The sequence below is a fragment of the Gordonia sp. B8661-1 genome (assembly GCF_059427765.1).
In genome coordinates this window covers 679,370-737,040 of the sequence record NZ_JCAHRL010000002.1, presented here as the reverse complement: position 1 = coordinate 737,040, position 57,671 = coordinate 679,370, and the positions used below count along the sequence as shown (strand labels likewise).

The window sequence follows — 57,671 nt, the reverse complement described above, 5'->3', positions numbered from 1 at the left end:
CCTGATGCGTTCACGCGCGTGCGGATTCGGCGCGAACCGATCGGTGTCCACACCGGGCGGCAGGTATTCGAGGGCGGCCCGCGGACCGAAGGCCGCCGCGAATCGTCCACGGGTATACCGGCTCACGAAGGTCACGACGTCCGTATGGCGGCCGATATGGGTGAGCACCTGCCGTGCCACCGGGAGCATGGACCAGCCGACCTCGTGCCCATGGGTGCTCGCGAGTACGCGCGTCGCTCCCGCTCGCCGGACCGCGGGTGCCAGGACGGCCAGCGGGGCCGCCGCACCGAACCACACCGTCGAAATCCCCTCGGCACGTACGATCTTCGCGACCCGGCGCGCCACCAGCGGTGTGGGCAGCATCAGCGACGTCCGGTGCCGGATCACGGTATAGGGCGCCGCCGCGTCGAATTCCTCATGGCCGCGCCAGCGCGGCGCGTACACCACGACCTCCTCCGGCGGCAGACGGTCGACCAGATTCTCCAGATAGGACTGGATGCCACCCGGACGCGGCGGAAAGTCGTTGGTGATCAACAGGGTTCGGGACATCAGCGCACCTGTTCGGTCAGCCAGCCCCGCCATGCCGCGACAAGCTGGGGTCGAGTCTTCCCGAGTGCCGCGGTGATCGCCGCGTCCTGCCGGGACCGGTCGTCGGTGCCCGCGACACCGAGGTAGAGCTTCTTCAGCGCGGGTACGCCGAATCTGGTGGCCACGAACGCGGCAACTGACCAGGCCGACTGATAGGCGACCTGGGCGCGATCGTCGTCGATCGCGAAGTCGCGGTCGGCGGGCAGGTCCGCCGGAGTCCGCCCGTCGCGGATCGCGGCGGCCAGATTCGGCGCGGCGTCCTCGAACTGCCGATAGGTTCCACGGCGGCCGACATACTCGGGCACTCCCTCGGTGACCCACAGCGGTGCCCCGGGAACCGTGTCCACCCGCGCGGCCACATGGGTCAGCTCATGCCGCAGCACCACGCCGAGCGCCGCAGAGGACAGACTCCGCGCTCCCGGAGTCAGGATCACCCTCTGCCCCAAGGCCGTTCGCGTGCCCTTGTCGATCCGGGCGAACACCGTTGCCGCAGCCGCCGCCGCGACGTCGGTGCCCGCGGTGCGGGTCAGTGCCCGGAAGTCACCCGGTCGCGCCGTGGCCACGACGACGGCCCGGCGGGCCCATCCGGTTCCCCAGAATTCCGTCACCGCCGCTTCGGCGCCCGGGAGAAGCGTACCCACGTTCTCCACGACGGACGCGGTATCCGGGTACGAGGCGATCAGCGATCGGCCGCCCGCGGTCGGCACGTCGACGCCCGCCACGCCGGGGAGGTCCCACAGCGTCGTCGGCGCCGGGGCGGCGTCGAGAGCCGCTCCGTCACCGACGACCTTCCAGTCGTCGCCATATCGCGCCATCACCAGTTCGGTGTCCACCACCACCTCTGGCTCGTCGACGCCGGGCAGGCGCGCACCCCCGAGCGCGTAGTGCAGACCCACCGGCGCCACCCAGGAGTCCGAACTCCCCTGTTCGTCCAGGCGCGCTTGCAGTTCGGCCGGCACCGGGGTCTCCGCCTCGGTCGACGGTGTCACGCGATAGCGCAGTTCCTTGAGCCGTAGCCGGGTCCCCCGGTCGGTCAGCGGGGCCGAGTCGGGGCTCGGCGACGCGTCCGCCGACGTCGAGGCCGTGGGGTCGTCACTCTCCGCGGTTCCGTCCTCGGCCCCGGTCGGTTCGTCCGGCCCCTCGGAGGGAGTCGTGGTGCCGGGCGCTGCGGGAGACTCGTCACGGATGACGCCCCGCCGGCCGAGATTGTCGGCGGCCGTGCGCATCCGATCACGGAACCGGGGTTGCGCCGCATCATCGATCACCCGGTCGACACCGGCGCGGTCTCCGGCGGTCAGTGCTGCGCTCAGGGCATCCAGTGCCGCTTGTACGCCTGCGGCCCGCTGGTTCTCGTAGGCATTGGTCGACGACACCGAAGTACTCGTCGCCGACGGGCGAGCAGGCTCCACCGGGTCACCGGAGCAACCGGCCACGCATCCGGCGATCACCAGTAGGACACCGACGGGCCGCAGCGATGCCCGGGCGAGTGACTCCCTCACGGGCACTCCCTCACGGGCAACGCCCTTGCGGACGAGCACCCAACGATCGGGGGCACTCAGTACCGACGGGCCGAATTGAACGGACCGGCCTCGTCGACGGGGACCACCTTGACCGGCACACCGAAGGTCGAGGCGTGGATGACATAGCCATTGCCCACGTACATGCCGACGTGATGGGCGTCCGGGTAATAGATGATCAGGTCACCGGGCTGCATGTTGTTGCGATCCACCGACTGCCCGGATCCGTTCTGCGCCTCCGACGACCGCGGCAGCGTCTTGCCCGCCTGCTTGTACGCCCAGACCATCAGGCCCGAGCAGTCGAACGAACTCGGCCCGGTCGCACCCCAGACATACGGGTCGCCGATACGCGTCAGTGCAGCCTGCACCGCGACAAGCGCCGCGGACGTGCCCTTCGGCACGAAGCGCGGATCGAAGTCGAACTTCGGACCGCGCAATTCCGCGAGTTGCTTGCCGGTCATCGACTGATAGATGGCGCGGATCTGGATGGCCTGCAGTTGCAGATTCGCCCGCTTCGCCTGGAGTTCACCACGCGTCTTCTCGGCGGCGGCGACGGCGGCAGTGGCCTTCACGGCCGTGGCGTCGGCATCGGCCTTGGCCTTGGTGGTCTTCGCTCGTGTCGCCTTGAGTCCGGCGAGGTCGGTCGCTGCCTGGCGCGAGATCAGTTCCAGCCCGGACATCTGATCGAGGAGGGACTGCGGGGAATCACTCACCAGCACCGCATACAGGCGGTTCACGCGGGCGCCCTTGTAGCTGGCGCGCACCAGGGTGTCGACGCGACTCTGGAATCCGTCGAGCTGCTTCTGCGTCGTCACCAACAGTCTGTCGGCGTCGCCGGACGCCTTGCGCGCCTTGGCGACGATCCCGCGCTGCTTGTCGTATTCGATCTGCGCGTTGTGCATGGCCTCGGCGGACTTCTCCGCGTCCGTGCTCAGCCGTTTGTACTTGGACAGCAACTGGTCGGCCGACTGCGTCGGCTCCGCCTTCGCGGCGCCCGCATCGAGCTGTCCCGCGGATACGACGGTCGTCATCAGAGCGGCCGCAACGACGGCGGGTACCGCCCGCTTCCAGCCTGTGGTGAATCGCGAACCCACTGCTGCCACATCTCCTTCGCGGCCCCTCGGCCGCAGTCCCGACGCCTACGCCACACCGGGCGTCCTCGGGGCGCCGGGGATGACAGTGGGCGGATCACGCCGACCGCGTGATCCGCCCACTCATAAACTCAACAGGTCACGTACATCTCAGTAGCGCCGGACGCCCGTGACCGACCAATCCTTGACGAAGTCCTTCTTCACCGGGGTTCCGTACGTGGAGGCGTGCACGAACTTGCCGTCGCCCACATACATGCCGGCGTGGCCACCGCCGTTGAAGATGATGATGTCGCCGGGCTGCGCCGCGGCGAGGCTGACCGGACGACCGCCGCCGAGCTGACCGTAGCTGTCACGCGGGATGGTCTTGCCGGCCTGCTTGTAGGACCAGTACATGAGACCGGAGCAGTCGAATGCGCTCGGTCCGGCCGAACCGTACGAATACGGTGCGCCGATCCGCGACTCGGCGGCCTTCACGGCCTTCTGCGCGGCGGTCGGCTGCACGCCGAGCACGCCACCACCACCGTTCCCGCGCGGCTTGAACTGCTGCGGGATCTGGTGATCGTTGATTCCGGGGACCTTGAAGGATCCGATGTTCGGGATCTCAACGGTCGCGCCGTCGTTCTTGGCAACCGGCTTGCTCTCCACCGCAGCGGGCGCGGACTTCTTCTCCGGCGCCTGGAACTGCTTCGGGATCTGGTTCTTGTCGACACCCGGAAGCTCGAACGAGCCGAGATTCGGGATGCTGACCGGCGCTGCCAGCGCCGGGCCTGCGACGCCCGCGAGCGAACCGACGGTGATCGATCCGGCGACCACGGCGCGCTTGGCTACCTTGCTGCCTCGGTTGGGCTGTTCCAAACGATGTTTGGCCACGAAGCGAGTTCTCCTTGCTCTCCCTCAGACCGCCTACCGAGTTAGCTGTCGGGTTCGGGCCGGAAGATGGCCCTACGCGCGTCGATTCGGTGTCGTAACCCACCGGCTCGAAGCCGCGATTCACCCCAATTCGGATCACTCCGAAACCGTTGGTTCCCCGGCTCGCCACACTGGGCGATTGAGCAGTGACCGTTGCCAGACCACTTCGGTTGAAGCGGGACGCTCTGGAAGGTCTCGGAAAGGTTACGAAATCAGATGCGGGTCTGTCCACTGCCCGTCCACATGGGCCGAACGGACGAATTCTCAGCCGGCGCGTAACACCCGCAGCCGAGGCTCCGATTCACCCTTCTGAACACTTGTTATTCCGCTTCTTGCCGATACTGCAGACGCGGTGGAGATCAGTGCGGCAGCCGCGAAGACATCGATCGCGGCGTTCAGTTCGGCGTCGCTTTCCTCGATGGATCCCGTAACCATCCCTCCACCTTCGACACCCAGGTTTCCGCTGATAGGGGCCTCGAAGAGGACCTGCATGACGCATCCATCGCAGGCTACGGGGCGACCCGGGCAGCTGTGGCAGTCGACATACATTGTGATCTCCATCTCATTTGACTGTCGTTGGGCATGTTGACGGTCTCGCCGGCGCGTTCTGCGCCGGCCGGTACCGCTCGATCTGGACAGTAGATTCGCCCACCGACAGATCCGGATCGCCACAACAAACCACAGCCGTCCCGCGTGCCCCAGCAGCCACTTGTCGGTCCTTCGAACTAACGTTCGGGCGTGGCACTTTCCGCGCTGACGCTCGCCGACGACTCGCAACTGAGTTTCGCCGACCTCGACGACGATTTCTCCGATCGCGCGCTGTTCGACACCACCCTGGTCGTGGTCGACCTGGAGACCACCGGAGGAAGTGCGGCCGACGATCGCATCACCGAGATCGGCGCGGTCAAGATCCGCGGCGGTGAGGTCATCGGCGAGTTCGCCACCCTGGTCGATCCCGGATGCCGCATCCCGCCCCAGATCGTCACCCTGACCGGCATCACGGAGGCGATGGTCAGCGACGCACCGAGGATCAACGAGGTGCTCCCGTCGTTCATCGAGTTCGCCCGCGGCGCCATCCTGGTGGCCCATAACGCCCGATTCGACTTGGGGTTCCTGCGCCGCAACGCCGCCCGGCTCGACCTGGACTGGCCCTTCTCCACTCATCTGTGCACGGTGACCATGGCGCGCCGCATCCTGACGCGCGACGAGGCCCCCACGGTGCGGCTGGGCGCACTGGCCGAGTTGTTCAATGTCTCCGTCCGCCCCACCCACCGCGCGCTCGACGATGCCCGGGCGACGGTCGAGGTGTTCCATCATCTCCTCGAGCGCGTCGGCAATCAGGGGGTGTCGACGCTCGCCGAACTGACCGCCTACCTCCCCCGCACCAATCCGCGGCTGCGCGCCAAACGCGGCATGGCGCGGCACCTGCCCGCATCGCCGGGCGTCTACCTCTTCCGCGGCCCCTCCGACGAGGTGCTCTACGTCGGCACCGCTGTCGATCTGCGCCGCCGCGTCCTCTCGTATTTCACCGGCTCCGACCCGCGCCGCCGGATGGCCGAGATGGTGAATCTCGCGACCCGGGTGGATCACGTGACGTGTGCCCACGCACTGGAGGCGGGCGTTCGGGAGTTACGCCTCCTCGGCGCGCATGCACCGGCGTACAACCGACGGTCCACGCAGCCGCACCGCGGTTGGTGGGTGACTCTCACCGAAGAACGGTTCCCGCGGCTGAAGGTGTCCCGCACACCGACCGGCGACTCACTGGGGCCCATCCGGAATCGCACCGACGCGGCGACGATCGCCGACCAGATCGCGTCGGCCGCCCGGCTGCGCAGCTGCACGACACGCTCCGGCTCGTCCTCGCACCATTGGTGCCGATCCGAGGCGGCGGGCGGTCCGAGTGTCGGCGGCTGCCATGCCGCGTCCGACCGCCCGTTGACCCTCCCCGACTATCTCCCGCGTGCCGTCGCGGTCCGCGACCTGATGAGCGGCGACTCCGACGACCTGCTGACCGAGCTGGCTGCCCGCCTCGACCGCCTCTCGACGGCGCAGATGTTCGAAAGCGCTGCGCGACAACGTGATCGATTCTCGGCGACCATCGACGCACTGGCACGCTGTCAACGGCTGGGCGCGCTGTGCCGCATTCCCGAGATGGTCGTGGCCCGGCCGGACGGCGCCCGCGGATGGGAACTCGCCGTCATCCGGCACGGCCGGCTGGCGGCCGCCGGGGTGGCCCGGCGCGGGGTGTCGCCGATGCCGATCGTCGACACTCTGATCGCCTCCGCCGAGACCGTGCTGCCCGGCGCCGGTCCGCTGGCCGGGGCACCGGCCGAGGAGGTGGCACTGGTGTACCGGTGGATCACCGAGCCCGACGCTCGGATCGTGGCCGCCGACGAAGCCTTCGGCCTGCCCGCCTTCGGTGCCGAGCGCTGGATGTCGTGGTCGCGCGCGGCACGGGCGGCACGGGAGCCGCGGCGCCGGGCGAGTTGAGCGGCGTCGATCGCACCGGTTCAGGCGTTAGGGTCTAGAACCATGATCACCGCCATCGTCCTGATCCATGCCGATGTCCATCAGATCCCGGAGACCGCGCAGGCGATCGCCGACATCCCCGGCGTGTCCGAGGTGTACTCCTGCGCCGGCGATGTCGATCTGATCGCGAAGATCAAGGTCCGCGATCACGAGGAGATCGCGGACGTGGTGACCGGCCGGATCAACCGCCTCCCCGGGGTCACCCACAGTGCCACCCACATCGCGTTCCGCAGCTACTCGAGCTCCGAGGTCGAGGGCGGATTCTCCATCGGCGAGCAGTAACCCGCGCGTCGGCCGATCAGGAGGCCGCGAGTTCCCCGCTGAGCCGAGCCCAGTCGTCCAGGAGTGCGGTGGCCCGTCCGTCGTCGAGAACGGCGGCGGCCCGGGTCATGGCCGCCCGCAACGCATCCGCGAGTTCCGCATCGGACATGACGGCGGTCTGCTCGAAGGCCACGATCGCACCGGCCGCGTTGAGCAGGACCGCATCGCGGACAGGGCCGGTCGTCCCGGCGAACAGTTCCCGGGCGATGGCCGCGTTGACGGTCGCGTCGCCCCCCTGCAGATCCGAGAGCGGCACACGGTCGATGCCGAGGTCGCCGGGATCCACCGACAACTTAGTCACCGTGCCGTCGACGACCTGCCACACCGTGGACGTCGTCGTGGTGGTGAGTTCGTCGAGTCCGTCATCGCCCCGCACCACCAGTGCCGCCCCACCACGTTCGGCGAAGGCCTGCGCGAGAACCGGCGCGAGATCGTCGAAGGCGCAGCCGATGAGGCCGCGCTGCGGACGGGCCGGATTGGTCAGCGGACCGAGGACATTGAAGACCGTCGGGATGCCGATCTGACTGCGCGGAGGCCCGGTGAACCGGAAGGCCGGGTGAAAGACCGGCGCGAAGCAGAAACCGATGCCGATGTCCCGCACGCAACGCGCCACCCCGTCGGCGTCGAGTGTGATGGTGACGCCGAGCGCCTCCAACACGTCGGCGCCTCCGCTCTTGGAGGAGGCCGCCCGGTTGCCGTGCTTGACCACGGGAACGCCGGCGGCCGCGATGACGATCGACGTCATCGTGGAGATGTTCACGGTGTGGGAGCGGTCGCCGCCGGTGCCGACGACGTCCACCGACGGCCGGTCGACGTCGACGAGCGTCGCGTGTTCGAGCATCGCGGACGCGAGTCCCCGGAGTTCGGCGGGCGCGGCGCCCTTCATCTTGACCCCGACACCGAACGCCGCGATCTGTGCGCCGGTCGCGGCATCGCTCATGATCTCGTTCATCGCCCACGCGGCTTCCTCCGCGGTCAGGTCGATGCGATCGGTCACCTTGCCGAGGACCTCGGGCCACGTGGGGGTCTGCGCGATGCTCACGCGCCATCACATTAGTGGGCCGCGAGACACCGATCCACCGAGCACAGGGCTCAGACGTCCGGACGCTGCCGAACCTGCCAGCCGATCACCGTGCCGCCGTGCCGTGATCCGAGACTCGCCATGCGCGACCGCTCCTGCGACAGGTGGACCGCATCGAGCAGTTGCACACGGGCGAGCATCACGGTTCCCGACTCCTCGCCACCGGCGACCGCGGCGGGCATCGGACGGTATCCGTCGAGGGCAGCGGTGGCCACCGCATCGGCCAGCCGGTCGTCGGGCAGACGGAGCAGATGACAGAGGACGACCTCGCGTTCGGGCACCCAGGCGGACGCGGCCAGCACCGACGAGCTGGCCACCGACTCGTCGGAGGACTCCGGGACCACGACGGCCGCCGCATCCTCGATGTCGAGGGCGGCCACGGGCCCTGCGCCCGACATCCGCCGACGGAGCCTCCGCAACCGACTCTCGACCACCGGACGCCCGTTCAGATCGCGGCGCGCCGCCGACTCATCACTCACCGATCCAGCAAATCATGGACGCCGAGACACGCCGATCCGGGCGCGCACAGGGCTTGCCACCTGCGCGTCGACAAATAGTTCGGGCAATTTGGTGACCCAAGTAGTCAGCGGATACTACGAACCGTCATACTTCATCTGTGACTAGCGCGGTAGGTACCTCAGGAACAGCCATCACCTCGCGCGTGCACTCGCTGAACCGTCCCAACATGGTCAGCGTGGGCACCATCGTGTGGCTGTCCAGTGAGCTGATGTTCTTCGCCGGACTCTTCGCGATGTATTTCGTCGCGCGGGCCAACGCCTCGACAGGGTGGCCCCCGGAGCCCACCGAACTCAATCTCGCCCTGGCGATCCCGGTGACGACGGTTCTGATCCTGTCGTCGGTGACCTGTCAGATGGGTGTGTTCGCGGCCGAGCGCGGCGACGTCTTCGGCCTGCGCCGGTGGTACGTCCTGACGTTCCTGATGGGGTCGTTCTTCGTCGCCGGTCAGGCGTACGAGTACTACCACCTGATCAACCACGGCACGACCCTCGCGTCGAGCGCCTACGGTTCGGTCTTCTACATGGCGACCGGCTTCCACGGCCTGCACGTCATCGGCGGTCTCGTCGCGTTCGTCTTCCTGCTGATCCGCACCAAGCTGTCGAAGTTCACGCCGGCCCAGGCGACCGCGGCCATCGTGGTGTCCTACTACTGGCACTTCGTCGACATCGTCTGGATCGGCCTGTTCGTCACCATCTACTTCATCCGGTAGCGATCCCCCGATCGACCACCGGATAACAGCCCATCATCCGTCCGCTTAGTAGAGAGTCACAGATGAGTTCATCTCCACCGCGACCGTCGGACAGCACCGGCGTGGAGGGCACGGCCACCGAGTCGTCCGCCACCTCGTCATCCGTCACCTCAGCACGCAAGGCCAAGGCCCGGCGCAAGCTCCGTCGCCGTGCCAGCGGCGCACTGCTGCTGCTCGTCGGTCTGCTGACCGCCGGCGTCCTGGCGTCCGTCCTGACGCCCAAGCCCCAGGTTGCGGTCGCCGACGAGTCCAACGCCGCGCTCATCAACGACGGCAAGAAGCTCTACGAGACCTCGTGCATCACCTGTCACGGCGCGAACCTGCAGGGTGAACACGACCGTGGTCCGTCGCTCGTCGGTGTCGGCGACGCCGCCGTCTACTTCCAGGTGTCCACGGGCCGCATGCCCGCGGTCCGCGGCGAGGCACAGGCGCAGCGCAAGCCGACGAAGTTCACCAAGGCACAGATCGACCAGCTCGGTGCGTACATCCAGTCACAGGGTGGCGGACCGCAGGTCATCTACGAGCGCAATCCGGACGGCACCGTCAAGAAGGAAAACGGCCTGCCCGTGGTCGCGCAGGCATCACTGCGCGGCGACAATCTGGGTCGCGGCAGCGAGCTGTTCCGCCTGAACTGCGCGTCCTGCCACAACTTCACCGGCCGTGGCGGCGCGCTGTCCTCCGGTAAGTTCGCGCCCAACCTGGACAACGTCCACGAGCAGGAGATCTACACCGCCATGCTCACCGGGCCGCAGAACATGCCGAAGTTCTCCAATCGTCAGCTGTCGCTCGACGAGAAGAAGGACATCATCGGGTTCATCAAGTACGTCACCGAATCGAAGCCCCAGGGCGGCCTCGGCATCGGCGGGTTCGGTCCCGTCAGCGAGGGCATGGTGATGTGGTTTGTCGGCGTGGTCGCGATCGTCGCCGGCGCAATGTGGATGGGATCACGATCATGAGTGCAACCGGCGGTAACGACGATCCGTCGCGTGACGAGCTCGATCAGATGAGCTCGGACGAACTGCTCCAGATCGGCACCAACCGCGACGGCGTGGAGATCATCCACCGCGCCGACCGCTGGCCGGTGCCGGGGACGCGGGCAGAGAAGCGTGCCGAGCGCCAGGTCGCGGCATGGTTCACCCTTGCCGGTCTGTCGGCGATCGCCTGCTTCGTCATCTTCATCTGGAATCACTGGGAGTTCGCACTTCCCGGCGACGACGACTACTGGCGCTACACGCTGAACACCCCGCTGCTGGGCGTGACCTTCGGTCTGTCGGTGCTGTCCATCGGCATCGGCGTGGTGCTCTTCACCAAGAAGTTCATCCCGGCCGAGATCTCGGTGCAGGACCGGCACGACGGCGGCTCGAGCGAGATCGACAAGAAGACCGTCGCCACGGGCCTGTCGGATGCGATGACCAGCACCACGCTGCCCCGCCGCAAGATGATCATCGGCTCGGCGCTGTTCGGCGTGGGTGCACTGGGCGTCACCGGTCTGGTCGCCGGCCTCGGCGGCTTCGTCAAGAATCCGTGGGCACTGCGCGACAAGTCGCCGCTGTGGCACACCCACTGGTCGCCGATCTACAACGAGGCCGGACAGCCCAACGAAACGGTCTTCCTGCGTCGTGACACCGGCAACCCGTTCCAGGTCGCCCTGGTGCGCCCGGAGGACCTCGACGCCGGTGCCATGGAGACCGTGTTCCCGTGGCGCGTCTCCGACGGCCACGGCGAGACCGAGGAGTCCCGCCACAAGCTCATCGAGGGCCTGCGGTACGTCTCCAACCCGGTCATGCTGATCCGTCTGCGTCCCGAGGATGCGGCCAAGGCGATCAAGCGTAAGGGCCAGGAGAGCTTCAACTACGGCGACTACTTCGCCTACACCAAGGTCTGCAGCCATCTTGGTTGCCCGACCTCGCTGTACGAGCAGCGGACCAACCGCATCCTCTGCCCGTGCCACCAGTCGCAGTTCAACGCCCTGGAGTACGCGAAGCCGATCTTCGGACCGGCCGCACGTGCCCTGGCTCAGCTGCCGCTGACCGTGAACAATCAGGGGTATCTGGTCGCTGCCGGCGACTTCATCGAACCCGTCGGACCGGCATTCTGGGAGCGTCGATCATGAGCATTGCCGAGCGTCTCGCGAAGCAGGGCGAAGAGCTCGACTCGCGGTATCACCTCTCCCCCGGCATTCGCCGGCAGATCAACAAGGTCTTCCCCAGCCACTGGTCGTTCATGCTGGGCGAGGTCGCGCTGTACAGCTTCGTGATCCTGCTGATCTCGGGCGTCTACCTGACCTTCTTCTTCGATCCGTCGATGTCCGAGGTCATCTACGACGGCGCATATCAGCCGCTCAACGGCGTGATGATGACCCGCGCGTACGCGACGACCCTCGACATCTCCTTCGAGGTGCGCGGCGGTCTGTTCGTCCGGCAGATCCACCACTGGGCGGCACTGCTGTTCGCGGCGTCGATCATCATCCACATGGCGCGCATCTTCTTCACCGGTGCGTTCCGTCGTCCGCGTGAGGCCAACTGGGTCATCGGCTGCGTCCTGCTGATCCTGGCCATGTTCGAAGGCTTCTTCGGATACTCGCTCCCCGACGACCTGCTCTCGGGCACCGGCGTCCGCGCCGCGATGTCCGGCATCGTCCTGGGCATCCCGGTGATCGGCACCTGGATTCACTGGGCGTTGTTCGGCGGGCAGTTCCCCGGCGACATCATCATCCCGCGCCTCTACGTGCTGCACATCCTGCTGTTCCCGGGCATCATCCTGGCGCTCATCGGTGCACACCTCGCGCTGGTCTGGTACCAGAAGCACACCCAGTTCCCCGGCCCCGGCCGTACGGAGAACAACGTCGTCGGCGTTCGCATCCTCCCGGTCTTCGCCGCCAAGGGCGGTGCGATGTTCGCCATCGTCACCGGTGTGCTCGCGATCATGGCCGGTATCTTCCAGATCAACCCGGTCTGGAACATCGGCCCGTACAACCCCGCGCACGTCTCGGCCGGTTCTCAGCCGGACATCTACATGCAATGGACCGACGGCCTCGCCCGTCTGATGCCTGCCTGGGAGCTGTACCTGGGTCGCTACACGATCCCGGCGATCTTCTGGGTGGTCGTGGTCATCACGGTGATCTTCGTGCTGATGTTCGCCTACCCGTGGATCGAGAAGCGGCTCACCGGCGACGATGCACACCACAACCTGTTGCAGCGTCCGCGTGACACCCCGGTCCGTACCGGCATCGGTGCGATGGCGTTGTCGTTCTATATCATCATGACCCTGTCGTGTATGAACGACGTGATCGCGCTGAAGTTCCACATCTCGCTCAACGCGACGACCTGGATGGGGCGTATCGGCCTGATCCTGGTGCCGCCGCTGGCGTACTTCATCGCCTATCGCTGGGCACTGGCTCTGCAGCGCAGCGACCGTGCGGTGCTCGCCCACGGCATCGAGACCGGCATCATCAAGCGCCTGCCGCAGGGCGAGTACATCGAACTGCATCAGCCGCTCGGCCCGGTCGACGACCACGGTCACCCGATCCCGCTCCCCTACGAGGGCGCGGCACTCCCGAAGCGGATGAACAAGCTCGGTTCGGCGGGTGCCCCGGGCACCGGCTCGATCCTGCTCGCCGATCCGCCGGAGGAGCAGGCGTCCAACATCGCGGTCGAGCACGAGCTCGAGAAGGACGAGACCGAGGCACTGCGCGCTCTGCAGGCCAGGAACGGCAACCAGCTCGACTAAGGGCCGCACCGCATTTCGTTCGACAGGGGCTGTCGTCGCATCCGCGACGGCAGCCCCTGAACGTTATGCCCCACCCCACTTGTCGCCCACGTAGAATCGCTCAGGATGACCACACGCCGCGCCCGTATCGCATCCGCCCTGCCCGCCGCCTCCTCCCGTGTCCGTTCGGCGTGGCAATCGGCAGGAATTCGGCAGATCACCTACGGGCTGGGCACCCTGGACGGCGAGATCTACGACGCGATCGCCCGCTCCCCCAGTCCCGCCCTCGACGCGACGATGCCCGTACTGTCCCGCGCCGCGGATCGCTCGAAGCTCTGGTTCGCGATCGCCTCGGCCCTGACCGTCAGCGGCAAACCGGAACTGCAGCGTGGCGCGGCCCGCGGTGTCGTCACCCTCGCGGTGACCAGCCTCATCACCAACCAGCTCGCCAAGCGCATCCGGAGTCGGCCTCGCCCTGCGCCGTCGATGGTCCCTCTGCCCCGTCGCGGGCGCAGGCAGCCGACGTCCAACTCGCTCCCGTCGGGACATTCGGCGAGCGCGGCGGCCTTCGCGCTGGGCGTCGGCCTCGAACACGCACCCACCGGGTTGCTGCTGGGCGGCCTGGCAGGTCTGGTCGGCCTGTCCCGCGTTGCGACGGGTGCCCACTATCCGGGAGATGTGGTCGCGGGCTTCGGCATCGGCGCGACCATCGCCGTCATCGGCGCCCGCGTGGTGCCGCGCATCTCGCCGAGCACGGTGACCGTCGCACTGCCGACCGTGGTGGATGTTCCCCCACGTCCCGACGGCGAGGGTGTGGTTCTGGTCGTCAACCCGGCGTCCGGGTCGGACACCGGGACGCGGGTCCTCGACGAGGTCCGGGAGGCACTGCCGAGCATCGAGGTGATCGAGCTCGACAAGGATTCCGACATGGCGGAAGTGCTGGCGGACGCCGCGACTCGCGCTCAGGTGCTTGCCGTCGCGGGCGGCGATGGGACGGTGGCAAGTGCCGCCGCGGTCGCCCTCGAGCATGATCTCCCGCTGGCGGTCTTCCCCGCCGGCACCTTCAACCATTTCGCCCGCGACGTCGGCACCTCGACGGTCGCCGACACGGTGTGCGTTCTTCGTCGCGGTAGCGCGTACAAGATCGACGTCGTGCTTCTCAACGACAGCACCGTCATCGTGAACACCGCGAGCATCGGCGCGTATCCGTACTTCGTCCGCACCCGGGATCGGTTGCAGCACAAGCTGAGCAAGCCGTTCGCCTCCGCCATCGCGGTGTTCGAGACGTACCGTCGCGCACGTCCGGTGCGCATCGAGGTGAACGGCCGGATCTTCGCGACCACCCTGTTCCTCGTCGGCAACTCGATCTATTTGCCGTCGGGCTTCGCCCCCGCCCGGCGTCCGCGTCTCGACGACGGCCTGCTCGATGTCCGGCTGCTGGAGGACGGTCACCGGTTCGCGGGGCTGCGTCTGGCCGGGTCCTTGCTTGCCGGCCGCCTGGAACGCTCCCCGCTGTACCACGAGCTTCAGGTTCCGCAATACCGGTTCCGCGGCGTCGACGGCCCGGTGCGTGTGGCTCACGACGGCGAGGTCGGCGAGTTGTACACCGAGGCGGAGTTCCGGGTCGACTACCGGGCGCTCACGGTCTACGGCCCGATCCCCGGCCCCTGAGCGGCTACCAGAGAGCTCCGCTGCGCCAGTCACAGGTGAGCGGCTCATCGGTGTCCATGGCATCATCGGGCGCCCAGACCAGGACGGATCCCTGATCGCCGGGTGTGGGCACGTATCCGTCCGGTCCGAGCGCGCCGAGCGGCCCACGCCAGGTTGTCCACCCGCGCGACCGGTACATGGCCATGCCCGCCTGCGACGCGCCCAGCGCACCGAGATCGTATGCCGCACCGACGATCCGCTCGATCTCGGCCATCAGCCGGGCGCCGATCCCCTGCCGTCGGTGCGCGGCGTTCACGGCGACGGCTTCGACATAACCGGTGCGGCGGGGTGTTCGCCCGACCAGAAGAGACCGCTGAACGACTGCCGCGTGGCCGGCCAGCTCGTCCCGCCCGTCATCGGTCCCGACGAGCACATGCATGCCGCCGAGAGCGTGATCGAAGTCGGTGTCGGAGAAGTCACCGTCGAACGCGTGGTCGCAGAGCGCCCTGATCTCGGCGCGCTGCCCACTCGTACAGTCGGCGGAATGCAACAGCCGCACCCGATATCCGGGTGCGGCTGTCGACGAACTGTCGGTGACGACGGTCAGTGCTTCTCCGGACCGACGTGGTATTCGAAGACCAGGCCTGCGGCGGTACCGATGATCACCACGGCCGAGAAGATCGCGAACCAGAAGTTGCTGGTGGCGAAGCCGATGGCGAACATCGCCGCACCGGTGGCGATCAGAACGGGCCACCAGGAGTGCGGGCTGAAGAAGCCCAGTTCGCCTGCGCCGTCCTCGATCTCGGCGTCTTCATAGTCTTCAGGGCGGATCTCGACGCGGCGCGACACGAACCGGAAGAACGTGCCGGCGAGCAGCGTGAGGCCACCGCTGAAGAACATCGCCGTGACACCGACCCACTCCACCCCGCGCGAGGCGAAGGCGGTGCAGATCGTGTAGATGATGCCCACGAGGAAGAAGAAGGCGGTCAGTAGCTCGAAGATGCGTGCTTCGATTTTCATCCGTTGGCTCCCATGGTGCAGCCGGCCAGCGAGGTGTTGCTCGCGTCGCCGAGGTCCTTCGGTGTGTCGCCGTTGGTCTTACGACGGGTTTCGAACGGGACGGTCGTGACCGACTCCGGCTGCTCGCAGATCGCCTTGAGCGCTTCGGCGTTCGTGCTCTGCGGACGCGCCTCGCGGTAGCGGATGTAGGCGTCGAACTTCTCCGGGCTCACGGCACGGACCTCGAAGTTCATCATCGAGTGATACGTGCCGCACATCTCCGCGCACCGGCCGACGAATGCGCCCGGACGATCGATGCTGCTGATCTGGAAGACGTTGTCGGTGTGGTTCTGCTTCGGGAACGGCATCACGTCGCGCTTGAACAGGAACTCCGGCACCCAGAAGGAGTGGACGACGTCGGCGGCCGCGATATCGAACTGGATGCGCTTGCCCGTGGGCAGCACCAGGATCGGGATCTCGTTCGACGATCCGACCGTCTCGATCTTGTCGAACTTCAGGTAATTGCGGATGTCGTCATCCCGACCACCGGCCGGGAGCGGCTTCTCCACCTCGTGGCCGCCGTGCTCGGTCATCTCCGGCAACTGGAGCTCGTACGGACTTCCGTTCCGCTCGTAGCCGTTGTACTTGGCGCCGTCGGTGAACTCGACCTGGTTGTAGCCGAACTTCCAGTTCCACTGGAAGGCGGTCACGTCGACGACGACCTTGGGGTCGTCGGTCTTGCGCTCGACGTCGTTCTGCACGATCACGGTGAAGTAGAACAGCACCGCGATGATGACGAAGGGGATGGCGGTGTAGGAGAGCTCGAGGGGCACGTTGTACCCGGTCTGACGCGGGAACTCGTCCTTACCGGCCTTGTGCCGGTGGAAGGTGATGACCCAGAAGATCAGCGCCCACACGATGATGCCCATGAAGAGGGCGATGATGACCGACCAGGTCCACAGGTCGCCCATCTTCTTCGCCTCGGGTGTCACACCTGCAGGCCATCCGAATCGCATGGCTGTGCGGGCATCGCAACCCGTCAGGATGAGTGCACCGATTCCGAGTGCGGCGAGCGCCGCGAACTGTTTGATCGTCCGCGATGCGGAACGGGCTCGTGCCCGTGGCCGTCCACCGTGTGCCAATTTCACGCCTTCCTGCTTGCCCGGACGGCCGGTCATGCCGTCCGAGTCGCAACCTGACCCGCACAGTGCTTCGTGAGTCCTTCGGCCGGGCGGCTCGCGCCCGACGTCAGGACAATTCTTGCACCTAGTACTACGCAGCGTAGACCAACCCGGCGAACCTTTCGTGATTGGGGTTTACCGGGCAGCACCTCCGGAGTGTCGTGCCCGCCCGACAGGTCGTGCCCGACCCGGTCTGAGGCATACTCGACCCGTCGGGATGACGTTTTCGCCGGAGAATCCGAACACGAGATAGGGGCCTGTAAACGGTGTGTGGCTTGCTCGGTCTGTTGACCTCGGACGGCTCGGCGGCGACCGCCGTCGACCTCGTGGCAGATGCATCTCACTGCATGCGGCACCGTGGCCCCGACGAGCCGGGCACCTGGCACGACGCCGACCTCGTCCTCGGCTTCAACCGGCTGTCCATCATCGACATCGAGCATTCCCATCAACCGCTGCGGTGGGGACCACCGGAGGCCGCTGATCGCTATGCGCTGGTCTTCAACGGTGAGATCTACAACTATCTGGAGATCCGCGAGCAACTGAAGCGCGAGTTCGATGCCGTGTTCGCCACCGAAGGCGACAGCGAGGCGATCGTCGCGGCATTCCACTACTGGGGACCGGACGCCGTGAAGCGGTTGCGCGGTATGTTCGCCTTCGCGATCTGGGACACCCAGGAACGCGTGCTGTTCCTGGCGCGTGATCCGTTCGGCATCAAGCCGATGTTCCTGTCGACCGGGCCGGGCGGCACGGCGTTCGGCAGCGAGAAGAAGTCGTTGCTGGAGATCATCGGGCGCATCGGCCTCGACGATTCCCTTGATCCGCGCGCCATCGAGCACTACACCGCATTGCAGTACGTCCCGGAGCCGGAGACCCTGCACACCGCGATCCGCCGCCTCGAGTCCGGCTGCTACGCCACAGTGCGCCCGGGACAGGAACCGGAGATCGAGCGCTACTTCACGCCACGCTTCGCCGTACGGCCGTTCACCGGCGGCGAGGCGGGCAAGCAGGCGCGGTACGACGAGATCGCCGACGTCCTCTCGGATTCGGTCGCCAAGCACATGCGCGCCGACGTCACGGTGGGCTCGTTCCTGTCCGGCGGCATCGACTCGACGGCGATCGCCGCACTCGCGATCCGGCACAATCCGGATCTCATCACCTTCACCACCGGATTCGAGCGGGACGGCTACTCCGAGGTCGACGTGGCCGTGGAGTCCGCCGAGGCCATCGGCGCCCGCCACATCGTCAAGGTCGTCAGCCCGTCGGAGTTCATCAACGCGATCCCCGAGATCGTCTGGTATCTCGATGACCCCGTAGCCGACCCCGCCCTGGTGCCGCTGTACTTCGTGGCCAAGGAGGCCCGTAAGCACGTCAAGGTGGTGCTGTCGGGCGAAGGCGCCGACGAGCTGTTCGGCGGCTACACGATCTACAAGGAGCCGCTGTCGCTCCAGACCTTCGACCGGCTCCCGAACACGTTGCGGCGCTTGGCCGGCCGGATCTCCGACCGCATTCCGGAGGGCACCCGCGGCAAGAGTCTGCTCCACCGCGGATCGCTGACGCTCGAAGAGCGCTACTACGGCAACGCCCGGAGTTTCGACGACGCCCGGCTGCGCGCGGTACTGCGCGACTACCGCCCCGAGTGGACGCACACCGACGTGACCGCTCCGATCTACGACATGTCGAAGGGCCTGGATCCGGTGGCGCGCATGCAGCATCTCGATCTGTTCACCTGGCTGCGCGGCGACATCCTGGTGAAGGCCGACAAGGTCACCATGGCCAATTCACTCGAACTGCGGGTGCCCTTCCTCGACCCGGAGGTGTTCCGGGTCGCCGAGGCGCTCCCCTTCGACGAGAAGATCGCCCACGGCACAACGAAGTACGCGCTCCGCAAGGCTCTGGAACAGATCGTCCCGGCGCATGTCCTGCATCGCAAGAAGCTCGGTTTCCCGGTGCCGATCCGCCACTGGCTCGCGGGCACCGAGATGTTCGACTGGGCGCATCAGATCATCGAGACGTCGCAGACCGATCACATCTTCGACAAGGCCGTCGTGGTGCAGATGCTCAACGAACACCGGGAGGGTGTCGTCGACAACAGTCGACGCCTGTGGACGATCCTGATGTTCATGGTGTGGCACGCGATCTTCGTCGAGAAGACGATCGTCCCGGACATCACCGATCACGATTACCCGGTGCGTCTCTGATCGGACGGCCCCTGATCGAGTAGGCCGACGCCAACCCAACCGCACCACGACCGCCGATCGAGTAGGCCGAGGCGCCAGCCGAGGCCGTATCGAGATCACCCCCCGGCCTCGATACGCGGCGCACTCGCTACGCTCGTGCGTCGCTACTCGACCCGCAAAGGGGAAACCGTTGGGGCCGATATCGTTTCAGGGAGGTTCAGGAGAGAGCCGAGCCGATCTCGCTCGCCGCGTCGTCGCCGTAGGCGCCGCCGATGCGCTTGAGCGCGATGTCCCGATCCCATGACCAGTCCTGGGTCGACACGGTTTCGAGCACCAGCACGGCGACCATCGAACCGACCTGCGCGGACCGCTCGAAACCCAGACCCGCGGCGAGCGCGGTGAGGAACCCCGCCCGGAAGCCGTCGCCGACGCCGGTCGGATCGACCTTCTCGCTCTCCGGGACGACACCGACATGGGTTCGGGTGCCGTCCTTCTCGACGATCTCGACGCCGTCACCGCCCAGTGTGGTGATCCGCACGCCGACCATGTCGCTCACCTGCGCTTCGGTCAGGCCGGTCTTCTGACGGAGCAGACCCCACTCGTATTCGTTGGTGAACAGGTAGGTGGCGCCCTCGATGAGCGCACGGGCCTGCTCCCCGTCGAGTCGCGCGAGCTGCTGCGACGGGTCGGCGGCGAACGGGATGTCGTTGGCCCGGCATTCGTCGGTGTGCCGCCGCATGGCGTCCGGATCGTCGGCGCCGATGAGCACCAGTTCGGCCGGGCCGGTCCGGGCGATGACCTCGGCGACGGAGATCTCGCGGGCCTCGCTCATGGCCCCCGCATAGAAGGTCGCGAGCTGGGCCATCGCCTGATCGGTGGTGCACATGAATCGCGCGGTGTGACGATCCGCGGAGATCCGCACGCCCCGGCAGTCGACGCCGTGGTCGGTGAGCCACTGCCGGTAGTCCTCGAAATCGGCTCCGGCGGCGCCGACCAGAACGGGGCTGCCGCCCAGCTCGCCCATGGCGTAGGCGATGTTGCCGCCGACTCCGCCCCGCCGGACCACCAGATCCTCGACGAGGAAGCTCAGCGAGATGTGTTCGAGTTGATCACCGACGATCTGCTCGGAGAACTTCCCCGGGAAGGTCATCAGATGGTCGGTTGCGATGGAGCCACAGACAACGGTTGCCACAGGGTTCGCCCTTCGGATCTGTCGGGTTCGGACAGCAGACCACGCTACTGCGCCACCGACGACGAACCGACCGCACCCCCGTCCGTACTGCTACGGACATCCCGGGGATACGGCCGGTTCGGTCGTGCTCTGCCGCTGTGCGCGGCGACGAATCAGTTGAACGAGTCGCCGCAGGCGCAGCTGCCGGTCGCGTTCGGATTGTCGATGGTGAAGCCCTGCTTCTCGATCGAGTCGACGAAGTCGATGGTGGCACCCTGGACGTACGGTGCGCTCATCCGGTCGACGGCCAGCTTGACGCCGCCGAAGTCGGCGGTGACGTCACCGTCGAGGCTGCGGTCGTCGAAGAACAGCTGATACCGGAGGCCTGCACAGCCACCGGGCTGAACCGCGATGCGCAGCGCGAGGTCGTCGCGGCCTTCCTGATCCAGCAGCGCCTTCGCCTTGGAGGCGGCGGCGTCGGTCAGAATGACGCCGGTATCGGTGGCGGCTCCGGATTCGTTCTGAACGGTCATGATGCTCCTGTTGGTTCTTGGTTCGTGACCCGCGGGCCGGTTGTCCCGGTGACCACGCGCGCTGAGTTCACACGCTCTGGCTTCAACGGTACCCCCTGGGAAACTATTCCTGCCCCGTCCGGTGGTCGTGACGCGGCATGTCGTGGTCGACGGCGACGAGCCGGACCCGCGCGCGACGAACCGTGACCAGCGCGTCGATCGTGAAGACCAACAGCGCTGTCCAGACCATCACGAATCCGATCCATCGTTCCACCGGCATCGCCTCGTCGAGCACCCACACCCCGATGACGAACTGCATGATCGGAGTGATGAACTGCGCGATTCCCAGGACGGTGAGCGGCACCCGCCGCGCCCCGGCCGCGAATAACAGCAGCGGCGCGGCGGTGACGACACCGGCCAGACAGAGCAGCACGGCGTGGCCGACTCCCGCCGATCCCATCGTGATCCCCGAACCGGCCGCCACGACGACGAGCTGGATCACCGCGATCGGGGTGAGCCACGCCGATTCCAGGGTGAGTCCGCTGATCGCGTCCACCGACCCGCCGATGTGCTTCTTCACCAGCCCGTACAGGCCGAACGACAGCGCCACCCCGAACGCCAGCCAGGGCACCGCGCCGTAACCGACACTGATCACGATGGCCGCGAGTGCGGCGATCCCGACGGCCGTCCACTGGGCGGGCCGCAGGTGTTCACGGAGCACGAGAACGCCGAGGAGCACGGTGACGATCGGGTTGATGAAGTAGCCGAGGCTCATCTGGAGCACGTGCCCGGTCAGGGTGGCGATGAGAAAGACCTGCCAGTTGATGTAGATGAGCGCGCCGGCGACGGCCGTCCAGAACAGGAGCCTGCGATCGGCGACGATCGCCCGCAGCCGCGGCCACCCGCCGATGAACGGGATCAGAACCGCGTAGAACACCAGGGACATGAGCACCCGCCACGCGACGACCTCCCACGGCCCGGTGGGTTCCAGGAGCAGAAAGTACAGCGGGAGGAAGCCCCAGAGAACATAGGCGCCGACGGCGAAGGCCCCACCGGAGAACCGGCCGGGGCCGCGGTCCGGATATGTCACGGCGTCCAACTCTGCGCGACCCGTGCGGACAGCAGGGTCAGTTGGCCGGTGGCGTCGGACATCGCCACCTCGACCGATCCGGCGATGTCGACGATCGAATACGCCGAATGGACCCCACTCTCGCGCACCTGCTCCGGCGACAGGGCCACCTGTCCGGCGAGCACGATCACCGGTACGCCCGCCTCGCTCGCACCGGCCGTCAACGCGGCGATCACCTTGCCACCCAGCGTCTGGGCGTCGAATCGGCCCTCGCCGGTGATGAGCAGGTCGGCGGCGGCCACGTCGTCATCGAGGCCGGTCGCATCGGCGACGACCGCGGCCCCGGACACCCGTCGGCCGCCGAGCGCGAGAAGCGCCGCTCCCAGGCCGCCCGCCGCGCCCGCTCCGGCGTCGGCGGACACGTCGCGACCCGCGATGCCGGTGAGTTCGGAGTTCCAGGCCCCCATGCGGTCGTCGAGGTACGCCACGGTCCCGGCATCCGCACCCTTCTGCGGTCCGAAGATCTCGGCTGCTCCGTTGCGTCCGAGCAGCGGATTGTCCACGTCGGTCGCGGCCACCAGGTCGATGCCCCGGATTCGTTCCGCCGCTCGCCGCGGACCACCCATCGCCTCGATGAGGCCACGGCCGCCGTCGGTGGTCGCGGAACCACCGAGTCCGACGACAATCCGGCGCGCTCCCCCATCGAGTGCGGCGGCGAGCAGTTCACCGACGCCACGGGTGTCCGCGTGCACCGCGGTATGCGGCGTCGGAGCACCCCCGAGCAGGTGAAGACCGCAGGCCTGGGCACATTCGAGGTAGGCGGTGGGCGGGTCCCCGGCCTCGGAGCCGGGCACGTACAGCCAGTCCGCGACGACCGCCGCACCCAGCGGGCCGCTCACCGTGACGCTCCGGCGCTCTCCGGTCCGGGCCGCGAGCACGTCGACGAATCCCGGCCCGCCATCGGATTGAGGCGCGACCCGCACATCGTCGGACGGCCGCACCGACGACCAGCCGGAGGCGATCGCCCCGGCGGCGGCGACCGACGAGAGCGTGTCGCCGAAGGAATCCGGCGCGATCAGGATCCGCGCTTCCGGACGAGAGGTCATGCGCAGCAAGTATATGGAGGTCGGCGAATCCCGGCAGCACGGAATCGCCTACCCTCGAAGGCGTGAAGCTGCCTTGGAAATCGGACAACGACGCGACCGCGACGGACACTCCCGACGAGGTGTCCGCTGCCGCCGACGAGACGGCCGGCGACACCCGCTCCGGCGGTGCGTACACCCCCGGCAAGGGCCGCGCGACGCCGTCCCGCCGGGAGGCCGAGGGCAAGCGCAGGCGCGGACCCGTGGCGCCGCCGCCCCAGACCCGATCCGAGGCACGTGCCCGGAAGAAGGAACTCCGCACCACCATGAGCAAGGAGGACCGTCGGGCGATCGCCAACGAGCGCCGCGACCGTCGCGCCGAGCAGCGTGAGCGCATGATGGCCGGTGACGAGAAGTATCTGATGCCCCGCGACAAGGGACCGGTGCGCAAATATGTGCGCGACCTCGTCGACTCCCGCCGCAATTTCGCGGGACTCTTCATGCCGTTCGCGATCGTGCTGATCGTGGTCATGTTCATGCCCGCGCTCGCCGTCTACGCCAACCTCGTGCTGCTCGTCTTCGTGCTCTTCATGGCGATCGATGCCGTGATCCTCGGCCGGATGGTGAATCGGCGTGTGCGCGAACGGTATCCGGACACCGATCCCTCACAGACCGGATTCCGGCTCGGCTGGTACGCCTTCACCCGCGCCATGCAGTTGCGGATGATGCGCGCCCCCAAGCCGCAGGTGTCGCCGGGCGACGAGGTCTGAGCGCGTGGCGTCTGCAGAACGCCGTCGCACGCTGGTACTGGGCGGAGTCCGATCCGGCAAGTCGGCCTTCGGCGAGTCCCTACTGGCCGGCCGGGACCGCGTCCGGTACATCGCGACCGGTCCGACGACCAGCACCGACACCGAGTGGATGGCGCGCATCGCGGCTCACCGGGAGCGTCGGGATGCGCGGTACAGCACGGTGGAGACCGCGGATGCGGCGGCCGCGCTGCGCGACGATCCGCGATCGCCTGCTCTCGTCGACGATCTGGGCACCTGGCTCACCGGACAGATCGACCGGCGGGGCGGCTGGACCGATCCGGCCGTCGACGTCTCGGACACCATCGACGAATTGTGTTCGGCCATCGCGGATTTCGACGGTGACCTGGTACTGATCAGCCCCGAGGTCGGTTTGGCCCCGGTCCCCCCGACCCCGGCCGGACGACGCTTCCAGGATGACCTCGGGACCCTCAACGCGGCCGTCGCCGCGGTCTGTGACCGGGTGGTCCTGGTCGTCGCGGGACGCGTGCTGGAGCTCTCCGACACGGACGGAGCCGCCCACCCGGAGGTGTCTCCCGTTCCGGTGCCGACGGGCGCCGGTCAGACGACGACTCCGTCGGTCACGCCCACAGCAGCGCCGGTGACATCCCTCGCCCCACCGGTGCCGTCGGGCGACGACGCTTTTCCGGTGGACGGCACCGATGCGGAGATCTTCCCGCCGATCTCACCACCGGATTACGCCACGCGGGAACGCGCCCGCCGGCGGCAGCTCACCCTCACCAAACCGCCGGGGTCACTCGGTCGTCTCGAGGAGGTGGCCGCCTGGGTGGCCGCCTGCCAGAGCACCTGTCCCCCACGCCCCTTCACTCAGCCCACGGTCGCGGTCTTCGCGGGCGATCACGGCGTCGCACAGGGTGGCGTGTCCGCATTCCCGCCGGAGGTCACCGCGCAGATGGTGGCGAACATCGCCACGGGTGGCGCCGCGGTGAACGTGCTGGGCCGCCGCACGGGCGCCGACGTGCGGGTCTACGACCTCGCGGTCGATGCCGACACCGCACCCGAGGTGTCGCGCTACAAGGTGCGCCGAAGCTGCGGGGATCTTCGGGAGACCGACACCCTGACACTCGCCGAGGCGCGGGCCGCACTCGCGGCCGGCCGGGCCATCGCCGACGAACTCGTGGACGGCGGCGCCGACCTGCTCATCGCCGGCGAGATGGGCATCGGGAACACCACCCCGGCAACGGTTCTGATCGGTACCCTCACCCATCGCGAGCCCGTCGAGATCATCGGCCGCGGAACCGGGATCGACGACGCGGGCTGGATTCGTAAGACGGCCGCCATCCGCGACGGCATGCGCCGGGGCCGCCGGTACGTGCACGACCCGCTGTCGTTGCTGGCCGCCGTGGCCGGTGCCGACCTCACCGCGATGGCCGGTTTCCTCGCGCAGGCGGCCGTGCGGGCCACCCCGGTGATTCTGGACGGTGTGGTGGTGACCGCGTCCGCGATGGTCGCCAACGACCTCGCCCCCGGCGCCGTCTCCTGGTGGATCGCCGGACACCGTTCCGCCGAACCCGCGCACACGATCGCCCTCGAACACCTGGATCTCGTTCCGCTGCTGGAACTCTCGATGCGGCTCGGCGAGGGCAGCGGAGCGCTCGCCGCACTCCCACTGGTGTCGTCGGCCGTGGATCTGCTCGCCTCGATGGCCACCTTCGACGAGGCCGGTGTGAGCGACAAGTCCGAGAGCGACACGTCCGGTGCCCCGGCACCGATCGGCTGATCCGACGGGGATCCGGTGCGCTCACCCATCACGGCACTGCACGTCGCCTTCAGTTGGCTGACTGTCCTCCCGGTGCCACAGCCGCGCGTTCCGATGGACCGCACCACCGGCGGAGCCGCGATCAGCGCCGTTCCGGTTGTCGGGATCTTCCTGGGAGCGGTCGCGGCGGGCCTGGCCGCAGCGCTCGCGCAGACGGCACTCCCGGTCCTGATGATCGGATTGCTGGTCGTCGGCGCGATGATTCTGCTGACCCGGGGCATGCATGTGGACGGGTTGTCCGACACCGCCGACGGCCTCGGCTGCTACGGACCTCCCGAGCGCGTCGCCGAGGTGATGCGCGGCGGATCCGCCGGGCCGTTCGGTGTCGCCACCCTCATCATCGTGCTCGGCGTCCAGGCGGTCGGCGTGGCCGGACTGACCGACGAACACCGGTGGTACGACATCGCTTTCGCGATGGCCGTCGGACGGTTCCTGGCGGTGACGGGCGCCCGTCGCGGCATTCCGGCCGCCAATCAGAGCGGGTTCGGCTCGATCGTCGCCGACACGCAGCGTCTGTCGATCGTCGTGTGGTCGGCCGTCGCGCTCATCGCGGCGGCGGCCTCGGGATGGTTCGGATCAGGCTCGGGCCCAACCGATTTCGATGCCGGGTCGGCGGTGCAGGCCATGGTCGTGCTGATCGTCGTCACCGCGGGTGGCTGGTGGTTCATCGCCCACTGCGCCCGCCGGGCCGGCGGCCTGACCGGCGACGCGCTGGGCGCGGTGATCGACATATCGGTGGCGGCGACGGTGGTCGGCCTGCTGATGTGACCGCGCCACCCGTCGCTCGTCCGATCAGGCGGGGTGGAGTTCGGTCATCCAGCCGTGGGTGTCGGCGAAGGTGCCGCGCTGGATGCCGGTGAGCGTGTCCCGCAGCGCCAGCGTGACGGGGCCGGCGGTGCCGTCCCCGATCGTGTAGTCGTCGGTGTCGCCACGCACACGACCGACCGGGGTGATCACCGCGGCGGTACCGCACGCGAAGACCTCGGTGATGTCGCCGGAGGCCACCCCCTTGCGCAGTTCCTCGGTGCTGATCCGTCGTTCCTCGACCGCGAATCCGGCGTCGGTGGCCAACTGCAGCAACGATTCCCGGGTGATGCCGGGGAGCAGCGAACCGGTGAGCTCAGGGGTGACGAGCGTCGCGTCGGCACCGGAACCGAACACGAAGAACAGATTCATCCCGCCCATCTCCTCGATGTAGCGCCGTTCCACCGCGTCGAGCCACACGACCTGATCGCAGCCGTTCTCGGTGGCCTGCGCCTGCGCCAGGAAAGCGGCCGCATAGTTGCCGCCGCATTTGGCGAAGCCGGTTCCCCCCGGTGCGGCACGGACATATTCGGTACTCAGCCACACGCTGACCGGTCGGACACCGCCACTGAAGTAGGCGCCGGCGGGCGACGCGATGACGGAGTAGATGTATTCGCCCGCAGGTGCATTGACACCGAGACCGGCCTGGGAGGCGAACATGAACGGACGCAGGTACAGCGCCTCTTCACCGCCGGCCGCCGGCACCCAGGCGTTGTCCGCGGCGAGCAGCGCACGGAGCGATTCGAGGAAATCGTCGACGGGGAGCGCGGGCATCGCGAGCCGCTCGGCCGACTTCTGCAGGCGCAGGCCGTTCGCTTCGGGACGGAACGCCGCGATGGAACCGTCCGGCTGCCGATACGCCTTCAGCCCCTCGAAGACCTCTTGCCCGTAGTGGAGCACCATGGCCGACGGATCCAGGGCGATCGGACCGTACGGGGTGACCACCGCGTTGTGCCATCCACGGTCCTTGTCGTAGTCCACCATCACCATGTGATCGGTGAAATACTTGCCGAATCCGGGGGCTGCCAGGATCTCCGCCCGCCGGGTTTCCGACACCGGATGGGGATGTTCGGTCCGCGTGAACTCCAAGGTCATTGGACAATCGTACCGCCGCACCGCAAACCGGTTTTCGCCCCTCCGATCGCGTGACACACCCCGGCCGGACGGCCTCAGACGTGCGACGGCACGAACGGCAGCTTGACGATCTCACACGGCAGGTCACGACCGCGGACGTCGACGATCACCTGTGCACCCGGCGCGACCCCGGGATCGGTGTCGATCAGGGCAAGCGCGATGCCCTGCTTGCGTGTCGGCGAGAAGGTGCCCGAGGTACACCGACCGATCACCGTGCCACCGGGCGCATCGAGAACGTCGCATCCGGCGCGCGGCACACCCCGGCCGGTCGCGACCAGTCCGTACAGGCGCCGTGCCGGTCCGTCGGCCTTCTCGGCGATAAGTGCCTCGCGGCCGAAGAACTCGGGCTTGTCCCAGCCGACGGCCCAGCCGGACCGCGCCTGGACGGGCGTGATGTCGCGCGACAGTTCGTGACCGTGCAGGGCGTAGCCCATCTCGGTGCGCAGGGTGTCGCGCGCACCCAGCCCGGCGGGCTGTCCCCCGTGTGCCGTGACCGCGTCGAGCAGCACATCGAAGACCGGGCCGGCATCGTCCCACCGCGGCAGAAGTTCGTAGCCACGTTCTCCGGTGTAGCCGGTGCGGCACACCCGAACCGTCGCCGGTCCATCTGCCGTCTGCAATTCGGCGTCGGCAAAAGCCATGTAGTCCATGTCGGTCGGAAGCCCCAGCGCGGCAAGCACTTCGGGAGCGCGAGGTCCCTGTACCGCGAAGACCGCGTAGTCCCGGTGACGATCAGTGACCGTCACTGCATCGGGTGCGGCTGCCGTCAGCAGTTCCACGACGTCCGCGGTGTTGGCGGCGTTCGGTACGAGGAAGACCTCGTCGTCGGACACCAGATACGTGATCAGATCGTCGACGACACCGCCCGACTCGTCGCAGCACAGCGTGTACTGGGCCTTGCCCGGACCGATCTTCCCGAGATCATTGGTCAGCGTGCGGTTGACCAATTCGGCCGCGCCGGGACCGGTGACCGACGCCTTCCCGAGGTGGCTGACGTCGAAGATCGCCACCGCCTCGCGCACCGCAGTGTGTTCGGCGACGGTGCCCGCATACGACACCGGCATCTCCCAGCCGCCGAACTCCGCGAACGAGGCACCGAGCGCGGTGTGACGGTCGGCGATGGGTCCTGCGAGGAGTTCTGTCATGGACACATACGGTACCGGCCGGACCGGTGACGGTCGGGCGCGGCGGCGACGGCCGGTCTACCGGCCGCGCACGCCGGGGGGCAGACCGTATCCCTGGATGCCGGGTTCGCGGCCGAGCCGGAAGGTCCGCAACGTGATCCCCTGCCGTTCGTTGCCGCCGACCGTCGTGACGACGTCCCCGACGCGCGTCACCACGATGTTGGTGTGCTGCCCCAGTGGACTCGGCCGGTCATAGAGGACGACGTCACCGGGCGTCGGCCGATGATCCGGCAACGCCCACCGACCGCTCTCGCGGTAGTAGTCGGTCAGCGTCGCCACGCCCGGTATGCGCCAGGAACCGGAGGTGGGATTCTCGAAGGGGACGTCGGCCGCACGCATCGTGGCGCTGACGAAATTCGCGCACCACGGCTGTGACTCGCCTTCGGAGAACGTCGCGCCCGGGGCATTCTCGCCGTACTCCGTCCGGGCCACGGTCAGGATGCGCGTGCGCACGGGCCCGAGTCCGGGATCGATGGCCGGAAACGCCGCCCGTTCGGCCGGCCCGGTCCCGGTGATCCGCTCCACGGTCGTCCCACTCCCGCCGCGTGGCACCACCATCAGCACCGCGGCCACCGCGGCCAGGATCAGGAGTGTGACACCGCACGCGATTCGGAGTCCGACGCGCCCACGGGTGCGCGAGGAATCCGCGCCGGGGACCGATGACATGGGCGCAGATTACCGCCGGTGACCACACCCGGGCGCATACGTAGGCCACCCGAACGACATCGTCGCGCCGAACGCCCTGTGGCAGAGTTGCTCAGGTGACGAAAAATGCGAACGTCGACCGCACACGCGGTCCGGAACTGGATCTGGCCACCACCATCGACAAGGCCGACGAGGCACTCGTCGTGGGTCTCATCGCCCCGGAGACCGGCGAGAAGGACTCGTCGAACGCGGCGGAGCCGGTACTCGTCATCGGCGAGGGCATCCTCGACGACGCCCGGGCCGAGGCGATCAGCACCGCCATCACCCAGGTCGGCGGATCGGGTGCGCACGGTTCGATCACCCGCATCCCGGCACCGGCCGGACTCGGCGTCCGCCAGGTCATCGCGGTCGGGCTCGGTTCCGCCGACAATCTCGACGATCCCGAGCAGATCCGCCAGGCCGCCGGCATCGCGGCACGCGAACTCGAGGGCATCGATCGCGCGGCCACCACGCTGTCCGCCGTCAACCTGTCCGCGGCCGCCGAGGGATTCTTCCTGGGCGCCTACCGATTCGACGAGTTCCGGTCCGACAGGTCCCGGCCCAAGAAGTCGCTGCCGACCCGGATCGACCTGCTCGTCGACGACAAGGGCAAGGCGGCCAAGGCCGAATTGGCCCACGCCGTCGCGGTCGCCGATTCCGTCGCCATCGCCCGCGACTTCGTGAACACACCACCGAGCCATCTCTTCCCGGAGGAATTCGCCGAGCGCGCGCGCCATCTCGGCAGCGCCGCGGGACTGAAGGTCGAGGTGCTCGACGACAAGGCACTGGAGAAGGCGGGTTTCGGCGGGATCATCGGCGTCGGCAAGGGATCGTCGCGGCTGCCGCGCCTCGTCCGTCTCACCCACTCGGGCAAGAAGGGCGCCAAGAAGGTCGCACTCGTCGGCAAGGGCATCACCTTCGACACCGGCGGCATCTCCATCAAGCCCGCGGCCGGCATGGAGAACATGACCTCCGACATGGGTGGCGCAGCGGCGGTCATCGCGTCGGTGATCCTGGCCTCCCGCCTCGGACTCGACGTCGAGGTGACCGCGACGGTCCCGATGGCGGAGAACATGCCGTCGAGTACGGCACAACGCCCGGGCGACGTGCTCACCCAATATGGCGGCACCACCGTCGAGGTGATCAACACCGACGCCGAGGGCAGGCTGATCCTGGCCGATGCGATCGTGCGCGCCTGTGAGGACGAGCCCGACTACCTCATCGACACCGCAACACTGACCGGCGCGCAGATGGTCGCGTTGGGCACCCGCACTCCGGGCGTGATGGGCACCGACGAATTCCGTGACCGGGTGGCCGCACTCTCGGCGGAGGTCGGTGAGAACGCCTGGGCCATGCCGCTTCCCGCAGAGCTGCGGGCCGACCTGAAGTCGCGGGTGGCCGATCTGGCGAACGTCACCAATCACCGGTGGGGCGGCATGCTCTCGGCGGGCATCTTCCTCAAGGAGTTCGTCCCCGCCTCGGTGGAGTGGGTCCACATCGACATCGCCGGTCCCGCCTTCAACACGGGCGGCCCGTGGGGATACACGCCGAAGGGCGGCACCGGCGTCCCGGTGCGCACCATCGCACGCGTCCTCGAGGACATTTCCGCCGAGGACTGAACGTCGGCGCGAACCGGCTCCGTGACGCCGCCCGCCGTTCGGACACGGCGTGACGAAGATCGCCGACAGGCCGAGCCGGTGTGACATGAGCCGGGTAGGGTTGACCGAGGATGGACGGCTCACCCCGCCGACCCCATCCGGTGCACCGCGGCGCACACACCGGGGCGCACGAAATCTTCAGACCACAGTCGAGTCAGGAGTCAGAAACGATGGCCTTCTCCGTCCAGATGCCCGCGCTGGGTGAAAGCGTCACCGAAGGAACCGTTACCCGGTGGCTGAAGGCGGAGGGCGACACCGTCGAGGCCGACGAACCCCTGCTCGAGGTGTCGACCGACAAGGTCGACACCGAGATCCCTGCTCCTGCTTCGGGTGTGCTGGTCAAGATCATCGCCCAGGAGGACGACGTCGTCGAGGTCGGTGGCGAGCTCGCGCAGATCGGTGAGGAAGGCGAGTCCGCCGGCTCCGACGATTCGTCTGCCGACGAGGCCCCTGCCGACGACGCCGAGCCGGAGGCAGCAGCCGAACCCGAGCAGTCGTCGCAACCGGCCGCCGAGGAGTCGGCACCCGCCGACGAACCGTCGGTCACCCCCGCCGCCGAGTCCGTGTCCGGTGGCTCGGGCGCCGCGTCGGGCACCGATGTGGTGATGCCGGAGCTCGGCGAATCCGTCACCGAGGGCACGGTGACCAACTGGCTGAAGTCCGTCGGCGACACCGTCGCGGCCGACGAACCGCTCCTCGAGGTGTCGACCGACAAGGTCGACACCGAGATCCCGTCGCCGGTGGCGGGCACCCTGCTCGAGATCGTCGCGCAGGAGGACGACGTGGTCGAGGTCGGCGGCAAGCTCGCCGTGATCGGTGACGGCTCCGCCGCACCGGCCGGGTCCGCGCCCGCCGAATCGGCACCGGCCGAGCCGGAGTCCTCCGAGAAGTCCGCGCCGGCAACGACTTCCGAGCAGTCGGCACCCGCGGCCGACTCCACCCCGGAACCCGAGCCCGAGCCGGAACCCGAGAAGCCCGCGGCGCAAGAACCGAAGAAGGCGGAGCCGGAGAAGGCACAGCCGGCCGCTGCGACACCGTCACCCGAGGTCACCGTCTCCAAGTCGGAGCCGGAGACGATGACGTCGACGCCGTACGTCACTCCGCTCGTGCGGAAGCTGGCGGCGGAGAACAACATCGATCTGAACACGGTCACCGGCACCGGCGTCGGTGGACGCATCCGCAAGCAGGACGTCCTCGCGGCCGCCGATGCCGCGAAGGCACCGGCAGCGGCCGCACCGTCGTCCGGTGCCTCGCCCGCCGCATCGTCCCAGGCTCCTGCGGCCGCGGCGTCCGAGGTTCGTCCCGAGCTCGCCGCGCTGCGCGGGACGACCCAGAAGATCAACCGCATCCGGCAGATCACTGCGCAGAAAACGCGTGAGTCCCTGCAGAATTCGGCGCAGCTGACGCAGGTCTTCGAGGCCGACATGACGAAGGTCGTCAACCTGCGCAAGGCCGCCAAGGAGTCGTTCAAGGCCGCCGAGGGCGTCAACCTCACCTTCCTGCCGTTCATCGCGAAGGCGGTCGTCGAGGCGCTCAAGCTGCATCCGAACGTGAATGCGTCGATCGACGAGGGCAAGAAGGAGATCACCTATCACGACAAGGTGAATCTGGGCATCGCCGTCGACACCGAGCAGGGTCTGCTCTCCCCCGTCATCCACAACGCCGAGGATCTGTCGATCGCCGGCCTCGCCCGGGCGATCGCGGACATCGCGGACCGTGCGCGCAACGGCGGCCTCAAGCCCGACGAGTTGGCCGGTGGCACGTTCACCATCACCAACATCGGTAGTCAGGGCGCGTTGTTCGACACACCGATTCTCGTGCCGCCGCAGGCGGCGATGCTGGGCACCGGCGCGATCGTCAAGCGTCCGGTGGTCATCACCGACGAGAACGGTTCGGACTCCATCGCCGTGCACTCGATGTCCTACCTGCCGCTGACCTACGATCACCGGCTCATCGACGGCGCGGACGCCGGACGATTCCTCACCACCGTGAAGAAGCGGCTGGAGGAGGCCGCCTTCGCGGCCGAGCTCGGTCTGTAGACACCGGATGCGGATCGCCGTCGCCGGATCGACGGGCCTGATCGGTGCGGCCCTGGTCCCCGCTCTGCGTGGGGCCGGGCACACCGTGGTCCGGCTGGTCCGGCGGGAAGCCCGTTCGGATGACGAATTCAGCTGGGACCCGGAGACTTTCGGGGTACCCGACGAAAGTCTCGCCGGGGTGGACGCCGTTATCGCACTGGGCGGGGTGCCGGTGGCGAAGCAACTGTGGACGGGCCGGTTCAAGCAGGAACTGCGTGATTCGCGGATCACGCCTGCCGAGGTGCTCGCCGAAGCGGTGAACCGGGCCGGCGTTCCCACCCTGATCAGTGCGAGCGCCACCGGCTTCTACGGTGACACCGGGTCGCACGCCGCAATCGAGACCGACGCGCGCGGCGACGGCTTCCTGCCCGATCTCGTCAGCGACTGGGAGCAGGCGGCCACCGCTAATGCGGGCGCCGACACACGCGTGGTGCTGCTGCGCACCGCGCCGGTGCTGTCCCGTCGCGGCGGACTGCTCTCGCGTCTACGTCCTCTGTTCTGGGCGGGCCTCGGTGGCCCGATCGGTTCCGGCAAGCAGTACTTCTCGTGGATCACCCTGCCCGACGAGATCCGGGCCATCTCCTTTCTGCTGGAATCCTCGATCTCCGGTCCGGTGAATCTGGCGGCTCCCGGTGCGGTGCCGTTCGGCGACTTCACCGCGGCGCTGGGCCGCGCGATGCACCGGCCGACGGTGTTGTCCGTGCCGTCCTTCGTCGCCCGACGGGCGGGAGGCGAGATGGCGGAGGAAATGTTCTTGGCCAGTCAGCGCGTTGCACCGGAGGTGCTGACGAGTCACGGCTTCACCTTCGACCACCCGACCATCGACGACGCCATGGCGTATCTCCATGCGTGAGGGCAGCATTCGCGCGTCGTCGGCCCCCATCGAGGTCCGGCGACTCGGTACGGTCGACTACCGCGACACCTACGAACTCCAGCACCGACTGGCGGCGGACCGTGCCGACGGCTCCCTCGACCATGACGTGCTGTTGCTCCTGGAGCACCCGTCGACCTACACCGCGGGCAAGCGCACCGAGGACGCCGACCGCCCGACCGACGGGTCGCCGGTCGTCGATGTCGATCGCGGCGGACGTATCACCTGGCACGGTCCCGGGCAGATGGTCGGATACCCGATCGTGAAGCTCGCCGAACCGCTCGACGTCGTCGAATACGTCCGTCGTATCGAGGCCGCACTCATCGACGTCTGCGCCTCCGCCGGCATCGAGACCACGCGGGTGGACGGCCGATCCGGAGTCTGGGTCGTCGACGACACATCCCCCGGCCCCCCGGGCGCCTTCCGCGAACGCAAGCTCGGACAGATCGGCATCCGCGTCGCCCGGGGCGTCACCCTGCACGGATTCTCACTCAACGTGGATCCCGACATGGCCGCCTTCGACGCCATCGTGGCCTGCGGCATCCCCGACGCCGGGGTGTCGTCGCTGCGGCTCGAATCGGGTCGGCCACACACCGTCGACGACCTCTGTGCCCCCGTCGCCGAGGCGGTTCGCGCGGCCCTCGACGGAACCCTGACCAGAACCACCATCCCGGCCGCACCGACGGCCGGCACGCTCGCGCCGAGCGTACGATCGGAGCAGTGACCGTGTCTTCAACTTCCACCGGATCGACTCCGCAGGCACCCGAGGGCCGGAAACTCCTTCGGCTCGAGGTGCGCAACGCGCAGACCCCCATCGAGCGCAAGCCGAACTGGATCAAGACGCGCGCGACCATGGGCCCCGAGTACACCGAGCTCAAGAGCCTGGTGAAACGTGAAGGCCTGCACACCGTCTGCGAGGAAGCCGGCTGCCCCAACATCTACGAATGCTGGGAGGACCGCGAGGCGACCTTCCTCATCGGCGGAGAACAGTGCACCCGCCGATGCGACTTCTGCCAGATCGACACCGGGAAACCCGCCGAACTCGACCGTGACGAGCCGCGCCGGGTCGCCGAGAGCGTCCAGGCGATGGGACTGCGGTACTCGACCATCACCGGCGTCGCACGCGACGACCTGCCCGACGAGGGCGCGTGGCTCTATGCCGAGACCGTCCGGGCCATCCACGAACTCAATCCCGGTACCGGCGTCGAGAATCTCATCCCCGATTTCCACGCCAAGCCCGATCTGCTGGCCGAGGTCTTCGAATCCCGCCCCGAGGTCCTCGCACACAACCTGGAGACGGTGCCACGCATCTTCAAGAGCATCCGACCCGCCTTCCGCTATGAGCGGTCACTCGAGGTGATCACCGCCGCAAGGGATTTCGGGCTCGTCACCAAGTCGAATTTGATCCTCGGGATGGGCGAGACCCCCGAAGAGGTCCAGTCGGCGATCGTCGACCTGCATGAGGCGGGCTGCGACATCCTCACCATCACCCAGTACCTGCGCCCCTCGGCTCGTCACCATCCGGTCGAGCGATGGGTCAAGCCCGAGGAGTTCGTCGACCATTCGGACTTCGCGACGGAGATGGGTTTCGCCGGCGTGATGGCCGGACCGCTGGTGCGGTCGTCGTATCGGGCGGGTCGCCTGTACGCACAGGCGATGGCGCGCCACGGCCGTGAACTGCCTCCGGCGATGGCCCACCTCGCGGACGAGGGCTCGGCAAGCCAGGAAGCATCGTCGCTGCTCACCCGCCTGGCCCGGTAGTCGCTCGGCGGCTGCCGCGGCCCACGTAAACTGGTCACCATGGCAAAGGCTCAGCCGGCGGACAAGGAAGCGAAGGCCGCCGCGAAGAAGGCACGTAAGCAGGCAAGCAAGGAACGCCGTCAGCAGTTGTGGCAGGCGTTCCAGATGCAGCGCAAGGAGGACAAGCGCCTCATCCCCTACATGGTGGGGGTCCTCCTGCTGGTGGTCGCGGTGTTCGTGGTCATCGGTCTGCTGATCGGCCGTGTCTGGATGCTGCTGCCCTTCGGCATCGTGCTCGGCATCCTGGCCGCATTCCTGCTGTTCGGTCGGCGGGTCCAGAAATCCGTCTACACCAAGGCCGACGGCCAGCCGGGGGCCGCGGGATGGGCGCTCAGCAACATGCGAGGACAGTGGCGGGTGTCGCAGGCGGTCACCGGTAACAGCCATCTCGACGCGGTACATCGGGTGATCGGTAAGCCGGGCGTCATCCTGGTCGCCGAAGGCTCCCCCACCCGTGTGAAATCGCTTCTCGCCCAGGAGAAGAAGAAGGCTGCGCGGATCGTCGGCGATACGCCCATCTACGAGATCGTCGTCGGCAACGACGACGGCCAGATCCAGCTGAGCAAACTCGAACGCCACATCAACAAGCTGCCGTCGAACATCAACGCCAAGCGCATCGACGCCCTCGAGGGCCGGCTCAACGCCCTCGGCGGACGCTCGGCCGGACAGGGGATGCCCAAGGGGCCGATGCCCGGCAACGCGAAGATGAAGAACATGCAGCGCACCGCGCGGCGACGCAGCTGATCGACGTATCCGGTAGGCCACCCGAATGAATATCGGGGTGACACAAGAGGGTTGCGTGTCAGGCATGGCTACGATCACCTGGTGACTGAACGCGCCTCGAACGCCGGTGTGCCCGATCTGGTCTCGGACCTCACATGGGATCAGCTACGTCGACGGCTGTTCAGCCGCGTTCAGCGAGCAGACTTCACCGAACGCTACCGAGAGAAGGTCGCGGCCCACGACGCGGAGAACGGAACCGTCGTCGATCTGAACACCAATGCCGGCTTCGACTATGTACGCGTGGTTGCCCCGGGACTCATCGAGATGTTGTACCTCGACCACCCCGACATGGTCTATCCACTCATCGATGCCATGCTGCCGCCGTCGATTCCGGTTGATGACCTGTGGGCGGCCGCGCGTCTCAACACCGCGTGCGAACCGATCATGCACCGGGAGCAGCTCCCGGTGGAGGGTGCCGAGGATATTCGGCTACTCGCCGGTGACTCCCTCTTCATCGCCTCGAAGATCGTGGACGTGGCCCGTCTGATCAGTTCCATCGGCGTACCTGCGGACAGCAAACTCCTTGTCGCCGTGCCGACCCCGAATCAGGTTCTGTGCCAACAGATTCACGAGCTCAGCGACGCTCGCGTGGCGGGCCGCTCCATGATGAGGGCCACTGCTGCCCTGTTCGCCGACGGCAACGGGTTGTCCGCCGATCTGTACATCTGGAACGGCAGCGAACTGGACATCCTCGTCTCCGGCGAGCAACTCGACGCGGACGGGGACGACGACGTCAATCCGGATGGAGCTGTCCGGAATTTCATCGTCTCGGGCGACGACTTCGAGACCGAGTCGACCGACGAATCGCTCGACGAACCCGAAGGGTCGACAACACAGCTCGAGGCGACCCCGTTGACCGATGCCGAAATACGCACGCTCATCCGGTCACGGGTGATCAAGGCCTCCGATCAGGGGGCCGGTCGCCGACCTGATCACGATGCCCGGCGAACTACTCCGTTTCCTCATCGACGACAGTGGTCCCGCCTTGATCTCGGCCCCCACTCGGCACTTCGTCTGCGTGCATCACATCGTCGACGATGACGGGATCGACACGACCGTGCCGGTCATGCTGGGCGCCAGTCGGGCGCTTCACACCGGCACGCCGGCACCATTGTGCCCTGATCTCTATGCCTGGGACGGCGAACGACTGAGCCGATTCGCCTATATCGATGCGGACACGAACGAGCACACGTGGCTGCCGCACCCGACCATCGGTGAGAATTGCCTCCACTGGCTCCTCGACTGAACCGCGCCGAAATCCACCCTCCGGCCGAGCTTCGAACCCACATGCGTATCGGCACCTCGCGCCCGGGCCGTTTTCCGGAGAAACATTGCGTCCGAGCGGTTTCCGGAAATCCGGCGACTCTCAGCGTGAGCGCACGATCGCGGTACCGGTCGCCCGATCATGGAGGGCGCGACCGTTGTAATCGTTGATCAGGGCGGGCACCAGGAAGCACAGGAGCACCTGGCGTGCCAGGGTCCGCAGCACACCGACGGCCGCGGGCGGCACCTCGCCCTTCGCCTCGGCGCCCGCCCGTTCCGGCCCGAAGTCGACGCGTGCGACACGCAGACCGACGGCGAACTGGCCGGGCGTGAAGCCGAAGAGAGTGACCGCGATGACTCCGATCACGAACCACACACCGAGGACGACCGTCCCGAGTACGGGCGAGCCGAATCGGACGAAGAGCAGGGAGATGCCACCGGCGAGCAACCAGTCGATGAGCAGGGCGAGGACGCGCGGCCATCCCGAGGCGAGGCTTCCCGGGCCGTGCTCCGGCAGGCCCAGATCGGCACCGCGATACTCGATGGTGGCGTCGTCACCTGGTCCGATCTGGGGTCCGGACAGCCACGATCCCGTTGCTCTTCCCATCAGTGCGCGCTCCCGTTCATGGCATTCATGCTAGACGCGTCCAATCGCACACCTGACTGTCACCCGGCTGACCTGGCTTGAACCGCCCGGACGTGGCAATGTGGCCATCCGGAAGTGTGACGTGTACCAAGGTGGCGCGGTGTAACACAGGGGAAACATAGGCTTGACGCCTGGGCAACGTCGCCTCCATAGGTTTTTGGCTGAGATCCACTCAAGTAAGGAGTCACCGGACGGTGTACAGCAGCAAAGAGGAACTTCTCGAGGGCATCAAGAAAGAAGGTGTCGAATACGTCGACATCCGCTTCTGCGACCTGCCCGGCGTCATGCAGCACTTCTCGATCCCGGCCTCGGCCTTCACCGAAGACGTCTTCGAGGACGGCCTGGCATTCGACGGATCGTCGGTGCGCGGCTTCCAGTCCATCGACGAATCGGACATGATGCTGTTGCCCGACCCGGCAACCGCGCGGATCGATCCCTTCCGCAAGGCCAAGACGATGAACATCAGCTTCTTCGTCCACGACCCGTTCACCCGTGAGGCCTACAGCCGCGACCCGCGGAACGTCGCCCGCAAGGCCGAGGACTACCTGGCCTCCACCGGCGTCGCCGACACCTGCTTCTTCGGCGCCGAGGCCGAGTTCTACATCTTCGACTCGGTGTCCTTCGACTCGCAGATCAACGGCACGTTCTACGAGATCGAGTCGGAGTCGGGCTGGTGGAACACCGGCTCCCCCACCGACCCGGACGGCTCGCCGAACCTGGGTTACAAGGTGCGCCCGAAGGGCGGCTACTTCCCGGTCGCGCCGTACGACCACTACGTCGACCTGCGCGACGAGATGTCGACCAACCTGACCAACTCGGGCTTCGAGCTCGAGCGCGGTCACCATGAGGTCGGCACCGCCGGACAGGCCGAGATCAACTACAAGTTCAACACGCTGCTGCACGCCGCAGACGACGTCCAGCTGTTCAAGTACATCATCAAGAACACCGCGTGGCAGAACAACAAGTCGGTCACCTTCATGCCGAAGCCCCTGTTCGGCGACAACGGTTCGGGCATGCACGCCCACCAGTCGCTGTGGAAGGACGGCAAGCCGCTGTTCCACGACGAGGCCGGCTACGCGGGTCTGTCGGACCTGGCGCGCTACTACATCGGCGGCATCCTGCACCACGCACCGTCGCTGCTGGCGTTCACCAACCCGACGGTCAACTCGTACAAGCGCCTGGTGCCGGGCTACGAGGCCCCGATCAACCTGGTGTACAGCCAGCGCAACCGTTCGGCCTGTGTGCGTATCCCGATCACCGGCAACAACCCGAAGGCCAAGCGTCTCGAGTTCCGTTGCCCGGACAGCTCGGGCAACCCGTACCTGGCCTTCGCGGCGATGATGATGGCCGGCCTGGACGGCATCAAGAACAAGATCGAGCCGCACGAGCCCGTCGACAAGGACCTCTACGAGCTTCCCCCGGAGGAGGCCAAGGGCATCCCGCAGGCGCCGACCTCGCTGTCCGCGGTCATCGACAAGCTCGAAGAGGATCACGAATACCTCACCGCCGGTGGCGTTTTCACCGAGGACCTGATCGAGACCTGGATCTCGCTCAAGCGTGAGAACGAGATCGAACCGGTGCAGATCCGTCCGCATCCGTACGAGTTCTCGCTGTACTACGACTGCTGATCGTCGCAGTCATCCATTCGGCCCGCCCGGCTTCGCGCCCGGCGGGCCGAATGCCGTTCAGGGCTGTGTGCAGTGGCCTACAAAAGGACCAGTTACCCTGTCGCACACCCGTTGTTCCGATTACCGTTACCGCATGCAACGCTCCATTTACGTCGACGACCTCGCACCCGGCGACCGCATCAGCGTCGACGGTCTGCACGGTGTGGTCCGCACGTCGACCCCTGACGGCGACATGCTGACCATCGAACTCGTGAACAGTTCCGATGAGGCACGCGACCGGATCACCTTGGCCCTGGGCACGAAGGTCGACGTCCTCTAGCGCCTGCGATGGTCGTCGACGGCGTCCTCGTCGCGGGCGAACGGTTCGATCAGGGCGGGCACACCGCCGACGCGCTTGAAGGGACCCGCACCGAAGAACGGCGGGACGAAGTCGCAGGGCACGACATGTTTCGCGTGATCGTCGAGTGCGTTGAGCACGAATGCGGCGGCGCGCCGGGATCCGCAGATCGCCAGGTGGTCGCTGAAGTCGATCCGGCAGCCGTCCTGCACCACGATGTTGGTGACCGATCGGTCGGGGCCGCCGGGTACCTGGCCGCTCGTGTACGGCCGGACGAATTCGTCGTATTCGGTCGAGATGTTGGTGTACTCGATGCCCGGTAGGTAGGGCCCGCCGTCGGCGTTGATTTTCGCGATGAACTCCGATCCGGCGGCCATCTCCGGCGCCGCGTAACACGGCAGAATCCTCGACGGATCGAGACCGAAGCGCAGATTCAGGAATCGGACGACGCCCTGTGTACGAGTGAAGGCGGTGGTCCCCTCCCAGAGCGGCGCGAGTGACACGTACTTGCGGATCTTGTCCGCACCGCCCAGGTACTTCGCCCAGTAGGCGGGCACCAGAGTGCCCTGCGAATGTCCGACGACATCGATCTTCTCGGCCCCGGTGGCGGCGAGGACCTTCTCCGCGAAGACCCCGAACTCGACGGCGCTGTCCTCGATCGGTTGCATGCCACCGAGTGCCGACAATGGCCACGACGCCCCGGGGATCGCCCCGTATGTGAGGGTGAAGACCGAGAAACCGGAATCGGTGAGCAGCGGCACGTAGGTGCCCCAATTCGTCTGGGCGCCACCACCGGTGCCGTGCACCAGGATCACCGGATTCGGGTGCACCGGCCCGGGCGGGACATCCCAGAGATTCGCGCCGGGCAACGTGCCGCCGGGATTGCGGATCTCCGGTTCGATTCCGGAGAAGAAGTCGTAGACCACCTTGTGGTGATCCTCCTCCGCGGACCCGAAGTGGAGATCGAGCACTCGCTCCGGCAGACGTTCGATGACGGACTCCGCAACGGTGAGTCCCGGGGTGATCACCTTCTGCCCCACCCGCAGCGGCAGGGTGAGCGCGTCGCCGAGGAGCCTGCCGAATGGATTCTCCCGCATGGCTGTCAGGGTAGCGATCCACCCGATCAGCCACCGACGGGCACGTCGCCGTCGCGTGTCGCGGACACCGAGCGCTCCCGGAGTGCCCACACCGCAACCATCGCGGTGGCCAACAGGACGGCGGCACCCACCCACGCCGCGACGGTCAGTCCGTCGACGAACGATGCCCGTGCGGCGTCCATCAGTCGCGCAGCGTGGTCTGGCGCCAGGTGCGGCGCCGTTGCCACCGCACCCGCGAGGCTCCGGCGCGCCTCGCCGCCGGCCCCGACGTCCGGGAACGTGGCCCGGAAGACCGCGTTGACGATGCTGCCCAGCACCGCGATCCCCAGTGCGCCCCCGAGCTCGCTGGTCGTCTCCAGCAGACTCGAGGTGGCTCCGGCCCGATCGGCGGGTGCCACGGCGAGCACATAGTCGGCGACCATCGATGTGGTGCCCACGATGCCCGCGGCCAGCAAGGCGGCTCCGGTAAGCACCGACACGAGGGACGACGGCCCGGTCATCGTTGCCAGGACGATGAATCCCGTTGCACCGACCAATAATCCGACCACGATGACCTTCGGCCGTCCGACGCGTGTTGACGCTGCGGCGGCGGTCGGCGCCGCTGCCGCGACGACCACGGTCGGCGCGAGACTCCACAAGGCGGCGCGCAACGGCGAGTAGCCGAGCACCGACTGGAGGTACTGCGTCATCAGGATCGCGTTGCCCACCAAGGCGAACATGCAGATGAGATTCGTCCACACGGAGACACCGAACCGCCGTTCCGACAGGAGCCCGAGGTCGATCATCGGGTCCACGGCTCGACGCTGCCGGAGCACGAACACCATCCCGACAACCAGTCCCCCGAGGAGCATGAGACCGCTCGGCACCGACCATCCGTCGGCGGCCAGATCCTTGATCGCCGCGATCACCGGCAGCAGGGTTCCCAGTGCCAGCACCGCACTGATCGCGTCGATGCGCCGTCGCGGGTCACCGGTGTCGCCGGGTAGCACCATCGGTGCCGCGATCATCAGCGCGACCATCACCGGGATGTTGATCAGGAACACCGATCCCCACCAGAAGTGTTCCAGCAGAAGACCACTGATGATCGGTCCGACCGCGACTCCCCCGGCCATGACGGCGTTCCAGGTGGCGACCGCAGCGGTGCGTTCCCTCTCGTCGTCGAAGATGTGCCGGATCATTGCGAGTGTTGACGGCATCAGGGTGGCGCCGGCGATCGCGAGCAGTGCCCGCGCACCGATCAGCATCGTCGCCGACGTCGAGTACGCGGCCAGCAACGACGCGAGACCGAACCCGACCGCACCGATCATCAGCAGGAGCCGATGCCCTATCCGGTCGGCCACCGACCCCATCGTGAGCAACAGGCCGGCGAGCACGAACCCGTATACGTCGAAGATCCACAACTGTTGCTGCGGTGTCGGCCCGAGGTCTTTCGCGATGTCCGGCACGGCGAAGAACAGCACCGATACGTCCATCGACACGATGAGCATCGGCAGACACAACACGATCAGCCCGGTCCACGGTGAACGTCGCCCCATAGCCCCCAACTCCTTTGTGTATTACGTAGACTGTTTACTTGCTACGCAGATTAGGACTTAACTGCGTATCACGCAAGCAGTTAGTAGAGTGGTCGTCATGTCGTCCCCGTCCGATCGCCGCGACCAGGCGATTCCGCGCTATGTGTCGCTGCTGTGGGGTCGCGAGGACCCGACACCACGCCGCGGCCCGCGCCCCACGCTCACCATCCGCGACATCGGAACGGCTGCCGCAGCCATCGCCGACGAGCACGGCCTCGACGCGGTGTCGATGAAGGCGATCGCCACGCGACTCGGGCTCACCACGATGTCGCTCTACCGCTACGTGGACAGCAAGGACGACGTCATCGACGTCATGCTCGACACCGCCATCGGCAGGCCCGCGGCCGGCCTCACCGACTCCGGCACGTGGCGGGAGCGGGTCACCGCATGGGCTCTCGCGATGGCCGGGGTGTTGCGGGAACGACCGTGGCTGGCGGCCGTGAGCATGTCACGGCCGCCGGTCGGTCCGAACACGATGGCGTGGACCGATGCGGGAGTTCGCGCCTTCGAGGACACGGGCCTCCCGGCACCGACGACGATGAGCGCCCTCCTGCTGGTGGACGGCTTTGTGCGCCAACACGTTCGGCTCGCCAGTCAAATGGGCATGCTCGGTGATACCTCCGGCGACCACTCGTACGAGACGACCGTCGCCGCGTTGGTCGACCCGGAAAGCTATCCATCGCTCGCGGAGGCGGTCGCCGCACCGGAATTCGCCGCCGACGACGACTTCTTCCCGACACAACTCGACTTCGGACTCACCGTGATCCTCGACGGCATTGCCGCCCTGATCGATCGGACCTAGTCCGCTTCCCGCCTCGATACGCGTTCCCGCGTACCGGCAAACCATCTCCCGATGGTCGAGTAGGCCGCGAGCGGAGCGAGCCGCCGTATCGAGACCTCGCTCAGGCGGCGAGTGCCTCGAAGAGGCCCTCATTGTGACCGAAGGCCGCGACGGCTTCCTCCAGAAGTGCCTCGACCTGCTTCTCGTCGAGCGGCAGGGCGTCGAGGGTGTCGCGGTAGGAGTCCTTGTAACGCTTGAGCTTGTCGATGTCGTCGAACGTGTAGAAGGCGAGCGAGTCGTCGGTGAGGCCGTAGTGCAGCTTCATCCGGCTCCGGATCACCTGTCCCCCACTGAGATCACCCAGATAGCGCGTGTAATGGTGTGCCACGAACCGAGCCGGATCGGTGCGCGTCGACTCGATGGCCGCGACGTAGGCCGCGACGGCGGGCAGCGGCTCGATCGCCGCGGGATCGGAACCCAGCGCGACGAGGTCGGACTCCAGATGTCCGAGCCTGCGCAGACGTTCGTCGACGACCACCCCGGCGACCGGGTCGTCCGCGAGGTCGTCGGCCACGGATTCCAGGGCGCGATAGATGAAGTACAGTTGCTCGGCCATCCGGCGGTATGCATCCGCGTCGAGGCGGCCGGACATCAGATCGTCGACGAAGTCGGCCCCCTCGGCACGCTCGTGCGCGACGGCGGTGGCGGCGCGGAGACTGTCGGATATCGACGGGCGGGTCTGCGGAGTGATCGTCATGATGCCACCAGTGTTACCACCAGAGTCCGGTGATCGGTACCCGGCATGTCGTACGCGCGCACCGATGTGGCCACGAACCCGCGACTGATCACGTGATCCAGTGCGAGATAGGGCTGTCCGAATGTCTTGTCCGTCGGATAGGTCGGCACGAATCCCGCGCCCGCCTGGTCCGTCGCATCGACGATCCCGTCCCGCAACAGAGCCCGGTAACGGGCCTGATCCCAGGTGGAGTTGAAGTCGCCGACGGCGATGAGCGGGCCCGGCGGCAGGTCGTGGAGATATGACCGGAGCAGGTCGATGTCGGTCCTCCAACCCTGCGTCCTGCCGCGGAGCGGCGCGGCCGGATGCACGGCCACGACGCGGGTGCCGGGCGCACCCGCAAGATCGGTCTCGGCCTTCAGATTCTTCAGAATCGTGTTCGGGATGGCCACCTGACCGGCGAGCGGGGTCTTGCTGAACAACGCGGTACCGACGGCCCACGGACCGGGTACCGAGAAGTCGTGCGGCAGTTGCCGGGCAATCGGGCTGTCGCGCAACCGTTGCAGCGCCTCCGGTGTCACCTCCTGGAACGACACCACATCGGCATCGACGTCGGCGATGAGACGCGACAACGCATCCATGTCGGCGCCGCCGAAGAGCACGTTGGCCGACACGACGGTGATCTCCTCGCCCGCGGGCGCGGTCTGCGCCCGCCACAGCGGTACCTGGGTGTAGACGAGCCCGAGCGTCACCAGGACCGCGACACCGGTCAGCACCCAGTGCCGTCCGGTCGCGAACAGCACGATGGCCAGCACCGCGGGCACGATCGCGAAGGGCACCGCCGCGCTCGCGTACAACGCGACCTGCCCCTGCGAATTGTGGAAGTGCAGCCAGATCGCCACGGCCGCGGCGGCGACGAGGGCCAGACCGACGATGAGCAGCACGACCCGGAGAATGCGGCCGATCACGCGCCGAACACCGTCTGCACGACTGCCTTCGCGCGACGGGTGACCCGCAGGTAGTTCTCGAGGAATTCCTGGGCCTGATCCTCCGGCCATCCCGCCGCATAGGCAACAGCACGCAACTGTTTGCCGGGTCCCGGCAATTGATCGACCGGCTTCCCGCGAACCAGCACGAGCGCGTTACGCGCCTGGGTGGCCGTCAACCATGCCTCCTTGAGCAGTCCGACATCGCTCTCGCTGAGCAGTTCCGCCGCCCCGATCGCGTCAAGAGTTTGCAGCGTAGACGTATTATGCAGCGTTTCGTATTTGTGCGCGTACCTCAATTGAATGAGTTGCACGGTCCATTCGATGTCGGCCAGCCCGCCGCGGCCCAGCTTCGTGTGCGTCGCGGGATCGGCACCGCGCGGCAGGCGTTCGGAATCCACCCGGGCCTTGATCCGCCGGATCTCCTTCACCGCGTCCGCGGACACCCCGCCGTCCGGGTAACGGATGCGATCGGCCATGTGCAGGAAGTCGATACCGAGGTCGTTGTCGCCGGCCACCTGGTGGGCCCGCAGCAGGGCCTGGATCTCCCACGGCTGCGCCCACTGCTCGTAGTACGACGCGTACGCCGCGAGCGTCCGGACCACCGGGCCGTTACGTCCTTCCGGCCGAAGTCCGGTGTCCACCTCGAGCGGCGGGTCCTCACTCGGCGTGCCGAGCAGGGTGCGCACCTTCTCCGCGATGGTCTGTGACCATCGCACCGCCTCGGTCTCGTCTGCGCCGGGTTCCGGCCTGCACACGAACAGCACATCCGCGTCGGAGCCGTAGCCGAGTTCGCCACCACCGAGACGTCCCATGCCGATGACCGCGATGCGGGCCGGCGCCGGTTCCCCGCGCTCCCGTTCGGAATCCGCGATCACGACGGTCAGCGCGGCGTTGAGAACGGCGGCCCACACACTGGACAGCGCCGCGCACACCGTCGGTACGTCCATCATCCCGAGAATGTCCGCCGATGCCACACGCGCCAGTTCGAATCGCCGGTGCGCGCGGGCCACCGAGATCGCCCGCTTCAGGTCCTTCTGCCGCACCATCGACGCGATGAGACCCTTGGCGACGTCCTCCGGCTGCACCTCGCACAGCTTCGGCCCGTTCGCGCCGTCCGAGTACAGGTGGATGACCTCGGGCGACCGCATCAGCAGGTTCGCGATGTACTCCGAGGTACCGAGGACGTGCATCAGACGCTCGGCGACGACCCCGTCGTCGCGGAGCAACCGGATGAACCAGTCGGCATCGTCCATCACGTCGCAGAGCCGCCGGTAGTTCAGCAGACCGGCGTCCGGATCCGGGGTGGAGCTGATCCACTCCAGCAACGACGGCAGGATGAGCAGCTGGATCTGCCCCCGACGTCCCGGCGCGGATGCCAGCGCACGGATATGGGCAAGTGCCCGTTCGGGTTTCGCATACCCCAGGGCGGCCAGCCGACGTTCGGCGGACTTGTCGGAGAGCGTGAGTTCGTCGGCGTTGAACCGGGTCGCGGCCTCCAGCAGCGGCCGATAGAACAGCTTCTCGTGGAGCCTGCGGATGCGCGCCTTCTGCTTCTTGAGTTCGTCGCGCAACACCCCGGTCGCATCGAGTTCGCCCTGCTGACGAACATGCGCGGCCCGCGCGAGCCAGCGCATGTTCTCCTCGTCGTCGAATGCGGGCAGCAGATGCGTACGGGCCAGCTTCTGCAACTGGAGTCGATGCTCGAGCAATCGCATGAACTGGTACGACGCCTTGAGATTCGCACCATCGTCCCGGCCGACGTATCCGTTGGCGGTCAGCGCCGTGAGCGCATCGACCGTCGACTTGACGCGCAGTTCCTCGTCGACGCGTCCGTGCACCATCTGGAGCAGCTGCACCGCGAACTCCACGTCACGCAGGCTGCCGCTGCCCAGCTTGAGATTACGGTCCCGAAGCTCTTCGGGGACAAGTGATTCCACCCGGCGACGCATCGCCTGCGTCTCCGGGACGAAATCCTCGCGTTCGGCCGCGGTCCACACCATCGGCCCGACGGCGTCGATGTACTCCTGCGCCAGCGCCATGTCCCCGGTCATCGGGCGCGCCTTGAGCAGCGCCTGGAACTCCCAGGTCTTCGCCCACCGCTTGTAGTACGCCACATGCGATTCCAGCGTGCGGGTGAGCGCGCCCGCCTTGCCCTCGGGACGAAGGGCGGCGTCGACCTCGAAGAAGGCGAGGGAGCCGACCCGCATCACCTCGCCCGCGATCCGCGCGGCCGTGCCGTCCGCGGGCTCACTGACGAAGACCACGTCGACATCGGACACGTAGTTCAGTTCGCGCGCACCACATTTGCCCATTGCGATCACCGCCAGACGCACGGTCAGCGGATCGTCGCCGAAGACCTCGCGGATCGCGACCGCCAGCGCCGCGGTGAGTGCCGCGTCGGCGGCGTCCGCGAGATACGCACCCACCTCGGGCAGATACATCACCGGCTCGTCCTCGACGGTCGACGCCACATCGTGCGCGGCCAGCTGCAGCAGAATGCCGCGGTAGGCGAGGCGCAGGGCGATGACCGCCTGCGGACCCGCGAAGCCCGCACGGTAGAGCTTGTCGCCCTGTTCCAGCGAACCGGGTTCCGGCACCGCGTCCACCGCGCCGAGCAGACGGTGGTACACCTCGTCGACGGTCGGCAGTGTCGCAGGAATCAGCAGACGCCAGTCCGACGGCTCGGCGGCCAGGTGATCACCCAAGGCGTCCGACGCACCGAGAACGGCGAACAGCCTGCCCCGGAAACCCCGGTCGGTGCGGAGCAGTCCGTCGATCTCCGACCAGTCGGACTCCCCCGCCGCCTCGCGCAGACGCATCAGTGCCCGCAGGGTCAGATCCGCGTCGGGTGAACGCGAGAGCGACCACAGCACATCGATCGAGTCGTCGCCGGTCCAGCCCAACTCCGCCAGATGGTCGGTCGCCTCCGCCTCGAGCAGGCCGAGCCGGCCCACACTCGGCACGGCGCCGCGTCGTCGATGTGGTGATGTCACAGGGGAAATCTAGCCCGAAACCACGGCGATGAGAGAGCGGGGCGCGGTCAGAGAGGCAAGTAGCTCTTCAACTCGAACGGGGTCACCAGGCTCCGGTAGTTGTTCCACTCGGTCCACTTGTTCCGCAGGAAGTAGTCGAAGACGTGCTCGCCGAGCGCTTCGGCGACCAGCTCCGACTTCTCCATCTCGTGCAGGGCCTCGGCGAGGCTGCCCGGCAGTTCCCGGTAACCCATGGCGCGTCGCTCGGCCGGCGTCAACGCCCAGACGTCGTCCTCGGCCTCCTCCGGAAGCTCGTACCCCTCCTCGATGCCCTTCAGTCCGGCGGCGAGCAGGACGGCGAAGGTCAGATACGGGTTGCAGGCCGAGTCGGGACTGCGCACCTCGATGCGGCGCGACGACGCCTTGTTCGGCGTGTAGAGCGGCAGCCTGACGAGCGCGGAGCGGTTCGCTCCACCCCAGGTGGCGGCTGTCGGAGCCTCTCCGCCGTGGATCAGACGCTTGTAGGAGTTCACCCACTGGTTGGTGACCGCGGAGATCTCACTGGCGTGGTGCAGGATTCCCGCGATGAACTTCTTGCCGGTCTCCGACAGCTGCATCGGGTCGTCGGGATTGTGGAACGCGTTGAGGTCGCCCTCGAAGAGGCTCATATGCGTGTGCATCGCCGAACCCGGATGCTCGCTGAACGGCTTGGGCATGAACGTCGCCCAGACGCCCTCGTTGATCGCCACCTCCTTGATGAGGTAGCGGAACGTCATCACGTTGTCGGCCATGGACAGTGCGTCCGCGTAGCGCAGGTCGATCTCCTGCTGCCCGGGTGCGCCCTCGTGGTGGGAGAACTCCACGGAGATGCCCATCGATTCGAGAGCCTCGATGGCGTGCCTCCGGAAATTCGGGGCGGCGTCGTGCACGGCCTGATCGAAATAGCCGCCGCTGTCCGCGGGGGTCGGCACGCTGCCGTCCAGCGGCGCGTCCTTGAGGAGGAAGAACTCGATCTCCGGGTGCACGTAGCACGTGAAGCCCTGGTCCGCGGCCTTGTTCAGCTGCCGCCGCAGCACATGCCGGCTGTCGGCCCAGCTCGGGGTGCCGTCGGGCATCGCGATGTCGCACAGCATGCGTGCCGAATGATGACGACCGGTCGAGGTGGTCCACGGCAGGATCTGGAACGTGGACGGGTCCGGCTTCGCCACGGTGTCGGCCTCCGACACCCGCGAGAAACCCTCGATGGCCGAGCCGTCGAATCCGATCCCCTCCGCGAACGCACCCTCGAGTTCGGCGGGGGCGATCGCCACGGATTTCAGATAACCGAGAACGTCGGTGAACCACAGCCTCACGAATCGGATGTCGCGCTCTTCGAGTGTCCGCAGCACGAATTCCTTTTGGCGATCCATGTCCCGGACACTAGAAGCGGCCTGTTAAATCTGTGTTACGTCCATGATTCAGGCGTGATATCCAGCGGAAACACCGCCCGTTGTCCAGTATGTGGGATCGTCCGAGTGCCTTCCCGCTCAGGCATTCCTCTTCCGCTTATTGGATCCAATAAGCGGAAGGGAGAGCGGCGAGCGGGAAGGGAACCGATTCCTCGCACTCACGACCCGACTGACCGGCGATGATGTGAGCAACGACATAGCCGCAGGTGGACCGACCGGTGCGAGAATGAGGCGGTCCCCACCAACCCGGGTACCTGCGACGCAGGACTCGAGGCAGAAAAGAGACAACCATGTCCGATACCTCGGTGTACGGCGGCGCGACCTCCGCGGACAGCGCTCCGCGACGTCAGACCCGCATCCAGCATCTCGCGAAGATGAAGAGCGACGGCGAGAAATGGTCGATGCTCACCTGCTACGACTACTCGACCGCGCGGATCTTCGATGACGCGCAGATCCCCGTTCTCCTCGTCGGCGACTCGGCCGGCAACGTCGTCCTCGGTTACGACACCACCATCCCGGTGTCCCTCGACGAGATGATCATGATCGGCCGGGCGGTCGTCCGCGGCGCCCCGCACGCACTCGTCGTCGTCGACATGCCGTTCGGCAGCTACGAGGTCTCGCCGCAGCAGGCCCTCGAATCGGCCATCCGGATCTTCAAGGAAACCGGCGCCCACGCGGTGAAACTCGAAGGCGGAGAACGCGTCGCCGAGCAGATCGCCGCCATCAGCGCCGCGGGCATCCCGGTGATGGCCCACATCGGATTCACCCCGCAGAGCGTCAACGGCCTCGGCGGCTACCGCGTCCAGGGCCGCGGCGACGGCGCCGACCAACTGGTCGCCGACGCGATCGCGGTCCAGGAGGCGGGCGCCTTCTCGGTCGTCATGGAAATGGTGCCCTCCGACGTCGCCGGCCAGATCACCCGCAAGCTGACCATCCCGACGATCGGTATCGGCGCGGGCAACGAGACCGACGCACAGGTACTGGTCTGGCAGGACATGTCCGGCCTGACCCACGGCAAGACCGCGAAGTTCGTCAAGCGGTTCGCCGATGTCGGCACCGAACTGCGTTCGGCCGCAGAACAATACGCCGACGAGGTCCGTCGAGGAACGTTCCCGGGTCCCGAACACGGCTACTGACCGGTTCCGCACCGGCTCACCGCATGGCCCCACCTCGCGAACTAGGGTGGGGCCATGCGTGATTTGTACCCGCCGATCGAACCGTACGACCGCGGGCATCTCGATGTCGGCGACGGCCAGCAGATCTACTGGGAGACCTCCGGCAATCCGGACGGCAAGCCTGCGGTGTTCGTGCACGGTGGACCCGGCGGCGGCACCAGCCCTGATCAGCGCCGCTTCTTCGACCCGGCGCGCTATCGCATCGTGCTGTTCGATCAGCGCGGCTGCGGGCGATCCCGTCCACATATCGCCGACGGTGCCGATCTCGGTGTGAACACGACTCCGCACCTGATCGCCGACATGGAGACGCTCCGCAACCACCTGGGCATCGATCGGTGGCAGGTCTTCGGCGGATCGTGGGGTTCCACACTCGGATTGGCCTACGCCCAGGCCCATCCCGACCGGGTGACGGAACTGGTGCTGCGTGGCATCTTCCTGCTGCGGCGCAGTGAGATCGACTGGTATTACAACGGCGGCGCCTCCCACATCTACCCCGATCTGTGGGAGTCCTACCTGGCTCCGATACCGCCCTCCGAACGCGACGGCGACCTGGTGGCCGCCTACCATCGCCTGCTCACCTCGGACGACGCCGATGTCGCACAGTCCGCCGCGAGTGCGTGGACCGGCTGGGAACAGAGCACGAGCCATCTGCTCCCGCATCCGAACGCCGACGCCGGCGATCCACGCTTCGACCTCGCGTTCGCGTCCATCGAGAATCACTACTTCGTGAATCACGGCTTCCTGACCGACGGACAGTTGCTCGCCGACATCGACCGGATCGCCCACCTTCCCGGAGTCATCGTGCAGGGCCGCTACGACGTCGTGTGCCCGGCACGCAGCGCGTGGGACCTGCATCGCGCCTGGCCGTCGGCCGACCTGCACATCGTCGACGACGCCGGGCATTCGGCGTTCGAACCCGGGATCGTCCATCACCTGATCGAGGCGACCGACGCCTTCGCGGACCGCACATCGAACTGATCGGGAATCCCGGTGGAGCACTAGACTTCGGATGACAGGTGCTCCGGCGACGCGTTCGCCGGGGTACGTCGGGACGACAGGAGGACCGTGGTGCCCGCATCCGAACAGATCGAGATCGAGCTGAAGTTCGATGTGGACGCCGGAACCCCCGTTCCGGATCTCCGTGCACTGCCGGGTGTGGTGAGCGCGACCGAGCCGGAGACCTTCACCCTGGACGCCACCTACCTCGACACCGAAAACCTCGATCTGGCAGGCAACCGGATCACCCTGCGGCGACGCCATGGCGGCCACGACTCCGGCTGGCACCTCAAGCGCCCCACCACGGTGCCCGGCGCACGACGCGAGTTGCAGGTGGACTTCGACGACGCACCCGCCGATGCCGGTGTGCCGGAAGCACTTCTGACACAGGTGATCGCGCTGACGCGTAATCGTCCGCTTCTCCCCGTGGCCTCCATCTCGACACGCCGCACCATCACGGTGCTGCTCGGTCCGGACGATCGCCGGCTCGCCGAATTCGCCGAAGATCACGTCACGGCCCGCTCCCTGCTGCCCGGTGGAGCGGTACAGGAGTGGGCGGAGTGGGAGTTCGAGTTGCTCGACGCCCCGCATCCCGGCCGTCTGCGCAAGGCCGCCGAGAAGGTACTGCGCGCCGCGGGCGGCCGTACGGCGTCGTCGGCGTCGAAGCTGGCGCGAGCCATCGGATCGACCCCGACCGTGGGCGAGCCACACCTGGGCCGCCGTCCCACCGCGCTGGAACTCGTGGTGACCGACGTCGCGATCCATCGCAACTCCCTGATCACCTATGACCCGCTGGTGCGCGTCGACGCGTACGACGCGGTGCATCAGATGCGCGTGGCGTGCCGTCGGCTGCGGAGCATCTTCTCCGGATTCCCCACGGTTCTGGATGCCGATCGAACCGCACATATCAGCAGCGAATTGCAGTTGCTGGCACGGATTCTCGGCGATGCCCGGGACTCCGAGGTGCAGTTGGAGATCGACACGACGCTGCTGCACTCGGAGAACGCCTCCGAGGAATTGATCGCGGCCCTGGCGGGTACCGAGACCGCCAAACACGACCACGCCGTTCGGGCCGCGCACGTCGCGATGAACTCCGACCGGTACTTCGCTCTGCTCGACGCCATCGACGAACTGATCGTCGCACCGCCGCCCGGACCCGACGCCGAACGCGACGCGAACACCGCGGTGGACAAGGCGATCGACAAGGGCCGCAAGCAGATCCGTAAGGCGCAGCAGCACCTGGCGTCGCTGTCCGAGGGCTCCGACGAGTGGGAGGAGCAACTCCATACGATCCGGAAACGTGCGAAGAAGCTGCGTTACAGCACGGATGCGGCGGCTCCGCTGGGTCGCAAGAAGGACCGCAAGATCGCGCGCGTGGCCAAGGACATCCAGTCCGCACTGGGCGATGTGAACGACACGCGGATCAATCGGGCCCGGCTCGCCCAGATCGCGGCCTCCGGCACGCTCTCCGGCCCGGACATGTTCGTCCTCGGCCGCATCGATCACCGCCAGCAGGCCGACGGCGAGCGCGCCCTCTCCGCGTATCGCCGGGCCGCGTCGGACCTCTGAGTCGAGTCACTCCCGGCGCAGCGACGGTCAGGCCGGAGCGAACAGCACCGTTCGGTTCTGTGGATCGGCGGTCCGCACGGTGACGCGGACCTTCTGCCCCTGCTCCGGTGCACCGTCACAGCGGGCGATCACCGCGATCTCCTCGACGAAGATCTCGGCCGGACGGTTCTCGGTCGCACCGTGCAACACCACCGCGTCGAAGGTCTCCCCCACCCGATCGGCCAGCAGCACCGACTCCGCCAGGTCCACACTCGCGCGTTCGGCCTTGGCGGACAACGAATCCGCGGAACGCAGAAGTTTCGGCAACGTCGGCAGCGCGGTTCGCACCCACTCGGGTACGGCCCGGCCCGCGGACACCGCGAGGCACACCTCGGTGCCGAAACGGTCACCGAGGCGACGCAACGGTGCGGTGACGTGCGCGTACAGGCCTGCGATCGCGGCGTGCCGCATCTGATCATCCGACGGTTCCGGGACCTCGCCGCTCTTCGCGTCCGGGACGCCCAGCGCGAGGTAGTCGGCGCCGCGCATGAGCGTCGCGCCCGCGGTCATCAGGGCCAAGGTGCTCGGTGCGTCCTGTGGCAGTCCGGCCAGGAACTCGCCGGGGGTCGCCCCGTCCGGCCACCCGACGCCGAGGGTCGACGCCGACAGTCGTAGCGCGCGTACCGCATCCGGATCGGCCGGCGGCAAGGTCCGGAGCAGACCGATCCCCGCATCGGCCATGATCCGCCCCGCACACATGCCGGTGAGCAGGGACAGGTGCGAGTTCCACATGTCGGCCGGGGTATGCGGCGCCAGCCGAAGGACCCAGGCGCCGTTCGCATCCCGGGCCACCTCCTGATCCGGCAGGTCCAATTCGACCGCTCCGCGATCGAGGGCCACCCGCTGACGCAACTCACCGAAGGCCGGCAGTGCCGCGATCGAGGGATGCAGCCGACCGGCGGCCGCGTCCGCGGATACGCCCGCGTAGTCGAGCTTGGCCACCGAACGGATTCGTGCGCGGCGAACCGCGACATCGGCCACCTCGCCGTCCGGGGTGACGCGGATGGTCCACAGCACGCAGGGCCGCACCTCGTCGGGCAACAACGAACCCGCGCCCTCGGACAGGGACCGGGGATGCAGCGGCACCGACCGATCCGGGAAATAAATGGTCGTCCCGCGCCGCCTGCTCTCCTGATCCAGCGCACCTCCGGGCTCGATGAGTGCCGCGACATCCGCGATCGCGTAGTTCACCACGAAGCCGTCGGCGTCGGCGGTGATGTGCACGGCCTGGTCGAGATCCATCGACGTCGGCGGATCGATCGTCACGAAGGGAAGATCGGTGCGATCCTCGCGGTCGTCGGCGAATCGGTCGGACGCGTTGTCCGCCTCCGCCTGGGCCTGCGCGCCGTAATCCTCACTGACACCGAGTTCGGTACGAATCGCGTCGAAGTCAATCTCGGGGGCCGACAGTATCCGCTGCACGACCCGACCCTAGCGTCATGCGTCGTCGATGGGGCGAACGAGCCGGCGTGTAAGCCGGATCCTGTACCGGTCCGCAAGGGACCGGTGGCGACCATCCATCTGGGTACACCGTCGCCGGGTACCTCTAGCGGCCTACCCGCGCGCTCGGGCGAGCAGCCCTCGAACACGCGCGCACGTGCACTCCGGATCGCTCCGCGTGCACGCTTCGGCCTTGCTCCGGGTGGGGTTTACCGAGCCGGCACGGTCACCCGTGCCGCTGGTGCGCTCTTACCGCACCGTTTCACCCTTACCGGCCCGACGGATCGGGCAGGCGGTCTGTTCTCTGTGGCACTGTCCCGCGGGTCACCCCGGGTTGCCGTTGACAACCACCCTGCTCTGTGGAGTCCGGACTTTCCTCGGCGCCCGGCGTGTCCGGATGACCGGACCGTTCCGTGCGCCGCGGCCGCCCGGCCGACTCGTTCGCGCATACCAGGATAGCCGTGCCGGATCCGGGATCGGCCGAAGAGGGCAGGTCAGGCCAGATGGGATGTGTCGTTCACGAGCCGCACCACCGAGCCGCCGTCCGGGTAATACTCGGCGATGGACAGCGAGGCCAGGTCGAGGTGGAGCCGGAACAGCAACTCGGGTCCCGCGCCGAGGGCGTCGCGCAACATCGACTTGATCGGTGTCACATGCGACACGACCAGCACCGTCTGTCCCGGATACCGTTGCAGCAGATCATTTTTCGCAGCGACGACCCGGTCGGCCACAGCGGCGAAGCTCTCGCCGCCCGGCGCCGGGATGTCGGTGTCGGACAGCCACTGTCGATGCAGCTCGGGATCCCGCTGGGCCGCTTCGGTGAAGGTCAGCCCCTCCCACGAACCGAAGTCGGTCTCGATGAGACCGTCGTGGGTGGTCACCGGAAGACCCGCCCGCACGCCGACGGCCCGCGCCGTCGCCTGCGCCCGCTCGAGCGGTGATGCGACGATCGCAGCGATGTCCACGGCCGCGCGGTCGATGTCCCGTGCCAGCCGGGCGGCGGCGGCCGCGGCCTGTCCGGCACCGAATTCACTGAGCTCGGGATTGCCGCGTCCGGAGTATCGCCGGTCGACCGACAACGCGGTCTGTCCGTGCCGCAGCAGGAGCAGCCGGGTCGGCTCGGCGCGCTGCCCCTGCCAGGTCGGACTCTTGGCCGACGCGTCGGTGCCCGTCATCAGATCCCGGACTCCGCCGTCCGCACCAGGATCGCGCCGCATTCCTCGCAGCGGACCACCGCGTCGGCGGGCTTGGCCGCGATGCCCGCGATGGTTCCCCGGTCCAGTTCCATCCGGCAGGCGCCACATCGGCGGGCCCGCAACAGTCCGGCGCCGATCTTGCCGCCTGCGCGCTGCTTGTCGTACACGGCCAGGAGTTCGGGAACGATCTCGGCGGCCAATGCGTCTCGCCGTTCACTCGTCGTGGCGACCTCGGCCTCGATCGCCGACAGCGACGCCGTCCGGCGTTCGCGTGCAGCGGACTTCTCGGACTCCAGGTGTTCGATCGTCGCGGCGGCGCGCTGCCGTTCCGCCGTCAAAGCCTCCTGCTGTTCCATCACGGCGAGAAGGTCCTCTTCCAGCCCCGATCGCCTGCGGGCCAGCCCCGACAGCTCGTGCTGCAACTCCGAGAGCGCCTTGGGCGCGAGTCCTCCGGCCTCGAGCAACGCGGAGTCCTTCGCCTCACGCGTGGCCATACCGGTGACCTCGCTGTCGATGCGCTTGTACTCGCGCTCGAGGTCTTCGGCGGAGATCTCCGCGCGGACCACGTCGTCACGCGCCGCATCGGTCCGGGTGGCGAGGTCGCTGAGCTCCGCATCCTCCGGCAGGTGGGTACTGCGGTGATGGAGTCTCGCGAGTTCGGCATCGGCGTCGGCGAGATCCAGCAACAACCGCTGGGTTCCGGCATCCACATTCACGACGTCCACCTCCGAGGTGCTCTTCACCACTCGTCATCACTCTGCTGTTCTCGATGCGTTTCGCCGTCCGGCACCGGCGCATCGCCCGGGCGTTCCCCATACGGTACGCGGTCGCCCCGGGCGCCCGCCGCGGTCAGCCCGCGGCGTGCACCGTGAACGGATCGGTCGGTTGCCCGTATACGGATGCGGGGACGCCGAGTGTTTCCGTGATGAGCCCGGCCGCCTGTGCACACCAAGGGAATTCGGTGGCCCAGTGGCCTGCGTCGAGCAGTGCCGGACCGCCCCGGCGCAATGATTCGTCGACCGGATGATGGCGCAAGTCGCCGGTCAGGTACGCGTCCACCCCCGCCGCGGCGACCGCGTCGAGCAACGAATCCCCGGCACCTCCGCACACCGCGACCGCCTCGATCATCCGATCGGGATCACCGGCCGCCCGCACACCCGACGGTCCGCCGAGACGGGTGGCGGCCGACTCCGCGAACCGACGGACGGTCATGGGTCGCGTGAGGGTGCCCATCCGCCCCAGCCCCGTCTCACCGTCGGTCTCCGCGAGTTCCAGGATGTCGAACGCCGGTTCCTCGTAGGGGTGCGCCGCGCGCAGTGCCGCGAGCACCGACGAGCGCAATCGACGGTCC

Annotated in this window: 53 protein-coding genes, 1 other RNA gene and 1 riboswitch (2 of these 55 running past the window's edge); of the genes, 25 read left to right on the top strand and 29 right to left on the bottom strand. The window is 67.5% G+C overall.

The features are described from left to right. The 5 genes from AC4JJG_RS07510 to AC4JJG_RS07490 all read right to left on the bottom strand — a co-directional run. A protein-coding gene (locus AC4JJG_RS07510) for a glycosyltransferase family 4 protein (RefSeq protein ID WP_495400284.1) crosses the window boundary here: on the bottom strand, positions 1-549 show its 5' portion. 576 nt of this gene lie to the left of the window's left edge; 549 of the gene's 1,125 nt are visible here — the first part of the coding sequence; its start codon is at positions 547-549; the stop codon falls past the left edge of the window. Then, the gene (locus AC4JJG_RS07505; protein ID WP_495400283.1) at positions 549-2,087 is read right to left on the bottom strand and encodes a hypothetical protein; all 1,539 of its coding nucleotides are present in this window, start codon (positions 2,085-2,087) and stop codon (positions 549-551) included. The genes AC4JJG_RS07510 and AC4JJG_RS07505 overlap by 1 nt, the downstream gene beginning before the upstream one ends. Positions 2,088-2,143: 56 nt before the next feature. Beyond that, positions 2,144-3,136, bottom strand: coding sequence for a C40 family peptidase (locus AC4JJG_RS07500; RefSeq protein WP_495400510.1), 993 nt, complete (start codon positions 3,134-3,136; stop codon positions 2,144-2,146). Positions 3,137-3,346: 210 nt separating this feature from the next. Continuing rightward, positions 3,347-4,066, bottom strand: a complete 720-nt coding sequence (locus tag AC4JJG_RS07495) for a C40 family peptidase (RefSeq protein ID WP_495400282.1) — start codon at positions 4,064-4,066, stop codon at positions 3,347-3,349. 14 nt (positions 4,067-4,080) lie between these two features. Further along, positions 4,081-4,261: riboswitch (cyclic di-AMP (ydaO/yuaA leader) on the bottom strand. Positions 4,262-4,369: 108 nt separating this feature from the next. After that, positions 4,370-4,597: a hypothetical protein gene (locus tag AC4JJG_RS07490; protein WP_495400281.1), complete on the bottom strand. Its 228-nt coding sequence runs from the start codon at positions 4,595-4,597 to the stop codon at positions 4,370-4,372. A 246-nt stretch (positions 4,598-4,843) separates the two neighbouring features. On the opposite strand from AC4JJG_RS07490, the gene AC4JJG_RS07485 reads away from it, so the two are divergent. Beyond that, a complete protein-coding gene (locus AC4JJG_RS07485) occupies positions 4,844-6,595 on the top strand; it encodes a DEDD exonuclease domain-containing protein (protein ID WP_495400280.1) in 1,752 nt (583 codons plus the stop codon). A 42-nt stretch (positions 6,596-6,637) separates the two neighbouring features. Continuing rightward, positions 6,638-6,916, top strand: a complete 279-nt coding sequence (locus AC4JJG_RS07480; protein ID WP_495400279.1) for an Lrp/AsnC family transcriptional regulator — start codon at positions 6,638-6,640, stop codon at positions 6,914-6,916. Between the two features lie 16 nt (positions 6,917-6,932). On the opposite strand, the gene trpD is transcribed toward AC4JJG_RS07480, so the two are convergent. Further along, the gene (gene trpD / locus AC4JJG_RS07475; protein ID WP_495400278.1) at positions 6,933-7,997 is read right to left on the bottom strand and encodes an anthranilate phosphoribosyltransferase; all 1,065 of its coding nucleotides are present in this window, start codon (positions 7,995-7,997) and stop codon (positions 6,933-6,935) included. 50 nt (positions 7,998-8,047) lie between these two features. Then, complete coding sequence (locus AC4JJG_RS07470; protein ID WP_495400277.1) at positions 8,048-8,515, bottom strand: hypothetical protein; 468 nt, start codon at positions 8,513-8,515, stop codon at positions 8,048-8,050. A gap of 137 nt (positions 8,516-8,652) precedes the next feature. Between AC4JJG_RS07470 and ctaE the strand changes: the two genes are divergently transcribed. From ctaE to AC4JJG_RS07445, 5 genes are all read left to right on the top strand, one after another. Then, the gene (gene ctaE / locus AC4JJG_RS07465) at positions 8,653-9,264 is read left to right on the top strand and encodes an aa3-type cytochrome oxidase subunit III (RefSeq protein WP_495400276.1); all 612 of its coding nucleotides are present in this window, start codon (positions 8,653-8,655) and stop codon (positions 9,262-9,264) included. Positions 9,265-9,326: 62 nt separating this feature from the next. After that, the gene (gene qcrC / locus AC4JJG_RS07460) at positions 9,327-10,259 is read left to right on the top strand and encodes a cytochrome bc1 complex diheme cytochrome c subunit (protein WP_495400275.1); all 933 of its coding nucleotides are present in this window, start codon (positions 9,327-9,329) and stop codon (positions 10,257-10,259) included. Continuing rightward, the gene (gene qcrA, locus AC4JJG_RS07455; RefSeq protein ID WP_495400274.1) at positions 10,256-11,416 is read left to right on the top strand and encodes a cytochrome bc1 complex Rieske iron-sulfur subunit; all 1,161 of its coding nucleotides are present in this window, start codon (positions 10,256-10,258) and stop codon (positions 11,414-11,416) included. The genes qcrC and qcrA overlap by 4 nt, the downstream gene beginning before the upstream one ends. Further along, positions 11,413-13,032, top strand: a complete 1,620-nt coding sequence (qcrB, locus tag AC4JJG_RS07450; RefSeq protein WP_495400273.1) for a cytochrome bc1 complex cytochrome b subunit — start codon at positions 11,413-11,415, stop codon at positions 13,030-13,032. Before qcrA ends, qcrB begins: the two co-directional genes overlap by 4 nt. Positions 13,033-13,137: 105 nt before the next feature. Continuing rightward, on the top strand, positions 13,138-14,682 hold the full coding sequence (locus tag AC4JJG_RS07445) for a bifunctional phosphatase PAP2/diacylglycerol kinase family protein (RefSeq protein ID WP_495400272.1): 1,545 nt from the start codon (positions 13,138-13,140) through the stop codon (positions 14,680-14,682). 4 nt (positions 14,683-14,686) lie between these two features. Here AC4JJG_RS07445 and AC4JJG_RS07440 read toward each other — a convergent pair whose 3' ends face one another. Genes AC4JJG_RS07440 through ctaC form a run of 3 tightly spaced genes read right to left on the bottom strand, consistent with a single transcriptional unit; the run spans position 14,687 to position 16,838 of the window. Continuing rightward, complete coding sequence (locus AC4JJG_RS07440; RefSeq protein WP_495400271.1) at positions 14,687-15,220, bottom strand: GNAT family N-acetyltransferase; 534 nt, start codon at positions 15,218-15,220, stop codon at positions 14,687-14,689. Between the two features lie 44 nt (positions 15,221-15,264). Continuing rightward, entirely contained in the window at positions 15,265-15,681 is a 417-nt protein-coding gene (locus AC4JJG_RS07435; RefSeq protein ID WP_495400270.1) for a cytochrome c oxidase subunit 4, read from the bottom strand. Next, complete coding sequence (ctaC, locus tag AC4JJG_RS07430; protein WP_495400269.1) at positions 15,678-16,838, bottom strand: aa3-type cytochrome oxidase subunit II; 1,161 nt, start codon at positions 16,836-16,838, stop codon at positions 15,678-15,680. Before ctaC ends, AC4JJG_RS07435 begins: the two co-directional genes overlap by 4 nt. Before the next feature lie 269 nt (positions 16,839-17,107). Here ctaC and asnB point away from each other — a divergent pair, with 269 nt between their 5' ends. Then, on the top strand, positions 17,108-19,039 hold the full coding sequence (asnB, locus tag AC4JJG_RS07425) for an asparagine synthase (glutamine-hydrolyzing) (protein WP_495400268.1): 1,932 nt from the start codon (positions 17,108-17,110) through the stop codon (positions 19,037-19,039). Between the two features lie 196 nt (positions 19,040-19,235). On the opposite strand, the gene AC4JJG_RS07420 is transcribed toward asnB, so the two are convergent. From AC4JJG_RS07420 to AC4JJG_RS07405, 4 genes are all read right to left on the bottom strand, one after another. Further along, a complete protein-coding gene (locus tag AC4JJG_RS07420; RefSeq protein ID WP_495400267.1) occupies positions 19,236-20,210 on the bottom strand; it encodes a carbohydrate kinase family protein in 975 nt (324 codons plus the stop codon). A gap of 152 nt (positions 20,211-20,362) precedes the next feature. Beyond that, entirely contained in the window at positions 20,363-20,722 is a 360-nt protein-coding gene (locus AC4JJG_RS07415; protein ID WP_495400266.1) for a HesB/IscA family protein, read from the bottom strand. Between the two features lie 103 nt (positions 20,723-20,825). Further along, positions 20,826-21,791 carry an EamA family transporter RarD gene (rarD, locus tag AC4JJG_RS07410; protein WP_495400265.1) on the bottom strand — a complete coding sequence of 322 codons (966 nt, stop codon included), beginning with the start codon at positions 21,789-21,791 and terminating at the stop codon, positions 20,826-20,828. Further along, complete coding sequence (locus AC4JJG_RS07405) at positions 21,788-22,876, bottom strand: glycerate kinase family protein (RefSeq protein WP_495400264.1); 1,089 nt, start codon at positions 22,874-22,876, stop codon at positions 21,788-21,790. The genes rarD and AC4JJG_RS07405 overlap by 4 nt, the downstream gene beginning before the upstream one ends. 62 nt (positions 22,877-22,938) lie before the next feature. On the opposite strand from AC4JJG_RS07405, the gene AC4JJG_RS07400 reads away from it, so the two are divergent. The 3 genes from AC4JJG_RS07400 to AC4JJG_RS07390 are packed head-to-tail and all read left to right on the top strand — an operon-like array spanning position 22,939 to position 26,206. Continuing rightward, positions 22,939-23,622, top strand: coding sequence for a DUF3043 domain-containing protein (locus tag AC4JJG_RS07400; RefSeq protein ID WP_495400263.1), 684 nt, complete (start codon positions 22,939-22,941; stop codon positions 23,620-23,622). A 4-nt stretch (positions 23,623-23,626) separates the two neighbouring features. After that, positions 23,627-25,399 (top strand): nicotinate-nucleotide--dimethylbenzimidazole phosphoribosyltransferase, encoded by a 1,773-nt coding sequence (cobT, locus tag AC4JJG_RS07395; RefSeq protein ID WP_495400262.1) that lies wholly within the window; start codon positions 23,627-23,629, stop codon positions 25,397-25,399. Between the two features lie 15 nt (positions 25,400-25,414). Further along, positions 25,415-26,206: an adenosylcobinamide-GDP ribazoletransferase gene (locus tag AC4JJG_RS07390; RefSeq protein WP_495400261.1), complete on the top strand. Its 792-nt coding sequence runs from the start codon at positions 25,415-25,417 to the stop codon at positions 26,204-26,206. 24 nt (positions 26,207-26,230) lie between these two features. Here the strand turns inward: AC4JJG_RS07390 and AC4JJG_RS07385 are convergent, their stop codons facing one another. From AC4JJG_RS07385 to AC4JJG_RS07375, 3 genes are all read right to left on the bottom strand, one after another. Further along, positions 26,231-27,337 (bottom strand): branched-chain amino acid aminotransferase, encoded by a 1,107-nt coding sequence (locus tag AC4JJG_RS07385; RefSeq protein ID WP_495400260.1) that lies wholly within the window; start codon positions 27,335-27,337, stop codon positions 26,231-26,233. A 74-nt stretch (positions 27,338-27,411) separates the two neighbouring features. Next, the gene (gene gcvT, locus AC4JJG_RS07380) at positions 27,412-28,521 is read right to left on the bottom strand and encodes a glycine cleavage system aminomethyltransferase GcvT (protein WP_495400259.1); all 1,110 of its coding nucleotides are present in this window, start codon (positions 28,519-28,521) and stop codon (positions 27,412-27,414) included. A 57-nt stretch (positions 28,522-28,578) separates the two neighbouring features. After that, the gene (locus tag AC4JJG_RS07375; protein WP_495400509.1) at positions 28,579-29,118 is read right to left on the bottom strand and encodes a CHAP domain-containing protein; all 540 of its coding nucleotides are present in this window, start codon (positions 29,116-29,118) and stop codon (positions 28,579-28,581) included. Positions 29,119-29,321: 203 nt separating this feature from the next. Here AC4JJG_RS07375 and AC4JJG_RS07370 point away from each other — a divergent pair, with 203 nt between their 5' ends. From AC4JJG_RS07370 to AC4JJG_RS07335, 8 genes are all read left to right on the top strand, one after another. Further along, entirely contained in the window at positions 29,322-30,863 is a 1,542-nt protein-coding gene (locus AC4JJG_RS07370) for a leucyl aminopeptidase (RefSeq protein WP_495400258.1), read from the top strand. 209 nt (positions 30,864-31,072) lie between these two features. Further along, positions 31,073-32,941, top strand: a complete 1,869-nt coding sequence (gene sucB, locus AC4JJG_RS07365; protein ID WP_495400257.1) for a 2-oxoglutarate dehydrogenase, E2 component, dihydrolipoamide succinyltransferase — start codon at positions 31,073-31,075, stop codon at positions 32,939-32,941. 7 nt (positions 32,942-32,948) lie between these two features. After that, positions 32,949-33,833, top strand: a complete 885-nt coding sequence (locus tag AC4JJG_RS07360) for a TIGR01777 family oxidoreductase (protein ID WP_495400256.1) — start codon at positions 32,949-32,951, stop codon at positions 33,831-33,833. Continuing rightward, positions 33,826-34,575 (top strand): lipoyl(octanoyl) transferase LipB, encoded by a 750-nt coding sequence (gene lipB, locus AC4JJG_RS07355; protein ID WP_495400255.1) that lies wholly within the window; start codon positions 33,826-33,828, stop codon positions 34,573-34,575. The genes AC4JJG_RS07360 and lipB overlap by 8 nt, the downstream gene beginning before the upstream one ends. Beyond that, positions 34,572-35,612 (top strand): lipoyl synthase, encoded by a 1,041-nt coding sequence (gene lipA / locus AC4JJG_RS07350; RefSeq protein WP_495400254.1) that lies wholly within the window; start codon positions 34,572-34,574, stop codon positions 35,610-35,612. The genes lipB and lipA overlap by 4 nt, the downstream gene beginning before the upstream one ends. A 39-nt stretch (positions 35,613-35,651) precedes the next feature. Further along, on the top strand, positions 35,652-36,395 hold the full coding sequence (locus AC4JJG_RS07345) for a DUF4191 domain-containing protein (protein ID WP_495400253.1): 744 nt from the start codon (positions 35,652-35,654) through the stop codon (positions 36,393-36,395). Positions 36,396-36,476: 81 nt separating this feature from the next. Then, positions 36,477-37,475, top strand: coding sequence for a hypothetical protein (locus AC4JJG_RS07340; protein WP_495400252.1), 999 nt, complete (start codon positions 36,477-36,479; stop codon positions 37,473-37,475). Between the two features lie 25 nt (positions 37,476-37,500). After that, positions 37,501-37,680: a hypothetical protein gene (locus AC4JJG_RS07335; RefSeq protein WP_495405748.1), complete on the top strand. Its 180-nt coding sequence runs from the start codon at positions 37,501-37,503 to the stop codon at positions 37,678-37,680. A gap of 120 nt (positions 37,681-37,800) precedes the next feature. Here the strand turns inward: AC4JJG_RS07335 and AC4JJG_RS07330 are convergent, their stop codons facing one another. Beyond that, the gene (locus AC4JJG_RS07330; protein WP_495400251.1) at positions 37,801-38,304 is read right to left on the bottom strand and encodes an RDD family protein; all 504 of its coding nucleotides are present in this window, start codon (positions 38,302-38,304) and stop codon (positions 37,801-37,803) included. 233 nt (positions 38,305-38,537) lie between these two features. On the opposite strand from AC4JJG_RS07330, the gene glnA (AC4JJG_RS07325) reads away from it, so the two are divergent. Together glnA (AC4JJG_RS07325) and AC4JJG_RS07320 are read left to right on the top strand one after the other, a co-directional pair. Next, positions 38,538-39,971, top strand: a complete 1,434-nt coding sequence (gene glnA / locus AC4JJG_RS07325) for a type I glutamate--ammonia ligase (RefSeq protein WP_495400250.1) — start codon at positions 38,538-38,540, stop codon at positions 39,969-39,971. A 133-nt stretch (positions 39,972-40,104) separates the two neighbouring features. Then, positions 40,105-40,290: a hypothetical protein gene (locus AC4JJG_RS07320; protein ID WP_495400249.1), complete on the top strand. Its 186-nt coding sequence runs from the start codon at positions 40,105-40,107 to the stop codon at positions 40,288-40,290. Here the strand turns inward: AC4JJG_RS07320 and AC4JJG_RS07315 are convergent. After that, a complete protein-coding gene (locus AC4JJG_RS07315) occupies positions 40,287-41,405 on the bottom strand; it encodes an esterase/lipase family protein (RefSeq protein WP_495400248.1) in 1,119 nt (372 codons plus the stop codon). The two genes, AC4JJG_RS07320 and AC4JJG_RS07315, sit on opposite strands and share 4 nt — an antisense overlap. 26 nt (positions 41,406-41,431) lie before the next feature. Then, on the bottom strand, positions 41,432-42,940 hold the full coding sequence (locus tag AC4JJG_RS07310; RefSeq protein WP_495400247.1) for an MFS transporter: 1,509 nt from the start codon (positions 42,938-42,940) through the stop codon (positions 41,432-41,434). Between the two features lie 97 nt (positions 42,941-43,037). Between AC4JJG_RS07310 and AC4JJG_RS07305 the strand changes: the two genes are divergently transcribed. Next, the gene (locus AC4JJG_RS07305; protein ID WP_495400246.1) at positions 43,038-43,781 is read left to right on the top strand and encodes a TetR/AcrR family transcriptional regulator; all 744 of its coding nucleotides are present in this window, start codon (positions 43,038-43,040) and stop codon (positions 43,779-43,781) included. Positions 43,782-43,881: 100 nt separating this feature from the next. Here the strand turns inward: AC4JJG_RS07305 and AC4JJG_RS07300 are convergent, their stop codons facing one another. Genes AC4JJG_RS07300 through glnA (AC4JJG_RS07285) form a run of 4 tightly spaced genes read right to left on the bottom strand, consistent with a single transcriptional unit; the run spans position 43,882 to position 49,866 of the window. After that, positions 43,882-44,517: a biliverdin-producing heme oxygenase gene (locus AC4JJG_RS07300; protein WP_495400245.1), complete on the bottom strand. Its 636-nt coding sequence runs from the start codon at positions 44,515-44,517 to the stop codon at positions 43,882-43,884. Continuing rightward, positions 44,514-45,461 (bottom strand): endonuclease/exonuclease/phosphatase family protein, encoded by a 948-nt coding sequence (locus tag AC4JJG_RS07295; RefSeq protein WP_495400508.1) that lies wholly within the window; start codon positions 45,459-45,461, stop codon positions 44,514-44,516. Before AC4JJG_RS07295 ends, AC4JJG_RS07300 begins: the two co-directional genes overlap by 4 nt. After that, the gene (locus tag AC4JJG_RS07290; RefSeq protein ID WP_495400244.1) at positions 45,461-48,478 is read right to left on the bottom strand and encodes a bifunctional [glutamine synthetase] adenylyltransferase/[glutamine synthetase]-adenylyl-L-tyrosine phosphorylase; all 3,018 of its coding nucleotides are present in this window, start codon (positions 48,476-48,478) and stop codon (positions 45,461-45,463) included. Before AC4JJG_RS07290 ends, AC4JJG_RS07295 begins: the two co-directional genes overlap by 1 nt. A gap of 47 nt (positions 48,479-48,525) precedes the next feature. After that, the gene (gene glnA, locus AC4JJG_RS07285; RefSeq protein ID WP_495400243.1) at positions 48,526-49,866 is read right to left on the bottom strand and encodes a type I glutamate--ammonia ligase; all 1,341 of its coding nucleotides are present in this window, start codon (positions 49,864-49,866) and stop codon (positions 48,526-48,528) included. 329 nt (positions 49,867-50,195) lie between these two features. Here glnA (AC4JJG_RS07285) and panB point away from each other — a divergent pair, with 329 nt between their 5' ends. From panB to AC4JJG_RS07270, 3 genes are all read left to right on the top strand, one after another. Continuing rightward, a complete protein-coding gene (gene panB / locus AC4JJG_RS07280) occupies positions 50,196-51,041 on the top strand; it encodes a 3-methyl-2-oxobutanoate hydroxymethyltransferase (RefSeq protein WP_495400242.1) in 846 nt (281 codons plus the stop codon). 54 nt (positions 51,042-51,095) lie between these two features. Then, the gene (gene pip, locus AC4JJG_RS07275; RefSeq protein ID WP_495400241.1) at positions 51,096-52,058 is read left to right on the top strand and encodes a prolyl aminopeptidase; all 963 of its coding nucleotides are present in this window, start codon (positions 51,096-51,098) and stop codon (positions 52,056-52,058) included. Between the two features lie 90 nt (positions 52,059-52,148). Beyond that, on the top strand, positions 52,149-53,645 hold the full coding sequence (locus AC4JJG_RS07270) for a CYTH and CHAD domain-containing protein (RefSeq protein WP_495400240.1): 1,497 nt from the start codon (positions 52,149-52,151) through the stop codon (positions 53,643-53,645). 27 nt (positions 53,646-53,672) lie between these two features. Here the strand turns inward: AC4JJG_RS07270 and AC4JJG_RS07265 are convergent, their stop codons facing one another. From AC4JJG_RS07265 to AC4JJG_RS07245, 5 genes are all read right to left on the bottom strand, one after another. Then, positions 53,673-55,106 (bottom strand): RNB domain-containing ribonuclease, encoded by a 1,434-nt coding sequence (locus AC4JJG_RS07265; RefSeq protein ID WP_495400239.1) that lies wholly within the window; start codon positions 55,104-55,106, stop codon positions 53,673-53,675. Between the two features lie 34 nt (positions 55,107-55,140). Next, an RNA gene (gene rnpB / locus AC4JJG_RS07260) (RNase P RNA component class A) lies at positions 55,141-55,564 on the bottom strand. 54 nt (positions 55,565-55,618) lie between these two features. After that, positions 55,619-56,299: a histidine phosphatase family protein gene (locus tag AC4JJG_RS07255; RefSeq protein ID WP_495400238.1), complete on the bottom strand. Its 681-nt coding sequence runs from the start codon at positions 56,297-56,299 to the stop codon at positions 55,619-55,621. After that, positions 56,299-57,036: a zinc ribbon domain-containing protein gene (locus tag AC4JJG_RS07250; protein ID WP_495400507.1), complete on the bottom strand. Its 738-nt coding sequence runs from the start codon at positions 57,034-57,036 to the stop codon at positions 56,299-56,301. Before AC4JJG_RS07250 ends, AC4JJG_RS07255 begins: the two co-directional genes overlap by 1 nt. A gap of 133 nt (positions 57,037-57,169) precedes the next feature. Continuing rightward, a protein-coding gene (locus tag AC4JJG_RS07245) for a Nif3-like dinuclear metal center hexameric protein (RefSeq protein ID WP_495400237.1) crosses the window boundary here: on the bottom strand, positions 57,170-57,671 show its final stretch. The gene runs 614 nt beyond the window's last position; 502 of the gene's 1,116 nt are visible here — the last part of the coding sequence; the start codon falls outside the window, past its right edge; the stop codon is at positions 57,170-57,172.

Excerpts from the sequence above, each read along its gene's own strand:
- AC4JJG_RS07500 (WP_495400510.1), bottom strand. The coding sequence starts at position 3,136 with ATGACGACCGTCGTATCCGCGGGACAGCTCGATGCGGGCGCCGCGAAG.
- AC4JJG_RS07490 (WP_495400281.1), bottom strand. The coding sequence starts at position 4,597 with ATGCAGGTCCTCTTCGAGGCCCCTATCAGCGGAAACCTGGGTGTCGAA.
- AC4JJG_RS07480 (WP_495400279.1), top strand. The coding sequence starts at position 6,638 with ATGATCACCGCCATCGTCCTGATCCATGCCGATGTCCATCAGATCCCG.
- qcrC (WP_495400275.1), top strand. The coding sequence starts at position 9,327 with ATGAGTTCATCTCCACCGCGACCGTCGGACAGCACCGGCGTGGAGGGC.
- qcrA (WP_495400274.1), top strand. The coding sequence starts at position 10,256 with ATGAGTGCAACCGGCGGTAACGACGATCCGTCGCGTGACGAGCTCGAT.
- qcrB (WP_495400273.1), top strand. The coding sequence starts at position 11,413 with ATGAGCATTGCCGAGCGTCTCGCGAAGCAGGGCGAAGAGCTCGACTCG.
- AC4JJG_RS07445 (WP_495400272.1), top strand. The coding sequence starts at position 13,138 with ATGACCACACGCCGCGCCCGTATCGCATCCGCCCTGCCCGCCGCCTCC.
- AC4JJG_RS07435 (WP_495400270.1), bottom strand. The coding sequence starts at position 15,681 with ATGAAAATCGAAGCACGCATCTTCGAGCTACTGACCGCCTTCTTCTTC.
- ctaC (WP_495400269.1), bottom strand. The coding sequence starts at position 16,838 with ATGACCGGCCGTCCGGGCAAGCAGGAAGGCGTGAAATTGGCACACGGT.
- AC4JJG_RS07415 (WP_495400266.1), bottom strand. The coding sequence starts at position 20,722 with ATGACCGTTCAGAACGAATCCGGAGCCGCCACCGATACCGGCGTCATT.
- AC4JJG_RS07405 (WP_495400264.1), bottom strand. The coding sequence starts at position 22,876 with ATGACCTCTCGTCCGGAAGCGCGGATCCTGATCGCGCCGGATTCCTTC.
- AC4JJG_RS07385 (WP_495400260.1), bottom strand. The coding sequence starts at position 27,337 with ATGACCTTGGAGTTCACGCGGACCGAACATCCCCATCCGGTGTCGGAA.
- gcvT (WP_495400259.1), bottom strand. The coding sequence starts at position 28,521 with ATGACAGAACTCCTCGCAGGACCCATCGCCGACCGTCACACCGCGCTC.
- AC4JJG_RS07375 (WP_495400509.1), bottom strand. The coding sequence starts at position 29,118 with ATGGTGGTGCCACGCGGCGGGAGTGGGACGACCGTGGAGCGGATCACC.
- sucB (WP_495400257.1), top strand. The coding sequence starts at position 31,073 with ATGGCCTTCTCCGTCCAGATGCCCGCGCTGGGTGAAAGCGTCACCGAA.
- AC4JJG_RS07360 (WP_495400256.1), top strand. The coding sequence starts at position 32,949 with ATGCGGATCGCCGTCGCCGGATCGACGGGCCTGATCGGTGCGGCCCTG.
- lipB (WP_495400255.1), top strand. The coding sequence starts at position 33,826 with ATGCGTGAGGGCAGCATTCGCGCGTCGTCGGCCCCCATCGAGGTCCGG.
- AC4JJG_RS07345 (WP_495400253.1), top strand. The coding sequence starts at position 35,652 with ATGGCAAAGGCTCAGCCGGCGGACAAGGAAGCGAAGGCCGCCGCGAAG.
- AC4JJG_RS07335 (WP_495405748.1), top strand. The coding sequence starts at position 37,501 with ATGCTGGGCGCCAGTCGGGCGCTTCACACCGGCACGCCGGCACCATTG.
- AC4JJG_RS07330 (WP_495400251.1), bottom strand. The coding sequence starts at position 38,304 with ATGGGAAGAGCAACGGGATCGTGGCTGTCCGGACCCCAGATCGGACCA.
- AC4JJG_RS07320 (WP_495400249.1), top strand. The coding sequence starts at position 40,105 with ATGCAACGCTCCATTTACGTCGACGACCTCGCACCCGGCGACCGCATC.
- AC4JJG_RS07315 (WP_495400248.1), bottom strand. The coding sequence starts at position 41,405 with ATGCGGGAGAATCCATTCGGCAGGCTCCTCGGCGACGCGCTCACCCTG.
- AC4JJG_RS07310 (WP_495400247.1), bottom strand. The coding sequence starts at position 42,940 with ATGGGGCGACGTTCACCGTGGACCGGGCTGATCGTGTTGTGTCTGCCG.
- AC4JJG_RS07305 (WP_495400246.1), top strand. The coding sequence starts at position 43,038 with ATGTCGTCCCCGTCCGATCGCCGCGACCAGGCGATTCCGCGCTATGTG.
- AC4JJG_RS07300 (WP_495400245.1), bottom strand. The coding sequence starts at position 44,517 with ATGACGATCACTCCGCAGACCCGCCCGTCGATATCCGACAGTCTCCGC.
- glnA (WP_495400243.1), bottom strand. The coding sequence starts at position 49,866 with ATGGATCGCCAAAAGGAATTCGTGCTGCGGACACTCGAAGAGCGCGAC.
- panB (WP_495400242.1), top strand. The coding sequence starts at position 50,196 with ATGTCCGATACCTCGGTGTACGGCGGCGCGACCTCCGCGGACAGCGCT.
- pip (WP_495400241.1), top strand. The coding sequence starts at position 51,096 with ATGCGTGATTTGTACCCGCCGATCGAACCGTACGACCGCGGGCATCTC.
- AC4JJG_RS07255 (WP_495400238.1), bottom strand. The coding sequence starts at position 56,299 with ATGACGGGCACCGACGCGTCGGCCAAGAGTCCGACCTGGCAGGGGCAG.